Annotated in this window: 52 protein-coding genes and 5 pseudogenes (1 of these 57 only partly in view); 19 read left to right on the top strand and 38 right to left on the bottom strand. The window is 61.9% G+C overall.

Annotated features, from left to right (window positions below):
- Positions 1-763, bottom strand: the 5' portion of a protein-coding gene (locus tag L0U84_RS25315) for a Bug family tripartite tricarboxylate transporter substrate binding protein (RefSeq protein ID WP_233853736.1). The gene continues 206 nt to the left of window position 1, outside the view; only the first 763 of its 969 coding nucleotides appear in the window; its start codon is at positions 761-763; the stop codon falls past the left edge of the window.
- A gap of 263 nt (positions 764-1,026) precedes the next feature.
- Here L0U84_RS25315 and L0U84_RS25310 point away from each other — a divergent pair, with 263 nt between their 5' ends.
- Positions 1,027-2,001 (top strand): LysR substrate-binding domain-containing protein, encoded by a 975-nt coding sequence (locus tag L0U84_RS25310; protein ID WP_233853735.1) that lies wholly within the window; start codon positions 1,027-1,029, stop codon positions 1,999-2,001.
- A 49-nt stretch (positions 2,002-2,050) separates the two neighbouring features.
- Here L0U84_RS25310 and L0U84_RS25305 read toward each other — a convergent pair whose 3' ends face one another.
- Positions 2,051-3,775, bottom strand: coding sequence for an electron transfer flavoprotein-ubiquinone oxidoreductase (locus tag L0U84_RS25305; RefSeq protein WP_233853734.1), 1,725 nt, complete (start codon positions 3,773-3,775; stop codon positions 2,051-2,053).
- Between the two features lie 361 nt (positions 3,776-4,136).
- On the opposite strand from L0U84_RS25305, the gene L0U84_RS25300 reads away from it, so the two are divergent.
- A complete protein-coding gene (locus tag L0U84_RS25300; protein WP_233853733.1) occupies positions 4,137-5,111 on the top strand; it encodes a Bug family tripartite tricarboxylate transporter substrate binding protein in 975 nt (324 codons plus the stop codon).
- A 124-nt stretch (positions 5,112-5,235) separates the two neighbouring features.
- Here L0U84_RS25300 and L0U84_RS25295 read toward each other — a convergent pair whose 3' ends face one another.
- The 5 genes from L0U84_RS25295 to L0U84_RS25275 form a co-directional block, all read right to left on the bottom strand.
- Complete coding sequence (locus tag L0U84_RS25295; RefSeq protein WP_233853732.1) at positions 5,236-6,834, bottom strand: 3-hydroxyacyl-CoA dehydrogenase; 1,599 nt, start codon at positions 6,832-6,834, stop codon at positions 5,236-5,238.
- 51 nt (positions 6,835-6,885) lie between these two features.
- The gene (locus tag L0U84_RS25290) at positions 6,886-7,674 is read right to left on the bottom strand and encodes an enoyl-CoA hydratase/isomerase family protein (protein WP_233853730.1); all 789 of its coding nucleotides are present in this window, start codon (positions 7,672-7,674) and stop codon (positions 6,886-6,888) included.
- Positions 7,675-7,684: 10 nt separating this feature from the next.
- Positions 7,685-8,905 carry an acyl-CoA dehydrogenase family protein gene (locus L0U84_RS25285; RefSeq protein WP_233853729.1) on the bottom strand — a complete coding sequence of 407 codons (1,221 nt, stop codon included), beginning with the start codon at positions 8,903-8,905 and terminating at the stop codon, positions 7,685-7,687.
- A gap of 333 nt (positions 8,906-9,238) precedes the next feature.
- Entirely contained in the window at positions 9,239-9,646 is a 408-nt protein-coding gene (locus L0U84_RS25280) for a GFA family protein (RefSeq protein WP_233853724.1), read from the bottom strand.
- Positions 9,647-9,692: 46 nt separating this feature from the next.
- Positions 9,693-10,931: a CaiB/BaiF CoA transferase family protein gene (locus L0U84_RS25275; RefSeq protein WP_233853722.1), complete on the bottom strand. Its 1,239-nt coding sequence runs from the start codon at positions 10,929-10,931 to the stop codon at positions 9,693-9,695.
- Positions 10,932-11,142: 211 nt separating this feature from the next.
- Between L0U84_RS25275 and L0U84_RS25270 the strand changes: the two genes are divergently transcribed.
- Positions 11,143-11,979: an enoyl-CoA hydratase gene (locus L0U84_RS25270; RefSeq protein WP_233853720.1), complete on the top strand. Its 837-nt coding sequence runs from the start codon at positions 11,143-11,145 to the stop codon at positions 11,977-11,979.
- 8 nt (positions 11,980-11,987) lie between these two features.
- Here the strand turns inward: L0U84_RS25270 and L0U84_RS25265 are convergent, their stop codons facing one another.
- Entirely contained in the window at positions 11,988-12,914 is a 927-nt protein-coding gene (locus L0U84_RS25265; RefSeq protein WP_233853719.1) for a LysR substrate-binding domain-containing protein, read from the bottom strand.
- Between the two features lie 40 nt (positions 12,915-12,954).
- The gene (locus tag L0U84_RS25260; RefSeq protein WP_233853718.1) at positions 12,955-14,937 is read right to left on the bottom strand and encodes an NAD(P)-dependent oxidoreductase; all 1,983 of its coding nucleotides are present in this window, start codon (positions 14,935-14,937) and stop codon (positions 12,955-12,957) included.
- 275 nt (positions 14,938-15,212) lie between these two features.
- Between L0U84_RS25260 and L0U84_RS25255 the strand changes: the two genes are divergently transcribed.
- Positions 15,213-16,196 carry a Bug family tripartite tricarboxylate transporter substrate binding protein gene (locus L0U84_RS25255; protein ID WP_233853717.1) on the top strand — a complete coding sequence of 328 codons (984 nt, stop codon included), beginning with the start codon at positions 15,213-15,215 and terminating at the stop codon, positions 16,194-16,196.
- A gap of 99 nt (positions 16,197-16,295) precedes the next feature.
- Positions 16,296-17,066, top strand: coding sequence for an alpha/beta fold hydrolase (locus L0U84_RS25250; RefSeq protein ID WP_233853716.1), 771 nt, complete (start codon positions 16,296-16,298; stop codon positions 17,064-17,066).
- A 115-nt stretch (positions 17,067-17,181) separates the two neighbouring features.
- On the opposite strand, the gene L0U84_RS25245 is transcribed toward L0U84_RS25250, so the two are convergent.
- Positions 17,182-18,333 carry a porin gene (locus L0U84_RS25245; RefSeq protein WP_233853715.1) on the bottom strand — a complete coding sequence of 384 codons (1,152 nt, stop codon included), beginning with the start codon at positions 18,331-18,333 and terminating at the stop codon, positions 17,182-17,184.
- An 81-nt stretch (positions 18,334-18,414) separates the two neighbouring features.
- Here L0U84_RS25245 and L0U84_RS25240 point away from each other — a divergent pair, with 81 nt between their 5' ends.
- The gene (locus L0U84_RS25240; RefSeq protein WP_233853714.1) at positions 18,415-18,579 is read left to right on the top strand and encodes a hypothetical protein; all 165 of its coding nucleotides are present in this window, start codon (positions 18,415-18,417) and stop codon (positions 18,577-18,579) included.
- Between the two features lie 96 nt (positions 18,580-18,675).
- Here L0U84_RS25240 and L0U84_RS25235 read toward each other — a convergent pair whose 3' ends face one another.
- The 4 genes from L0U84_RS25235 to L0U84_RS25220 form a co-directional block, all read right to left on the bottom strand.
- A complete protein-coding gene (locus L0U84_RS25235; protein ID WP_233853712.1) occupies positions 18,676-19,149 on the bottom strand; it encodes a MaoC/PaaZ C-terminal domain-containing protein in 474 nt (157 codons plus the stop codon).
- Positions 19,150-19,197: 48 nt separating this feature from the next.
- Positions 19,198-20,370, bottom strand: coding sequence for an acyl-CoA dehydrogenase family protein (locus tag L0U84_RS25230; RefSeq protein WP_233853710.1), 1,173 nt, complete (start codon positions 20,368-20,370; stop codon positions 19,198-19,200).
- Positions 20,371-20,636: 266 nt separating this feature from the next.
- Positions 20,637-21,986 carry an MmgE/PrpD family protein gene (locus L0U84_RS25225; RefSeq protein WP_233853709.1) on the bottom strand — a complete coding sequence of 450 codons (1,350 nt, stop codon included), beginning with the start codon at positions 21,984-21,986 and terminating at the stop codon, positions 20,637-20,639.
- Positions 21,983-23,377, bottom strand: a complete 1,395-nt coding sequence (locus L0U84_RS25220; protein WP_233853708.1) for an MmgE/PrpD family protein — start codon at positions 23,375-23,377, stop codon at positions 21,983-21,985. The genes L0U84_RS25225 and L0U84_RS25220 overlap by 4 nt, the downstream gene beginning before the upstream one ends.
- A 220-nt stretch (positions 23,378-23,597) precedes the next feature.
- Here L0U84_RS25220 and L0U84_RS25215 point away from each other — a divergent pair, with 220 nt between their 5' ends.
- Complete coding sequence (locus L0U84_RS25215; protein ID WP_233853707.1) at positions 23,598-24,956, top strand: MmgE/PrpD family protein; 1,359 nt, start codon at positions 23,598-23,600, stop codon at positions 24,954-24,956.
- A gap of 102 nt (positions 24,957-25,058) precedes the next feature.
- Here L0U84_RS25215 and L0U84_RS25210 read toward each other — a convergent pair whose 3' ends face one another.
- The 8 genes and pseudogenes from L0U84_RS25210 to L0U84_RS25175 form a co-directional block, all read right to left on the bottom strand.
- Positions 25,059-26,402, bottom strand: coding sequence for an MmgE/PrpD family protein (locus L0U84_RS25210; RefSeq protein ID WP_267939960.1), 1,344 nt, complete (start codon positions 26,400-26,402; stop codon positions 25,059-25,061).
- 224 nt (positions 26,403-26,626) lie between these two features.
- Positions 26,627-27,712 carry a Bug family tripartite tricarboxylate transporter substrate binding protein gene (locus L0U84_RS25205; protein ID WP_233853703.1) on the bottom strand — a complete coding sequence of 362 codons (1,086 nt, stop codon included), beginning with the start codon at positions 27,710-27,712 and terminating at the stop codon, positions 26,627-26,629.
- A 667-nt stretch (positions 27,713-28,379) separates the two neighbouring features.
- Positions 28,380-29,261 carry an aldo/keto reductase gene (locus L0U84_RS25200; RefSeq protein ID WP_233853701.1) on the bottom strand — a complete coding sequence of 294 codons (882 nt, stop codon included), beginning with the start codon at positions 29,259-29,261 and terminating at the stop codon, positions 28,380-28,382.
- A gap of 207 nt (positions 29,262-29,468) precedes the next feature.
- Complete coding sequence (locus tag L0U84_RS25195; protein WP_233853698.1) at positions 29,469-29,696, bottom strand: tautomerase family protein; 228 nt, start codon at positions 29,694-29,696, stop codon at positions 29,469-29,471.
- Positions 29,697-29,764: 68 nt separating this feature from the next.
- Positions 29,765-30,502: an SDR family oxidoreductase gene (locus L0U84_RS25190; protein WP_233853697.1), complete on the bottom strand. Its 738-nt coding sequence runs from the start codon at positions 30,500-30,502 to the stop codon at positions 29,765-29,767.
- A gap of 123 nt (positions 30,503-30,625) precedes the next feature.
- Complete coding sequence (locus L0U84_RS25185; RefSeq protein WP_233853695.1) at positions 30,626-31,327, bottom strand: carboxymuconolactone decarboxylase family protein; 702 nt, start codon at positions 31,325-31,327, stop codon at positions 30,626-30,628.
- Positions 31,328-31,418: 91 nt separating this feature from the next.
- Positions 31,419-31,541 (bottom strand): annotated as a pseudogene (locus L0U84_RS25180) ((R)-mandelonitrile lyase); the annotation flags it as partial.
- Positions 31,542-31,773: 232 nt separating this feature from the next.
- Complete coding sequence (locus L0U84_RS25175) at positions 31,774-32,184, bottom strand: (R)-mandelonitrile lyase (RefSeq protein ID WP_233853693.1); 411 nt, start codon at positions 32,182-32,184, stop codon at positions 31,774-31,776.
- A gap of 1,040 nt (positions 32,185-33,224) precedes the next feature.
- Here L0U84_RS25175 and L0U84_RS25165 point away from each other — a divergent pair.
- Positions 33,225-33,479, top strand: a complete 255-nt coding sequence (locus L0U84_RS25165) for a hypothetical protein (RefSeq protein ID WP_233853691.1) — start codon at positions 33,225-33,227, stop codon at positions 33,477-33,479.
- A gap of 28 nt (positions 33,480-33,507) precedes the next feature.
- Positions 33,508-33,618: pseudogene (locus tag L0U84_RS44245) on the top strand (site-specific integrase); the annotation flags it as partial.
- Between the two features lie 281 nt (positions 33,619-33,899).
- Here L0U84_RS44245 and L0U84_RS25155 read toward each other — a convergent pair.
- The 6 genes and pseudogenes from L0U84_RS25155 to L0U84_RS25130 all read right to left on the bottom strand — a co-directional run.
- The gene (locus tag L0U84_RS25155) at positions 33,900-34,619 is read right to left on the bottom strand and encodes a glutathione S-transferase family protein (RefSeq protein WP_233853690.1); all 720 of its coding nucleotides are present in this window, start codon (positions 34,617-34,619) and stop codon (positions 33,900-33,902) included.
- Positions 34,620-34,925: 306 nt separating this feature from the next.
- Complete coding sequence (locus tag L0U84_RS25150; protein ID WP_233853689.1) at positions 34,926-36,011, bottom strand: bifunctional enoyl-CoA hydratase/phosphate acetyltransferase; 1,086 nt, start codon at positions 36,009-36,011, stop codon at positions 34,926-34,928.
- A pseudogene (locus L0U84_RS25145) lies at positions 35,995-36,264 on the bottom strand (poly-beta-hydroxybutyrate polymerase); the annotation flags it as partial. The pseudogene L0U84_RS25145 and the gene L0U84_RS25150, both read right to left, overlap by 17 nt.
- A 207-nt stretch (positions 36,265-36,471) precedes the next feature.
- The gene (locus tag L0U84_RS25140) at positions 36,472-37,122 is read right to left on the bottom strand and encodes a BON domain-containing protein (RefSeq protein WP_233853688.1); all 651 of its coding nucleotides are present in this window, start codon (positions 37,120-37,122) and stop codon (positions 36,472-36,474) included.
- Positions 37,123-37,474: 352 nt separating this feature from the next.
- Positions 37,475-38,002 carry a flavodoxin family protein gene (locus L0U84_RS25135; RefSeq protein ID WP_233853687.1) on the bottom strand — a complete coding sequence of 176 codons (528 nt, stop codon included), beginning with the start codon at positions 38,000-38,002 and terminating at the stop codon, positions 37,475-37,477.
- A gap of 63 nt (positions 38,003-38,065) precedes the next feature.
- Positions 38,066-38,260 (bottom strand): annotated as a pseudogene (locus L0U84_RS25130) (SDR family NAD(P)-dependent oxidoreductase); the annotation flags it as partial.
- Between the two features lie 189 nt (positions 38,261-38,449).
- On the opposite strand from L0U84_RS25130, the gene L0U84_RS25125 reads away from it, so the two are divergent.
- The 4 genes and pseudogenes from L0U84_RS25125 to L0U84_RS25110 form a co-directional block, all read left to right on the top strand.
- Complete coding sequence (locus tag L0U84_RS25125; protein WP_233853686.1) at positions 38,450-39,289, top strand: universal stress protein; 840 nt, start codon at positions 38,450-38,452, stop codon at positions 39,287-39,289.
- A gap of 32 nt (positions 39,290-39,321) precedes the next feature.
- The gene (locus L0U84_RS25120; protein ID WP_233853684.1) at positions 39,322-39,825 is read left to right on the top strand and encodes a universal stress protein; all 504 of its coding nucleotides are present in this window, start codon (positions 39,322-39,324) and stop codon (positions 39,823-39,825) included.
- Entirely contained in the window at positions 39,822-40,649 is an 828-nt protein-coding gene (locus L0U84_RS25115; RefSeq protein WP_233853683.1) for a universal stress protein, read from the top strand. Before L0U84_RS25120 ends, L0U84_RS25115 begins: the two co-directional genes overlap by 4 nt.
- Before the next feature lie 114 nt (positions 40,650-40,763).
- A pseudogene (locus tag L0U84_RS25110) lies at positions 40,764-41,030 on the top strand (Crp/Fnr family transcriptional regulator); the annotation flags it as partial.
- 16 nt (positions 41,031-41,046) lie between these two features.
- Here L0U84_RS25110 and L0U84_RS25105 read toward each other — a convergent pair.
- The gene (locus L0U84_RS25105; protein ID WP_233853682.1) at positions 41,047-41,517 is read right to left on the bottom strand and encodes a universal stress protein; all 471 of its coding nucleotides are present in this window, start codon (positions 41,515-41,517) and stop codon (positions 41,047-41,049) included.
- A 455-nt stretch (positions 41,518-41,972) separates the two neighbouring features.
- Between L0U84_RS25105 and L0U84_RS25100 the strand changes: the two genes are divergently transcribed.
- Both L0U84_RS25100 and L0U84_RS25095 read left to right on the top strand, forming a co-directional pair.
- Positions 41,973-42,473: a hypothetical protein gene (locus L0U84_RS25100; RefSeq protein ID WP_233853681.1), complete on the top strand. Its 501-nt coding sequence runs from the start codon at positions 41,973-41,975 to the stop codon at positions 42,471-42,473.
- Between the two features lie 105 nt (positions 42,474-42,578).
- The gene (locus tag L0U84_RS25095; protein WP_233853680.1) at positions 42,579-43,259 is read left to right on the top strand and encodes a BON domain-containing protein; all 681 of its coding nucleotides are present in this window, start codon (positions 42,579-42,581) and stop codon (positions 43,257-43,259) included.
- A 123-nt stretch (positions 43,260-43,382) separates the two neighbouring features.
- Here the strand turns inward: L0U84_RS25095 and L0U84_RS25090 are convergent, their stop codons facing one another.
- Entirely contained in the window at positions 43,383-44,033 is a 651-nt protein-coding gene (locus tag L0U84_RS25090; RefSeq protein WP_233853679.1) for a BON domain-containing protein, read from the bottom strand.
- Positions 44,034-44,519: 486 nt separating this feature from the next.
- Between L0U84_RS25090 and acs the strand changes: the two genes are divergently transcribed.
- Together acs and L0U84_RS25080 are read left to right on the top strand one after the other, a co-directional pair.
- Positions 44,520-46,418, top strand: a complete 1,899-nt coding sequence (acs, locus tag L0U84_RS25085) for an acetate--CoA ligase (RefSeq protein WP_233856791.1) — start codon at positions 44,520-44,522, stop codon at positions 46,416-46,418.
- 31 nt (positions 46,419-46,449) lie between these two features.
- Positions 46,450-47,061, top strand: coding sequence for an acetate uptake transporter (locus tag L0U84_RS25080; RefSeq protein WP_233853678.1), 612 nt, complete (start codon positions 46,450-46,452; stop codon positions 47,059-47,061).
- Positions 47,062-47,245: 184 nt separating this feature from the next.
- Here L0U84_RS25080 and L0U84_RS25075 read toward each other — a convergent pair whose 3' ends face one another.
- From L0U84_RS25075 to atpD, 8 genes are read right to left on the bottom strand one after another with little or no spacing between them, the layout of a single operon-like run.
- On the bottom strand, positions 47,246-48,832 hold the full coding sequence (locus L0U84_RS25075) for a F0F1 ATP synthase subunit alpha (protein ID WP_233853676.1): 1,587 nt from the start codon (positions 48,830-48,832) through the stop codon (positions 47,246-47,248).
- Positions 48,816-49,574 carry a F0F1 ATP synthase subunit B family protein gene (locus L0U84_RS25070; protein ID WP_233853674.1) on the bottom strand — a complete coding sequence of 253 codons (759 nt, stop codon included), beginning with the start codon at positions 49,572-49,574 and terminating at the stop codon, positions 48,816-48,818. Before L0U84_RS25070 ends, L0U84_RS25075 begins: the two co-directional genes overlap by 17 nt.
- An 8-nt stretch (positions 49,575-49,582) precedes the next feature.
- Positions 49,583-49,828, bottom strand: coding sequence for a F0F1 ATP synthase subunit C (locus L0U84_RS25065; protein WP_233853672.1), 246 nt, complete (start codon positions 49,826-49,828; stop codon positions 49,583-49,585).
- The gene (locus L0U84_RS25060; RefSeq protein WP_233853670.1) at positions 49,825-50,523 is read right to left on the bottom strand and encodes a F0F1 ATP synthase subunit A; all 699 of its coding nucleotides are present in this window, start codon (positions 50,521-50,523) and stop codon (positions 49,825-49,827) included. Before L0U84_RS25060 ends, L0U84_RS25065 begins: the two co-directional genes overlap by 4 nt.
- Positions 50,520-50,813: an ATP synthase subunit I gene (locus L0U84_RS25055; RefSeq protein ID WP_233853668.1), complete on the bottom strand. Its 294-nt coding sequence runs from the start codon at positions 50,811-50,813 to the stop codon at positions 50,520-50,522. The genes L0U84_RS25060 and L0U84_RS25055 overlap by 4 nt, the downstream gene beginning before the upstream one ends.
- Entirely contained in the window at positions 50,806-51,177 is a 372-nt protein-coding gene (locus tag L0U84_RS25050) for an AtpZ/AtpI family protein (RefSeq protein WP_442794049.1), read from the bottom strand. The genes L0U84_RS25055 and L0U84_RS25050 overlap by 8 nt, the downstream gene beginning before the upstream one ends.
- A complete protein-coding gene (locus L0U84_RS25045; RefSeq protein WP_233853667.1) occupies positions 51,174-51,605 on the bottom strand; it encodes a F0F1 ATP synthase subunit epsilon in 432 nt (143 codons plus the stop codon). Before L0U84_RS25045 ends, L0U84_RS25050 begins: the two co-directional genes overlap by 4 nt.
- A gap of 13 nt (positions 51,606-51,618) precedes the next feature.
- Entirely contained in the window at positions 51,619-53,055 is a 1,437-nt protein-coding gene (gene atpD, locus L0U84_RS25040; RefSeq protein WP_442794048.1) for a F0F1 ATP synthase subunit beta, read from the bottom strand.
- A 276-nt stretch (positions 53,056-53,331) separates the two neighbouring features.
- On the opposite strand from atpD, the gene adhP reads away from it, so the two are divergent.
- Together adhP and L0U84_RS25030 are read left to right on the top strand one after the other, a co-directional pair.
- Entirely contained in the window at positions 53,332-54,357 is a 1,026-nt protein-coding gene (gene adhP, locus L0U84_RS25035; protein ID WP_233853666.1) for an alcohol dehydrogenase AdhP, read from the top strand.
- 698 nt (positions 54,358-55,055) lie between these two features.
- Positions 55,056-56,297, top strand: coding sequence for a hypothetical protein (locus L0U84_RS25030; protein ID WP_233853661.1), 1,242 nt, complete (start codon positions 55,056-55,058; stop codon positions 56,295-56,297).
- Positions 56,298-56,316 lie beyond the last annotated feature (19 nt).

The following is a 56,316-nucleotide window of genomic DNA, read 5'->3' as shown; positions in this document are numbered from 1 at the left end:
CCATATAGCCGTAGTTGCTCGATGGATCGAAACCTTTGAATCCAGCTTCCGTCATGGTTGGAAGGTCTGGAAAGGTTGAGACGCGCTGTAGCGAGCTGACGGCGAGCGCGCGCATCTGTCCGGCGGCCACACCCTGGATCGCCTCCGGTTGTGAAGCGAATGAAAAGTCGAGGCGCCCGCTGACAAGGTCCGGCACCACGGCGGATTCGCCCTTATAAGGAATGTGCAAGGTATGGATGCCGGCGGCCTGGCTGAAGAGTTCGCCTGACAAATGTCCGACCGAGCCGACTGCGCCCGATCCGAAGCTGAGTCCTTGCGGTTTCGTTTTGGCATACGCGACCAGGTCCGCCACGGAATGGCTCGGCGCGGACGCCGGGACGACCAGTACAAGGGTGGACCGAACCGCGCAGGCAACCGGTTCAAAATCACGCGTCAGGTCGTAACGCGGCTTGGCACGCATCACCATGTTAATGGTGAGCGGCGTCGAGACTTGCAGCACGGTGTAACCGTCGGGGTCGCTTCGACCTGCGTACTGCGTGCCGACCAGACCATCGCCACCGGGACGGTTCTCGACGATGATCGGCTCGCCCAGTTGGTCCGACAGCGGTGCACTGACGATGCGCGCGATCGTGTCCCCGATGCCTCCCGCCGAGAATGGGACGATGAGATGAATCGGCCTCGACGGATAGTTGTCCGCAGCATGCGCGCCGGGTGTCTGCGAGCAAATGGCGCAGGCAAATAGCGCCAGCAACGTCTGTTTCATGAATGTCTCCTTATATCGGCTCGATGGGCCACGCAGGGTGCTCCTGTCCTTCGAGTCTTTGCTCAATGTGCATTGATTCTGGGAGTGAGAGCGGATCACTGTCGAGTCGCTTTTTTTGGCGCAGACGGTAAGTTTCGCTGACCGCCCCGTGTACACGCGTGTGCTCGCGCCGCACACGACCGCAACCAGCGTCCGCTCGCGCTCCGCTTCTGCGTCGGGCTTGGCAGCCGACGTACCTACTCACAGAACGGCATGCAAGTTGCGTGCGCTATGTCATCCCACCCTGCCCTGATACGGACATGGAACTTCGACACTTACGCTACTTCATTGCCGCAGCCGAAGAAGAGCATTTCGGACGCGCCTCAGACAGACTGCATGTGACGCGTCCCGCGGTCTCGCAAATGATCGCCGACCTGGAAAGCGAACTGCGCACACCACTGTTCGAACGTCTCGCGCATCGGGTCAAATTGACGGCGGCCGGACACTGGCTGCTGCCGCGACTGCAGAAGGTCATGTCCGACCTGGACGACGTCGTCGTATCGACCAAACGCGTCGGGGAAGGCAAGAGCGGAACATTGAACATGGGGTATGGCTCGCTAACGCTCCTTCATTCGCTGTTTCGAGCAGCAATCAAGCAATTCCGCGACACGTATCCGGATATCTCCCTTTCCTTGTTCGAAATGGCCACTTCCGCGCAGCCGAAGGCGCTGGCAGACGGCAAGATTCAGGCGGGCTTCATGCACTTCGGCCCGAGCCCCGCGTTGACCTGCGAAAAAAGCGGCGACAGCGTGCTGGCGCAGGACCAGACGGTCCTCGAGTGGATTCGCATTCAGCGCGGCGAACTCGGAGTGGTCGTGCCCGCCGACCATCCGTTTGCAAAAAAGCAGGCTGTTGCGCTCGCAGAGCTTGGCAATGAGCGCTTCGTGGTGGTGCCACGCTCAAGCATCAGTCCGGGGTATGGGCCGCTGTACTCGCTTTGCCAGAAAGCCGGCTTCGAGCCGCAATTCGTGCAGGAGGTCGGGTCGATCTCCTCGCAACTCAACCTGATCTCCGTGGGGATGGGGATCGGTCTCGCGGTGATTGGCAAGAACTTCACTTATCCCTCGAGTCTTGCCGTAATCCCGCTAGTCGACGTGAGCTTCACGACGAGTTTCGTGTTTGGGTGGGTCAAGGGTCAGCGCGACCCTGTGTTGGACCGCATGATCGATATCGTAAAAGCGCTGTCAGAAGAACGCTAACGGCCGGCGCTACCCAAAGAGTGCCGCAGCTTTGCGAAGTGCAGGACGCTCACATATTCGGATAGTTCGGGCCGCCACCGCCTTCCGGCGTCACCCACACGATATTCTGCGTCGGGTCCTTGATATCGCAGGTCTTGCAGTGCACGCAGTTCTGCGCATTGATCACGAGCCGCTCGTTGCCTTCCTCGTTCTTCACGAACTCGTACACGCCAGCCGGGCAATAACGCGACTCCGGTCCCGCATAGGTCTGCCAGTTCACATTGACCGGCACGGTCGGATCTTTCAGCGTCAGGTGCGCCGGCTGGTTTTCCTCGTGATTCGTGTTCGAGATGAACACCGAGGACAGCCGGTCGAACGTGAGCTTGCCGTCGGGCTTCGGATACGTGATCGGCTTGCACTGCGACGCCGGCTTCAGCATCTCGTGATCGGAATGCTGATGATGCAGCGTCCAAGGCACATTGCCGCCGAGCAGCTTCTGCTCGAGACCGACCATCAGCGTGCCGAGGTAGAGACCCTTGCTCATCCACTGCTTGAAGTTACGCGCGCGATACAGCTCGGTGTAGAGCCACGACGTCTTGAAGGTTTCCGGGTAGGCGGTCAGCTCGTCCGACTGACGGCCGGCCTGCACGGCGTCGAATGCGGCATCGGCGGCGAGCATGCCGGTTTTGATCGCGGCGTGCGAACCCTTGATACGCGACGCGTTCAGGAAGCCCGCGTCGTCGCCGACCAGCGCACCGCCCGGGAACACCAGTTTCGGCAGCGACAGCAGGCCGCCCGCGGTGATCGCGCGCGCGCCGTACGACACGCGCTTGCCGCCTTCGAGAATCGCGCGGATCGCCGGATGCGTCTTGTAGCGCTGGAATTCCTCGAACGGCGACAGATACGGATTCGAATAGCCGAGGCCGACCACGAAGCCGACCACGACCTGGTTGTTGTCCATGTGATAGAGGAACGAGCCGCCGTACGTATCGCTTTCGAGCGGCCAGCCGGCCGTGTGCATCACCAGACCCGGCTTGTGTTTGGCGGGATCGATTTCCCACAGCTCCTTGATGCCGAGGCCGTACACCTGCGGATCGACGCCATCGCGCAGCTTGAACTTCTCGTTCAGCTGGCGGCCGAGGTGGCCGCGCGCGCCTTCGCAGAACAGTGTGTACTTCGCGTGCAGCTCCATGCCGAGCTGGAAGTTCCCGGTCGGCTCGCCGTCCTTGCCGATGCCGAGGTTGCCGGTGGCGACGCCCTTGACCGAGCCGTCGTCGTTGTACAGCACTTCGGCCGCCGGAAAGCCCGGGAAAATCTCGACGCCGAGCGCCTCGGCCTGCTGACCCAGCCAGCGCGTCACGTTCGCGAGGCTGATCACATAGTTGCCGTGGTTCTTGAAATTGTCCGGTAACGCCCATGTCGGCACGCTCTTCGCTCCCGTTGCCGACAGGAACAGGAAGCGGTCTTCGGTCACGTCGACCGTCAGCGGTGCGCCTTTTTCTTTCCAGTCCGGAATCAGCTCGGTCAGCGCGCGCGGATCCATCACCGCGCCCGACAGAATATGAGCCCCGATCTCAGAGCCTTTTTCGAGTACGCACACGCCAAGCTCGACGCCCTTTTCGGCGGCGCGCTGCTTCAGACGAATGGCCGCCGACAGGCCCGCAGGGCCGCCGCCGACGACGACGACGTCATACTCGATCGAATCTCTCTCGGACAAAATCACTACCTCCTGGATGTTGAATGCTGGGGTGAACGCGGTGTCGCCGAAATGATTCGACGCGCCCTTATCCAGCATTTGCCCCCGTCCAGCATACTGAGTTGGACATGCAATGCCGAATTGCGGCCCTTAGGTGCAAGAGCCATACCATTCGCTCGTACAGGACATCCACGCCTAAAGTGCCCAGCGAAACAGACGATCCCTCCTCGGATGGAGCCGTTCCTTGTTCCCTGCATAGACAGCCGGATGTCCGCTAGAAAGACACGCGACGTCTTTACTTTCTTAATCAAGCCAGCTTCGTGTGCTGCAAGGCTGCACGTTGCGGAGCATCGCGTATCGACGCAGCTCATACATGCCCGACAAAGAAGATTGGCATTCATATTGCGTTGTCCATCGCGCTTCACTTCTATTTTTCTTAACGCTATTGGAGACTCGCTTCATGAAATCCAAGTCGTGGCTGCGCGCAGTAGCAGCCGTCTTCGCGCTCGCCAGCGCCGCGTCGGTCATGGCCGACGATACCTACCCGAGCCATCCCGTGCGTATCATCGTCAATGTCGCGCCAGGGGGGTTGACCGACGTCGTCACTCGCCTGGTCGCGCAGCGCATGAGCGAGACGCTCGGCAAGGGCGTGACGGTCGAGAATCGCTCGGGCGGAGATGGGCTCGTCGGGATTCGTTACGTCAAAGCCGCCGCTCCGGATGGATACACGATTCTCGCGGCGGCCGGTACGATCGCGATTCAGCCATCAGTCAAGCTCGAACCCGGGTATGACCTCAACAAGGACTTCGTCGGCATCGGACCGATGGCGCGTTCGCCGTTGCTCATGGTCGAGTCGTCCGACCTGCCGGACAAGTCGCTGGCCGATTTCGTCGCGCGGGCGAAGGCGAACCCGAACAAGCTGTCCTACGGCTCCGCTGGTGTCGGTTCGACGACGCATCTCGGCGCGGCCCTGTTCTTCAAGCGTGCTGGCGTGAGCTTGCTCCATGTGCCATACAAGGGAAACGGGGCAGCAATGACAGACGTGTTGAGCGGACGGGTCGCGACCATATTCGATGCCTACGGCAGCAGCGTCGCCAATGTCAAGGCGGGCAAGCTCAGAGTGCTGGGCGTGACGTCCACCGCACGGCTAGCGTCGCTGCCAAACGTACCGACGATGGCCGAGCAGGGCTATCCCGACTTCAGCTACTACCTCTATCTGTGTCTCGTCGCGCCAGCCGGCACGCCGCCCGCCGTCGTGCAGCGGCTCTCCGACGCGTTGCACGCCGCAACGGCAAGCAAGGAACTGATGGCGCGCTTCAGCGACAATGGCCTGGAGCCCATGACGATGCAGCCTGCCCAGTTCTCCCAGTTCCTCAAACAGGACGAGACGAACATGAGCAAGGTAGTTGCTGAACTTGGCATCGAGAAGCGCTAGGCCCGCCGGATAGTCCGGACGAAGCGAAGTTCATGCTTCGTCCGGTCATGACAGATTACGGTTCGGTGCCGCGCGGTGTGCGTCGGCTCTCAACGGCCAATACGTCTGAAAGCCAACGTACTTGCTACGCTGTCGCGGCCTTTTCGGCGGCACTGGAGTCTGCCGGGATCGTCCTCACGATGGGTTCGCGGCGGTCCGGCGAGGCCAGCGGCAATCCAAGCCCCGCTCGGCGCGCGAGCCATGGTGAAGGGCGGTATCGCTGATCGCCGAACGTCGCGTAAAGACCCTCCAGGATGGACAACACGCGCCTGGCACCCAGCCTGTCGCCCCATTCGAACGGCCCCACGGGATAGCCAAGGCCCAGACGCACGGCCATGTCAATATCCGCGGGCGATGCGATGCCCTGCTGCGCCATTTCGCACGCCAGATTCACGATGCAGGCCACGACGCGCGGCGCGACGAAGCCCGGAGAATCAGCGATCACGTACGTAGGAACTGAATGCGCGGCAAACACAGCCTGAGCCATGTCGACCGTTTCGGCAGCGGTTCCCGGGCATGTCATCAAGGTGATGCCCGACGGTCCGCCAAACACCGGGTCGACGCCGATCGCCTTCGACCCATCGGCGCCCAGTTCCATTACAGTTGTGGAGAGGTCGCGATCGAGCGGTGCGAGCAACACCACATCGGCATCGCCGATGTCGGCAACGGGCGCATGAGCATTCAGGAGCGCCGCGATAGGTTCAGGTAATGCCGCAGGTCCGTGGGTCGACCACCAAAGCTTGGGCGCGACCACGTTTGCCGCTGCGGGCTGCACCATGGTGTGCCCCGCTGGTTTGCCATCGTAGCGATAGAACCCTTCGCCGGTTTTGCGCCCGAGAAGGCCGGCCACCAGACGCGTCCGTGCAAGCGGCACGGGTCTGTAGCGGTCGTCGCCATAGTACTGCGAGTGGATCGATTCCATGACGGGGACTGAGACATCTAGTCCTGTCAGATCCAGCAATTCCAGCGGCCCCATGCGAAATCCCGCACAGGTTCGAAGAATGGCATCGAGCACATCATGACTAGCCGCTTGTTCGGCAAGGAGCTTGAGCCCTTCCGTCACGAAAGCGCGTCCGGCATGATTGACTACGAAGCCCGGTGAATCCGAGGCGACGATCGCGCGGTGACCAATGCGGCGCGATAGCGAAATGAGTGCATCGGTGGCCCGCGGGTCTGTGCGCGGCCCTCGTATCACTTCAACCACTTTCATGCGCGTTACCGGGTTGAAGAAATGCCAGCCTGCCACCCGGTCTGGATGCGCGCAGGCGGCGGCAATTTCGGTGACGCTGAGGGACGATGTATTGGTGGCCAGCACACATTGCTCGTCAACGATGGTTTCGAGCTCACGGAACAATTGCTGCTTTGCATCCAGTCGCTCGACAATGGCTTCCACCACGAGATCGCAGCCCTTCATATGATCCAGGCTGTTGATGCCTACTATCCGCGCGAGTACCGCTTGCGCTTCGGATTCAGACATCACGCCCTTCGCCGTCGCACGCGCGAGATCCTCTCGAACGGCGTCGATCGCGCGTGACACGGCCGCCTCGGCTGCATCGAACAACTGCACGCTGCAGCCGGCCATCGCGCATACCTGTGCGATGCCACGACCCATCGCGCCGGCACCGACGATACCCACTCTGCGCAAATCCTCTTTCAATTCCCACTCCCTTTCCGTTGCAAGCATGAATGGGCCCGCCCTGGCGCGGGCCCGGCTCAATTGCCCAGCAGATGACGCTCAACGCCCCTTGAACTGCGGCGTGCGCTTTTCCTTGAACGCGGCGACCGCTTCGCGGTGGTCTTCGCTGCTGCGCACGATCGGCAAATTCGCGGCGACCAATTCATGCGCGGTCGCGAGATCCTTATCGAGCCCGAAGCGCATCACGCGTTTGATCAATTGCACGGCCAGCGGTGGTCCGTCCGCGACACGACGCGCGAATGCATAGGTGCCCTCCATCAGCTGCTCGTCCGGAAAGACCCGGTTGACGAGCCCGATACGCTCCGCTTCGCGCGCGTCCACCCAGTCCGCGCTCCAGAACATTTCCAACGCCTTCGACATGCCTACGATCCGCGGCAGCAGATAAGCGCCGCCGACTCCCGGAATCAGGGCCATGCGCAAATAGGTCTCGGCAAAGCGAGCACTCTCGGCGGCGAAGCGAAGGTCGCAGGCGAGCGCAATGTCGAGGCCTCCGCCCGTCGCGAGACCATTCAAGGCGGCTAGCACCGGCTTGTCGATTTCGGCGATCTTGCGCGGCAGCCGTTGAATGCCCTCGGCGACACGCGCTTTAATGTTGGCGGCGGTTTGTTCCGCACTCGACGAAAACGATTCGACGTCGCCGCCAGTCGTGAACGCCCGCCCGGTGCCGGTCATGACGATCACGCGCACGTCCGGATTCGTCCGACACTCTTCCAGCGCTTCGAGCCAGGACTCCTGCATGGCATCGGTGAACGCGTTGAGCTTCTCCGGACGGTTGAGTGTGATCGTTGCGATGCCGTTGTCGATCGCGAACTTTAGTTCTTCGGACATGACGTCTTCCTCATCTGGCCGCGTTCAGTTCTTTCGCAACGTCGTCCTTGCGGATGTCGCGCAACCCCGTCCTGCCGTGATGACGGTCCGCCAGCTTGTAGCCCAGTGCGTCTTCCGCGATCAGGATCTTCTGCACGTTCGCCGAGCCCTCGCCCGTGAAGAACATGTCCGCATAGGCCCGGTACCACGACACCCGGTATTCCTTCGCCAGACCATAGCCACCAAAAATCTGCACCGCCTTGTCCGCGCACAGCTTCGCCGTCTGCGACGCGTGGTACTTCGCGATCGCCGCCAGCCGGTTCGACGGCTCGCTCTCGTCCATCGCGATCGCCGCCTTGTACACCAGCGCCCGGCTCGCCTCGATCGCCACCGCCATCTCCGCGATGTCCGACTGGATCATCTGGAACCGGCCGATCGGCTGGCCGCGCAACGTGCGCTCGTTGGCGTAGCGAACCGCATCCTCGAAGCACGCGCGCGCCACCCCCAGCGCCTTGGCCGCCACCCCCACACGCCCCGGCTGCAGCGTGCGCATGATGATCTTGAAGCCCTCGCCCTCCTCGCCCAGACGGTCTTCCACCGGCACCACGAATTCGTCCAGGTACACGACGTTCGTGCGCAGCGCGTTGGACAGCCCCATCGTGTCGATCGGCGTTGCCGTCCACCCCGGATACTTCTTCGGCTGCACGATGAACGCGGTCACCCCCTTGGCGCCCGCAGCCCGGTCTGTCTTCGCGAACAGCACGCCGACATCCGTCTCGTTGGCGATCGACGCCCACATCTTCTGCCCGGTGATGCGGTATACGTCGCCGTCGCGCCGCGCGAACGTCTGCATGTTGCCCGCCGCGTCCGAGCCGCCACCCGACTCGGTCAGCGACATCATGCCGATCGTCACCCCCGCCAGCAGATTCGGTACGTACTTCTGGATCTGCCCGGGCGTGCCGCCGAAATAGATGCAACTCGGACAGGTCGAGCCCTGCTGGTTGTTGCATGAGGCAAAGCGCACGTCGATGCGGCACATCTCCTCCTGGATCACCGCGGCAGCGAGATACCCCATGTTGCTGCCGCCCACCGACTCCGGAAACACCGCCCCGTACAGGCCCGCCGCACCCGCCTTCCTGATCAGCTCGCGCGGGAACTCGCGACGCTGCTCGTAGCCTTCCATCACCGGCACCACTTCGGTCTGCATGAAACGCTTGACCATGTCGCGTACCGCTTCGATCTCCTCGGACATTGCTGGATCCACCACTTCCTCCTTTGCCGTTTTCGGAAGCGCTGTGCGACTTCATCCGATGCATGCCCACAGCGCCGTGTGCGGCGATCAATCTGCAACATGCATGCCATTCAGGAACACATGGGTTACTTTCGCGTTGCGACACGCTCCAGGCTTGCAGGAGCGTGACGGCAACGCGTTCCAGCGTGGTCTACCGATGTCCGCAAAGAAGACGTTCGCCGGCGTAGTGTCTTTGCCGCACACATGCGCTGGCTCCGATCCTGTGTGACGTCGATCGTGAAGGCGGGCTCTGCTTCTCGCCGCATTGCCGTCATCCAGTCTCCCGGCGCACCGTCATGGCTGGCCATCGGTCTCCGGCACGTTCGCCAGTTCGCAACACCAGGCGAGGCGTCGACTGGTCCAGATCTGTCTTGCTGGCTTCCCCAACTCATGTCGCTGATCGAGCCCGCCGACGCGCAGTGAGTACGTAGGAGGATCGCTCACGGCACACGAGAAGATTGGCGATCCGCAGTTCTCGCAAAACGCGTGCACACGCTGCGCCCCGCTAGCCGCCGTCTTCACATAGCGGCGCGGCGAGCCGTGCAGCAACCGGAAGCTTTCCGCGCGCGCCAGCACGTTGGCGCGAAAAGCCGACCCCGTCAGCGTCTGGCAATCCAGACAATGACATATGCCAATGGTGTCGGGCTCCACTTCCGCTTCATAGCGAATCGCGCCGCAATGGCATTGACCTTCGACTTTCACGATGACCTCCTCGATTGCGAGACGTCGCACAGGCGCAATGTCTGCATCAACAGACTTTAGATGCTCTCAGATCACGGATCCTCTGCTCACCGTATCCCAGGTCGCGGAGTATCTGATCTGTATCCGCTCCCCCATCTGGTGTCGAACGGCGCAGCACTCGCTCGCTGCCTTCGAAGTTCAGCGGCGAGGCCACGAGGTGGAGCTCGCCCAGAACTGGGTGCTTCACCGGGCACGCCATGCCGAGCAACTGAACCTGTTCGTCGTCGAAAACCTGGTCCATGGTATAGATCGGGCCGCACGTAACCCCGACCGCGTTCAGTTTCTCGATCCAGTGTTGCATCGTTTGCGTGCGGATGACTTCAGCGATGCCGGCGTGGATTTCCTCACGATGCGTCGCGCGGCCATCCCGGGTGCTCCACTCGGGACGCTGCGCCCAGTCTGGACGATCGATTGCTTCACACATCTTCGGCCACATCCGCGAATTCGGCGCGGCGAGTGTGATGTGACCGTCAGCGGCCTCGAACACGCCAGTGGGGATGGCTGTCGGATGCTCGTTGCCGACGCTGCGTGGGATCTCGCGATCGACCAGCCAGCGAGCAGCCTGGAAATCCAGCATGAACAGCAGGCTTTCGATCAGGCTGGTATGAACCCAACGCCCCATTCCGGTCCGCTGCCGCTCGTAGAGCGCCATCATGATCGCAAGCGCAAGCATGTTGCCCGCGCTCAGGTCTCCGACTGCGATGCCGGTACGCAACGGTGGGCTACCGGAGTGCCCTGTTACGGACATCAGCCCCGTCATGCCTTGCGCGATCTGATCGAGCCCGGGCCGATCACTGTAAGGCCCCGCCTGACCGAAGCCACTGATGCTGCCGTAGATCAGACGCGGATTGATCGCGCGCAGGTCTTCGTAGCCGATGCCTAGCCGATGCTTCACCGCGGGCCGCATGTTCTCGATCACGACGTCGGCGTCCTTCACAAGGTCAATGAGGACTGCGCGTCCCGCCGGATCTTTCAGGTTCAGTCGCAACGACCGCTTGTTGCGATGCAGGTTCTGGTAGTCAGAACCCCGCTGTCTGCCCGTTACGTCTTCGTGTGCCGCCGAGCCCGGCGCGGCGAGTGGCTGGTCCACACGAATCACGTCCGCACCCCAGTCGGCCAGGTGCCGCACCGCGGTGGGGCCGGCACGTGCGTGCGTGATGTCGATCACCTTGAGCCCCGCCAAGGGCAATGTTTGAGTTGATTCCGTCCTCCCACGAGGTTTCACGATGTCCTCGATATCCGCCATTTCCGACTCCCGTTCGTTTGCACAGTAGGTCTAAGCATCGTGAGTGCAAAGCGCTTGTGCGTCGAGTTCCTCCTGGTTAGAGCGCTCCAAGAATTGGTCATGCCTTCCCAATGGTTTTCACGCTCAAACTTTTCGTTGCTTTACACGCGCGACCTGGACGATAAGAATGAATCGGGTGGGTTCCTGGATTGAGTCACCGGAGAGTCGTTCGATGAGTGAAGGTATTCAGTTGGAAGACGAGATGCGAATCATTGGCAGCTACGCTGACGGAAAGCTGCTGGCGGGACGGATCGATAACATCGGCATCTTGCTCTTCAATCAGCCCCAGAAGCGAAACGCGATCAACCTTGAAATGTGGGATGGCATCGCCGAGGCGCTCGACCTGCTCGAGGCGGACCGCGAAGTGCGGGTGGTCGTCCACGCAGGCGCGGGCGGAAAAGCGTTTACTTCAGGCAACGACATCAGTCAATTCGCCGCCCGTAGAAACGACGCAGACGCAAACGTGGAATTCAAGCGCATCACCGGTCGCGGACGAAACAGGATGGCCAGCTTCGCAAAGCCGAGCGTCGCTTGCATACAGGGCTTCTGCCTGGGGGGCGGTCTCGCGACAGCGCTACTCGCCGATCTCCGTGTGGCCGCGGCCGATGCCATGTTCGGCGTCCCGGCAGCACGGCTCGGCATTGCATTTGGCCTCGATCCAATGGAGCTTCTGGTGCAACTGGTAGGTCCGTCCCGCGCGCGCCTGATGCTTTACACTGCCCGACGCTTCACGGCCCTCGAAGCACAGGCCATGGGACTCGTGGATTGCGTCGTGGAAGCACAAGACGCGGTTCGTGAGACTTTGGCCCTGGCTCGAAGCATCGCGGAGAATGCGCCGCTCTCAGTGCTCGCCGCCAGGTTTGCGATTGGACAAGTAATGAAGGCGCCGCACGAGCGCGACATCGCCGCTATGGACGCCTTTACGCGCCGTTGCATGAACAGCGCGGACTATCGGGAAGGCCGCGCGGCGTTCGCTGAGAAGCGCAAGCCGCAGTTCACGGGCGAATGAAGCAATGCTTAGTGCTCGGCCATCACCTCGCGCTCGAGGCGTTCCCGCTGGAGCTCTGGACAGAGCTGCTCGAGAAAAGAATGGATGTAGCCCGGAAGGTGCGCACCTCGTCGCAGCAACGCAGCCGACACTGCCGGTTCGAACAGATGTCCGGCATCTCTCGCTTCCAGCCCGCTGTCTCTCTGCGCGTCGTAGCAAAACGCCGGGATGATGCCCACGCCGAGACCGGCCTCGACATAGGTCTTCACCACGTCGGCGTCCAGAGCCTGAACTGCGAGATCTGCTTCGAGACCGGCTTCCTCGAACTTGCGCAGGATGCGACCACCTTCCGGCCTCGGCGAGTGCGGAACGATAAGACGGTAATCAGCCAGCGCTTCGAGCGTCAGCGTGCGCAGAGTCAACAGAGCATGTGCGGCGGGTGTCACCAGCAAGCGTGGCGAATTCAGAAACGGAATAGCCACGACTTCCGGGGGCAGCCGGGCGGGCAAATGGGTGACGCCGAGTTGAACGGTCCCATCCCGAACAAGTTCAGCAACGCGGTCGGGCGTTCCTTGCAGCACGTTAATGCGAACCTTTGGAAAGGCACGACTGAACGCTGATACCGGCGGCAGCAAGACATAGGTAGCGTGCGCGTGACTGGTGGCGATCGCGACGCTGCCGACCGTCTCGTCTCCCGTCTCTCGCGCCATGGCCCGGATGTTGTCGGCGCACTGCAGCGCGCGTCGGGCCCACTGAAGGGTCCGAGCGCCCGCATCGGTAAGCCCGGTCACGCGTCCACCTTGCCGCAACAACAGGTCGATGCCGAGTTCGTCTTCCAGCTCGCGCACCTGCTTTCCGACTGCAGGCTGCGTGGCATGCAACACGTTTGCGGCCCGTGAGATGTTGAAACCCGCGTCAGCGACCGCGCACAGGCACTGAAGTTGTCGAAGCTTCATTCAGGATGCCCAGTTCGGTACGGCTCGCAAGTGGAGCGCTTCATGCCGAATGCTCGCTCGCCATGGACTTCGAAAAATCGATAGCCGCCATCTCTTCCAATAGCCGGGCCATCGCGTCGAGGTTCTCCTCTCCACCGAGCCGGTGGGCGCCTACTTCGAACAGGTTGCGAACCGCGTTTGCGATGAACAACGGTGCGCCACAGTCTATCGCCATTTGCGCGGCAAGCTTCAGGTCCTTGACCATCAACTGGAGCTGGAAATTCGCCGTTTGTCCACCCGCCGCCAGGACCGGCAGAATCCGCTCCGACGCTCCGTTCCAGCCCGAGCTCCGGTTGATGACCTTTGCCATAGATTCGATCGACAAGCCGTATTTGAAGCCTGCGGCGGTGGTTTCGTACGTGATCAAGCGGTTACACGAAGCGACAGCGTTGTTGATCAGCTTGGCTACGTGCCCATTACCAGTTTCTCCGCAATACACAATGTTCGGGCTGATGGACTCGAGAATCGGGCGCACGCTGGCAAAAGTACCGGGCGCGCCGCCACACATGATTGCGATGGTGCCCGCCACTGCGCCTCGCGGACCTCCCGAGACGGGCGCATCGACCAGCGACACACCCAGCTTCGCCAGGTCGGCCGCGATTCGGCGCGTTTCGCTGGGGTCGCCAGTCGTCTGATCGACGACAATCTTACCGGCGCCCAGTCCTTCCGAGAGACCGCCCGGTCCGAACACAACTTGCCTGACGATCGCGGAGGTCGGCACGCAGATCATGATTACGTCGCATGCCCGGGCGAGAGACGGCAGGTCAGCGGCGTCCAGCGCGCCCTCCGCTTCGAAGGTACGCACCAGATCCGCTCGCGCGTCGAATACGTGCATCTTTCGTGACAGCATCAGGCGGCGAGTGAGTGCGCCCCCCATTGCTCCAAGTCCTACGTAGCCGACCTTCAGCATGTTCGGATCGGCGGGCACGGCGGCTTGCGCATCGTGCACAGGTGTTTGCTGAAGCGGCTCCTTGATGCATGCATCCGACATCGACTCGATCAGCTCCACGACGTCTTCGAGTTGCGCGGACTTCCCGAGCGTGTTCACGCCCACTTGCAGCAAGCCGCGCACGACACTCGCAACAGGCATCGGCGCTCCGCAGCTCATCCCGAGTGCAACGCCCTGGTTCAGGTCCTTCAACATCAGCGAAAGCGCAAATTGCGTCGATTGCCGCCCTTCGATCAGCGCCGGCAACATGGTCTTCGACGTGCTGTTTCTCCCAGAACCTTTATTGACGACGTCAGTCATCGCTTCGAGCGAAAGGCCCATCTTTTTGCCCATCGCGACGACTTCGAGCGTAGCAAGGCGACATCCTGCATTCATCGTGTTATTGACGAGCTTCATCGCTTGCGCGTCGCCCAATCGGGTACCGCAGTGAATGACGTTGGAGGTGATTGCGCTCAAGATCGGTAACACACGTACGAAGAGATCGTGCGCACCCGACACCATGATCGTGCTGTTTCCCGCTGTCACCGTCGACGGACCGCCCGATACAGGCGCATCGAGCATATGGACACCCCGCGTGGACAATTGCGCGCCCATCTCCCGAGTGACAACAGGATCGCCGCTCGTCTGGTCGATGATCACCGCGCCATCGGAGAGCCCTTCCCCGAGCCCGTGCGGGCCGAACACAACTTGCTGTACATCCGCGCTACGCGGCAGACAAAGCAATATCACATCGGAGCGGCGCGCCAATTCGGCAGCCGTTGAAGCACGCTGTGCGCCGAGCTCTTCCATGGCGTCCACTGCGGTCTTATTGATGTCCCATACGCACAAGCTGTGCGTTGCGAGAAGACGGCGTGCGAGCGCACCTCCAAGCGCGCCAAGGCCGATATAACCAATGACCATTTCCCACTCCTGATGTTTGTCTATTTGCGCACGTACCGCGCGTTTCCGGGTTATGGGGCAACGGGAGCGGTGACCGATGCACGCGACAGTTGCCCCCTTGCTCGCGACGGTTTGGAAACGCAAGACATGTGCCATTGCCTTGCTTGCGTCACAACAGAACCGTCATCTTTGAAGGTCGAGCGCCATACATTCGTTGTGGTTCTGTATCGAGCAAGTACAGATGTATGCCGGAGCGACGCCGATGTCCTCGCAGCGAACACGTTCGAATCACTGTCGCTACTCTTTAATCTGAACGGATGCCACGCACACAGATGGCATTGGATTTGCCTTCTACCTCAGCCGCATCATCGAAAGATGTTGCGCGGCGAAGTTCGACATTCAGCACCAGACAAACATACGGAGACACCTGAATGAAGATTCTCGGTTCGACAGCGCAGATGCGCCGTCTGGGCGCATTCGCGCTGGCGGTTGCCTGCACCTTCCCGGTCCATGCAGCCGGTGCATATCCCGACCACCCAATCCGGATGATCGTGCCTGCTGCGCCTGGTGGCCTGCTGGACGTCACCACGCGTCTCGTGGCTAGAAGAATGAGCGAGGCACTCGGTGTGTCGATCATTGTCGACAACCGTCCCGGCGGAGAAACGCTCGTCGGTACTCAGGTCGTCAAGAATGCGCCGCCGGACGGCTATACCGTGTTGTCCCAGGCGAATAACATGACTGCCAGACCGGCCTTCTATAAGGACCCCGGTTATGACCTGATGAAGGACTTCGTCCCGGTCGGGCCGATGATTCGCGCTCCGCTCGTGATGCTAGTGCCACCTACCGGGCCTAAGACATTCAGCGAGTGGGTGGCGCAAGCCCGAGCCCAGCCCGATAAGGTAGCGTTCGCCTCCGGCGGCATCGGAACGCCGCAGTATGTTGCGGCTGCGTTGCTACAGCACGATGCGAAACTATCCCTTCTACATGTTCCCTACAGCGGAAACGGCGCCGCGATGCCGGATGTCATGGGGGGACGAGTCAGTATGATCTTCGACGGCTATGGCAGCAGCGTGGGCTACATCAAGTCACAGAAGCTGCACCCGCTGGGCGTGACGTCAGGCAATCGGCTGGCCGACCTTCCGGGCGTTCCGACGATCGCCGAACAAGGCTATCCCAACTACAACTACTATCTTTGGTTGGGTCTATTTGCGCCTACCGGCACGCCGCCCGATGCGGTACAGCGACTCTCGGAAGCGTTGCACAAGGCGTTGACCAGCAAAGACCTCGCGGAGCGCTTCCGCACCGAAGGCTCCGAACCGATGATGATGACGCCCGCGGAGTTCGGAACGTTCCTCAATCGCGATCTCTCCCAGATGTCCCAACTCGTCAAGCAAGCGGGTATCCAGAAGCGCTAGTTCTAACTCGCCTAATCACCACTCATCCCTACGCGCTCTCGCCGGCCTCGTGCCGTCGACGCGCCACGTGCTTTCGCACCCGCACCTCCGGAACTGCCCATGAAAACAAGCGCGCCCTCAGAAATCCAACAATCGAGGCCCTCCTTATCGCCGGAATCCGGCAAGACTTACGTGCTCGTGCACGGCGCTTATCATGGCGCCTGGTGCTGGAAGGAAGTGGCTCGCCGGTTACGTTTGCACGGACACACCGTGTACACGCCGACTCTTACCGGACTCGGCGAGCGATCGCACCTGCTCGCCTTTCGTCCAGGTCTCGAGACGTTTATCGAAGACGTCGCTCAAGTCATCCGGTTCGAGGAACTCTCCGAGGTCATCCTCGTTGGTCACAGTTTTGCGGGCCCGGTGATCTCCGCAATCGCTGACCGAATGCGGGACCGCATCCGGCACCTGGTCTTCCTCGATGCACTCGTGCTGCGCGCGGGAGAATGTGCAGCGGACCGCTCGCCGCCGGAACGCATGGCGCTATACCGGCAACGTGCAGACGTAGCCAATAACGGGCTTGGTGTTCCTCCCGTCCCGCCGGAATATTTCGGCATCACCGACCCGCTGATCGGCGCCTGGCTTAAAACAAAGCTGACGCCGCAGCCGGTGCAGACCTACGAAGACAGACTCACGCTGATCAATGAGTTAGGCAACGGCCTCCCCGCGACCTACATTGCGTGCACGAACCCGCTGCATCCCACTACCGTGCGATCGCGCGAGCTGGCGAAAGCTCAACATGAGTGGCACTACCTTGAACTGCCCACCACGCATGACGCGATGATTACGATGCCCATAGAACTCACGGAGATGTTGCTTGCGACCGCGTAGTTACAGGTCTGGCAAGCGAATCCGATGCGCGGCAGATCGCTTCTAGCAAGCTACGCCGGTCACATCATGGGATCGAGGTGTGCGCGGCGGACCGATGCAGCGCACACCTCTACCGTTAGAACTTGTGACGAAGCGCGATGCGGACGAGGACTTGATTCTTCGTGGTGGACGCATCGGGTGCTGCCGCGCCGCCCGTACCAAACGTATCAGGTGCGATGGAGGCGACAGTTGCGTCACCTGCCGCCCGTTGGTATGCGCCCAGCAAGTAGACATCCGTGGTCTTGCTGAGGCCGTAATCGCCGATCAACTGCACTTGATGATATTTCGGACTCGCGCCAGTGGACCTCAGTTTGCCATCGGTGAAACTGTAAATCCCGGCGAGCGAGAAGAACGGAGTGAAGAAATAGATTGCGTTAGCCTCGTAATTGTCGAAGGTCAGGCGATCAGTAGTCGAATCGAAACTGGTATGGCTGTAGACAAGACTGACCCTGCCCCCATTGAACGCATAAGCGCCGCCAACACCCAGAACGTCGGAGCGTACCACCGGGGAAGTGAGTCCGTTGACCTGCAACGCGCCCGTGGTGCTCAGATTGATGTAGTCACCCGACACCGCGCCCACCGTATTGCTGTTTGGTGTATTCAGGTGCATATAGGCCACGCCTGCGCTGAAGGGGCCCCCGCTGTACGAACCCCCTACGCTCCACACGCGGTTGTTAGCGAACCCGGAATTAGGCGCTCCGGTGTTCGCGCTATTGCTGAAACCGTACAGACCGCCGAATTTCAGGCCGTGAAAATCAGGGCTAGCGTATTTGACCGAATTATTGATACGAAACGAGTTAACGAAGTTGTCATTGTCGAACGGATGTGAAAGACCCGTGTATGGGATGCCGCTGAATTGCTGGACGTAGTCCACTACCGAATCGTACTGCCTGCCCGCTGTCAAGGTCCCGTAGGTGTTGCTACTAAGACCGGTGTAGGCTTGACGCCCAAACAGGCGACCACCCTGTCCCATCGTGCCGTTCGTCAGTGAGAAGCCGCTTTCGAGGCGAAATATTGCCTTCAGCCCGCCGCCCAGATCTTCACTTCCCAATAGACCCCAGCGGTTGCCCTGGAGCACGCCGGATGACATGTCGACATTGGCCTTTCCCCCGTCGTTGCTGATGTAGTTGATGCCGACGTCCAGCACGCCATAAAGCGTCACACTGCTTTGCGCATAGGCCGATCCTGCGGCCATTCCCAGCGCGGCCAGACATATCGCTTTCTTCATAATGTTTTAGTCTCCTAAGTTTCATCACGGCGTTTCGGTTTTTGATGGGCCCTTGACAGGCGATCACACAATGCAAGGTGCATGCCGACCGTCAAGACAGGCCAACCGCTGGCGAACCGTGAGGTTTTATCCACTCAGGCGGATGTCGATGTTGCTCTTGCAATCAAAATTGATGTCTCCGTCGCGAACAAAGCGTCTGCCACAGAGACAAACCTCGCTTTTAGCGTGGGAATTTTTTGGCTGTAAATTTGAAATAACCGCCACCATCGTTTTCCTTCACATCGAAAAAAAGGACCCCGAAGTTTGCACCCCGGGGCCCTTTGACGGTGGTCGACGACACTCTCAGATTCTGACGTTCCGCCTCCTGTACAACAATGTCGCCTTCATTTCCTGGGCGACTGAACCATCCTGTTTGACGCACTTCCGTTCAAACGTGACGATGCCACGGTCGGTCTTGCTGGTATCCTTCTTGTCCAAGACACGCGACACCAGGCGAATCGTGTCACCATGTAAGACCGGCTTGAGCATCCGCCAGTTATCGATCTGAAGTAGCGCAAGCAGCGTTCCGTCATTGACTCCGCTTGCATATTGGAGGCCGCCCATGACCGCGTACACCAGAGGTCCATGCGCGATCGGCTCACCGAATTGCGTCTCCTTGCAGTATTCGAAGTTGGTATGAACTTCGTTGAAGTCACCGGAAAGGCAGGCAAAGTTCACGATGTCCGTTTGCGTAATCGTTCGGGCCGGGGAAACCAGTTCCTGGCCGATCTCGAAGTCCTCGAAGTAACGGCCGCGTGGCGCGGATTGATGGGTCATAAGAATTCCTCGCATATAACGATGACAGGTGGTGGCAGTGCGCAGAGCTCAGTACGAGCGCGGCATCTTCAATACGTGCTGCCCGATATAGTTCAGTACCATGTTGGTCGAGATGGGAGCGATCTGAAAGATCCGGTTCTCGCGGAATTTCCGTTCGATGTCGTACTCGACCGCGAGCCCAAAGCCACCATGCGTCTGCATGCAGGCATTAGCCAGTTCCCACGATGCCTCTGACGCCAGCATCTTTGCCATATTCGCTTCGGCGCCGCACTTCTCCTGGCGGTCGTACATTTCGGCTGCCTTCCATCGCAAAGCATTAGCGGCTTCGAGATGGGCGTAGCCGCGAGCGATCGGAAATTGCACGCCCTGATTCGCGCCTATCGCACGACCAAAAATGACGCGCTCGTTCGCGTATTTGACCGAGCGGTCGACAAACCATCGGCCGTCGCCGATGCATTCCGATGCAATCAGGATCCGTTCCGCGTTCAACCCGTCGAGCAGATACTTGAAGCCCTTCCCTTCTTCGCCGATCAAAGCGTTCGCGGGAACCTTGAGGTTGTCGTAAAAGACCTCATAGGTATGGTGGTTGAACATCACTTCGATTTTTCGCACCTGGAATTGCTTCGGATCAACATCGCGCACATCGACCAGAAAGCACGAAAGACCTTGGAAAGGTTTGGCAGGATCTTCAGGAGGACTCGTACGGGCCAGCACGATAAGCATGTCGGTATGCGCCGCACGCGAAGTCCAGACTTTCTGACCCGTGATATACCAATGATCGCCCTCACGCCTCGCACGCGTTTTTATTTTCGACGTGTCGGTACCGGCATCGGGTTCGGTAACGGAGAATGACTGAAGTCGCACACGGCCGGCTGCCACCTCGGTCAGCACGCGGTGCTTCTGATCCTCAGAACCATGACGCGCAAGAATGCCCATCATGAACATCTGACCATGCAACATCGCACCTGCGCCGCCCGACCGATGAATCTCCTCCGTGATCACCGAGGCTTCTCGCACCCCTAGCCCCATGCCGCCGTATTCGACTGGGATCATCACGGTATGAAGCCCTGCATTCATCGCATCCTTGATGAATTCGTGCGGATAACCGCCGCTCTTGTCGAGCTCACGGTAGTAGGCGTCGGGGTAGCGCGAAGTGATTGCCTGAGCGGCCTGAAGCACTTCGTCCAGAGTGATACGGGTGGCGGAATTGGAGTCTTGCATGGCATTGTTCGCAGTGTCGTTGGAGCCTTTAGTCTCTAGCGATGACGGTGATGTGTCGAGTCGCTTTTTTTACGCGCCTTGGTAAGTTTTGTTGACGCTGGGTCGGCGATAACATGGGGTTCCGTTCAGACGCTCGACGAGCTTTGGAAACCAACACATGTAAATGCGCGTCGCTGACAGGATCTGCGCGACGCAAGATGATGGAGGGGCGCCCTTGCCGATGCACGGCAACCATGAAGCATGACGCGCTCAATGGCGCGTCATGCTCAGATACGCGGACAAAGCGTATCGACGAGGCTTCCTGCGCTCGCGAGCCGATCGACTTGCCAGAGCGTATCGAGCGTGCATCTAGCCGCGGAGGCGTCCCCCCAGGAGGCGTATAGCTCAATGAACTTCGCCTCAAGCTCTGCGTCGGAAAGCGGATTTTCCGCATGCCCTCTAGGAAGCTCCTGAAGATGGCAGTATGTCTCCCCGTTCTCCGCTTGAATGCTGATCCGGGTCTGCACGCGAGTCGGGAACGCCGCCGTCATCGCCTCCGAACTACTCACACGGATCAGGTTCATCAGATGTTTCGTGCGCGCGTCGGCAAGGCGTTCCGGCTTGTATGCACCGGGGACGAGCTTTCCCTCCTGCAGCGTGACAGCGATCGTATACGGCAGACTGTGGTCGGCGGTCTCACGCGTGCGGGGCGCCCATCGGTGATCGTCGCTGCCCATCGCGCGATAGGCGGCGGCATAGGTCTCAACATGGATCTCACGAATCGTCTCGATAGGCACTCTTTTGTGCAACTCGATGGCGGCATCGATAGCGGACTGGCCGTGGTAGCAAACCGGATGAAACTTCAGATGCGTCGCGGTGATCCACGGTGCGCAGGCATCGACTTTCCACTCGAACGGATTGACCAGATCGAACAAGCCGCCCGCGCCCTCAACGACGGCCGCAGGGCCGCTGACGTTGTCCCGAGCCAGCAACGCAGCAAATATGCCGTTGCGCGCGCCGTTCGGTCCCGCACAGCCTTTCCAATCTGAAAGCGTTCCGCAGCGTACGTTATAGAGGTGAAGATTGGGCGCGAGCGCAAGCGAGATCGCATGCGCAAACTGCGCTTCAGAGAGGCCCAGCAGTCGTCCTGCGCCCGCTGCAGTGCCGACCGCCGCGCATGTCGCCTGGTCCAGGGCCAGCGATGCAAGTGCGACGCCATCGCACAGTCCGCAATAAACCTCATAAGCCACCACGATCGCGCTGGTTAGCGATGCCCCGGATTGCCCATGAGCTTCGGCAACGGCGACGAGCCCCGCGATCATGTCGCTGGGATGACCCGCGCTTTTGCCGAGAAACGTGTCGCTATAGTCGAGGTAGCGAACCATCGTTCCATTCGCGAAGGCTGCCATTTCAGACGACGTGGTCGCGCCGCTGCCCCAAATGCGTGCAGCGGGCACAGCGGAATATCGCGCAGCGAAGCCACGGATCCGCTCGCAAAAGGGTTCCCGATAAGCCGCTGCCGCGCACGCCACACTATCGATGAGCCGTCGCTTGCACGCCTCGATGGCCGACGTGGGAAGAGAATCAATATCCGTCTCATGAGCAAACCTTGCGAGCCGCGCGACCGTGCCCGTCATGATGCATCCCCCCTCAGTGCCCGCACGACATCGGTGACATCGTCCAATGACTCCAGATGCCGGCACATCTCCTTCACCTGCTTTATTTTCTCCCCCGACGGGGGCGCGACGGCAAACGAAGCGCAATCGCTGAACTTGTCGAAGAGGTAATCCCACGTCATCGGCGTGTCGGAACCGCCCGGCACGTCATTGGCCGCGCGGCCGAACGTGCGGCCATCGCGCGTGAGAATCTCAAGACGCCCCTCTGGTAACTTCATCTTCCAGTCGAACCGCTCGTCCAGTACCGGAACGACTTTTTGCGCGGTTGCCAGCACGCGAGGATCGCGCAAGCGCTCGCCGGTGAAGTCCGCGATGCTCACTTGTCCCCGTGTCGCCGCGACGGCAACACAAAAAGGGATGCTGAACTTGGCGTCGGCCAGCGTTGCCGGCTTGCGTCGGCTATCCAGCGGCAGGCACAAGCGGTTCTGAAAGTCACCGACATGCACGCGTATCTGCTCAATATCCTCCAGTGCCAGACCTTGTTCTTTCATCAGTTCGATCGTGCCGTGTATGTAGGGATGCGACGCGCCGCACGAAGGCCACGGTTTGTAGAGAATAGAGCCCCCTGCGTAGTCTCGGCCCAGGCCGAGCAGCATCTTTTCCTTTTCGTATTGGCCGTCGAAATAAACGTTGAAAATCCCCGCCTTGCCTTCGAACACCGTCTGGATTCCGGTGATGTCTTGCGCGGCAAGCAGAGCCGCGAGCACCGCGCCTTTGCTGCTGAAACCCGCGTACATCCCTCGCAGATCACTACCGACCCCGTAGGCCAATTCCATCGTCCCGCACGATTGCATGCTAGCGATGCCAAATGCGTTCGCCAGTTGCCGCTGGCTCAGCGACAGAATGCGACCTGCGCTGGCGGTCGCCGAAAACACGCCGAGCACCGTCGTCAAATGCCAGTCCTGCTTCCAGCCGACATTGCGCCGCAGTCTAAGGAACATGTCTTGCCCCGCCGCAACCGCGGTGATCATGTCCCGCCCCGAGACACCGCCCACGCGCTCAGCCAGTGCGAACGCAACGGGCACGATCGAACTGCTCGGGTGATGGCCTTCGGGCGCATGGTCGTCGAAGTCCAGACAGTGCGCCATCGCTCCGTTGGCGAAGGCGGCCATCATCGCCGGTGCGCGCCCTCCAAAGCCCAATACGGTGCTTTCCGCGGCGCCGCCACTCTCCATCACAAACTTCGTGAGGCCGCGTACCGCGGGCTCGACGCCGCTCGCGGCGAGTACCACACCTAACGTATCGAGAATGCTTTTCTTGGCCGCCTCGACGGCGTCCCCCGGAATGTCCTCGAATCTCGCCCGGCTCACGAAATCTGCAAAGTCACCTGCAATGTCCGTATGAATGGTCATGACCAGTTAAGCGCGCGCAGCGCGACGAATCAATGGGCTTCCAGTTTCAGAGCCGCCGACGGGATTGTCGAGTCGCTTTTCGTTCAACACAGGTAAGCAGCACTTACGCTCGCTTGCGGTAAGGACATCTGACTCTTGCCCCCAGTAAAGCCGACTTGACGGTATGAAGCGCGCAGACCGAGACTTCGCTCGTTATTGACTCGCTTCCGGAGACTTTCACATGGACCTCGCTTACAGGCTCGCCAGCAGCGCAACTTCCCGTCGCTTTGCCGACCTCTCCTCCGCGACTGTCGACGCCACCATCGATGCTTTGATCGACAGCCTCGCTTGCGCGCTCGCCGGTACCAACGCGCCGGGATTGGCGCAAGCACGCGGTGCGCTGAGCCGGTGGGGCGACACCGGCAGCACCGTGTGGGGCGGCTTTGGAGACGCACCCGCGCCCATCGCCGCGTTTCTGAACGCGGGAAGCATGCATGCGCTTGACTATGACGACACGGACGACAAGGTTCCCCTGCACGCGAACAGTGTGGTTCTTCCCGCATTGCTGGCAGACATGGAAGAGAGCCGCCTGGACTGCCACGGACACGCGTTCCTCGCGGCCCTTGCAGTGGGTCTCGACGGCGCGATGCGCGTTGGTCGCGCGGGCGGTCCGAAGGGCTCGCGCGGCTGGAATTACAGTGTGATCAGCGGAGGCATCGGGGCGGTGCTGGCCATCGCCAACCTGCGTCGGTGGGATACGGATCTGACCGTCAGCGCGCTCGGACATCAGCTCGCGCAGACAGCCGGGACCTTGCAATCCATCATTGATGGGTGTCTCGCCAAACGCTTCCAGCCCGCCATGATGGCAAAGAATGTGCTGATGGCGGCCGCGCTTGCACAGGCGAGGATCGATGGTCCGCGCAATGTATTCGACGGCAAGGCGGGGTTCATCAGGCTGTATCAGGACGGCGAGTTCGATCGGGAATTGATCGAACCGGGTCTTGAGCGGTGCTCCCTCGTCGAGGACCTGAGCCTCAAGCCCTATCCGGCCTGCAGATTCACGCACGCTCCAATCGATCTGGCGCTGCAAATGCACGCGCAGGGCATCCGTCCAGGCGACATCGGACACCTTCGCATCCAGGTCAGCGCTCAAGCGGTCAACATGGTCGGACGGCATTTCGCCTCGAAGACGGCCAATGTCGTCGATGCACAGTTCAGCATCGCGTATTGCGTCGCGCGAGCGCTCGAACGCGGCAAGCTTCGGATCGAGGACTTTAGCGAGGCATCGGTCCAGGAGGAGCGTGTCGGAGCGTTCGCCGCGAATCGTATTACGATCGAGGTGAACGACAAGGTTTCGTTCCTCGGCATGGTGCCCGTGTTATTCGACGTGCAGCTAGCGAACGGGCAACACCTTGAATTCAGAGCCGACGAAGTATCGGGTAGTCCGGCAAAGCGCATGACCGCCTCCCAATTGCACGCGAAGGTTTCCGACTGCCTGAGCTTCAACGGTGTCCGCTTCAGCGCCGACGAGTTGATTTCAACCGTTCGGCAACTGCGCATGGACGCGCCAGTTTCGAAAGTGTTGGCGCTGCTCGCCTGATGGACCCGTGCGCGCGGTTTGACGCCGCGCGCATCGTTTGGCCAGTTTCCGTGCGATTTCGATAAAGCGGATAAGAGTAGGCCATGGGCTTCCCCGCTCACGCTATACAAAAGCGACTTCGGCTACGTCGATACTGTCCAGTTGCCATATCTGCTCTCTCAGTCTCCGTGCCTGATCGTGACCTACCACCGGCGTGCAAAGCGCATCGAACTTGCGATTCAAGTCGTCGTCGCTCAGCGGGGATTCCGGATCACCGCGGCGATGCGTGACGGACCCGGAAACTTGACGCCCGTCGATGATCGTGACGGTTACACGCGCGCACCGTCGGGCTGGGAAGCTAGCGGACATGACAGTGTCAGTTTGCAGGGTGCACCGGCTCATCAACGAGCGAACGCTTTCATCGTTCATCCGCTCTGACGCGAAGGCATCGAGTCCGACACTGCCGTGGATCAATGCGTGACTCACTGCGAAAGGCAAGCTGAATTTCGCCTCGTAGGAATTACGAGGATCAAACCGCCCGGTCGCATCGATAGCGGTCTGGTACGTCTCGACAAGAATTCGCTCGACAGCGCTCAGCGCAGTGCCGTAAGTAGAGCGGAGCGACAACGTGGCATCGATCGCGGGGAACAGATGCCCACAGCACGCGTGCACCTTATGCGTGATCCGCGCGATGTGATACGTCGCCCCTAGCTCGTGCGTGGCCTGTGCCCAGACAGGCGCATCGGCCATTGCCGCACCGAGGCCGACCTCCCCTTCGAGAATATCAAGTGCGCCCTTGACACCGCACGATGCAGCGAGTGCCGCGCGCACACCTACGGCGGCCGCATGGCCCGCATGCAGGGGCTTGGTCATCGCATCGGAACGCAGGGCTTGCTGGAGCCCGGACGCAAATGTTGCCGCGGTCGCAAGCGCGTGAGCAATGGTCTCGGCATCGCCCCTGGCGACCAGGACCGCTGCCGCCGCTGCCGCGCCAAGACACCCCATCGTGCCTGTTGCATGAAAATATCGAACGTGCGAAGGCTGCAGTGCCGCGCCGACGCGCGTCGAAATCTCATACCCTGCGACGATCGCTTGAACGAATGCCCTCCCGCTGGCTTTCTTCGCCTGCGCCACTGCGAGCGCGGCCGCGATGGTCGGACTGCCGGGGTGATAAACCGCTTCACGATAGATATCGTCGAATTCGACCGTATGAGCGGCGCTTCCGTTGATCCACGCGGCGGTCGGAGGAAACGCCGTCGTGCCGAAACCCAGCACCCTGCTTTGTCCCACGCCGAGTTCGTCGTGACACGCCTTTGCAAGCAATGTCGTGGGTGGCCGCCGAGTGCCCGGGTACAGGGACGCCACCCAGTCGAGCACGGCGCGCTTGGCGTGATGCATGACATCGGCATCCCCGGCGCTATTCGACTCCGCTGCCGCGTACGCGGCGAACTCGTGAAGCAACGTCATGTTGTCGATCCCACTCGAGAAGTCTGTGCCAGTCTGCAGCGCAGCCGTCTGTCGCGTCAATTCAGATTGAGTGGGGTCTTGCGAAAGCGCTTCTTACCATGCAAGGGCGGAATATCGATACCCCCGAACTGCGACCCTTTCGGGGAGGCCGTGCACTCCAGTCGATCGGATCGATCGATACCATTGCTATACGTCCAGACGAGAGTGGCAGGTAACCTTTATCGTTAGCCTGATATCCTGATTCCGGCCGCGCCGCCGAATTCACGCCACTTCGCGAGTTCCTTGGTCACGAACTCACGAAACGACGTTGGTGAGCCCGTAGCAGGTTCGATATAGAAGGACTCCCTCATTCTCGAGGCCACATCTGGCATGGCCGCAACTTCGTTGAGTGCCTGGTTCAGCCGTGCAACCGCTTCGCTGGGCAAACCAGCCGGCCCGACCAGACCGAAGAATGTATACGGCTGCATTTCCACCAACCCCTTTACACGCATGTCAGATAACGCCGGTACGTTGGGCAGGTATGTTTGCGATTGCGATGCCACAACCATGATCGGCCTGACCTTCCCCGCCTTAATGAGCGGCATGGCAAAAGGCGCGGTGATCATTCCGACGGGCACGGTGCCCGCTGCAATTTCCCTGATCGCCTCGGCGTCCGATTTGTACGGGATCTGTGTCATCCTGATCCCGGTTACATGCATGAAGTACTCAGCTTCGAGGTGACTGGCACTTCCGAGCCCGGATGATTCGAAATTGAGCTCGCCGGGATGAGCCTTTGCGTACGCGATCAACTCATCTATTGAGCGAGCTGGAACGGATGGGTTCACCAGGAACACGCCCGGCTGCGTACCGATGAATCCGACAAAGCTGAAAATCTTCAACGGATCATAACCGAGGTCCGTGCGGACCGCCGGTGCTTGTGCAAGGGAACTGCCGGTACCAAGATACAAGGTGTATCCGTCGGCCGGCGCGAGCTGAAGCGATCGGATTGCGGAGAGCTGGTTTGCACCCGGCTTGTTCTCGACGATCACTGACGTATGCAGCACCTGAGACAGCTTTTGTGCATACAAGCGGGCCACGGCGTCGGCGGCGCCTCCCGCGCCGAAGCCCACGATAATTGTGATCGGTCTCGTCGGGTAAGACTGCGCATCGGCATTCGCATGAAAAAGTAATGCGAGGGCGAAGCAGAGCACACCCCACGATCTGAGGGATTTCAAGTGCATGCCGTCTCCTTGGCGGTGTTTGGTCACCGGCTTCACATCGAGCCGGGGCGAGTCTATGTTTTCAGTTGACTCACCCAGCGCCTTTTGCAAGCGCTATGCCAGCACAGGTCACGCACATGTGCTATCTGCGAGTGTCCGTGGTCAAAGCGAAGGAATGGCCGCGCATGAGACGACGGCGGCTCTTCGTCTCTGTCGCCGCCGAGGACACGCTGTCTGACGTAAATACACTCCGCGTTCGCCATAAGAATTTGCGCATGCCGCTTACGGAAGAGCAGGCACATTCATCGGGCTACGCGGCGCCGACGAAGCAGTTGGAAAGCGACGCGCGCGGTGCAAACGACCGTCATCGCGCTAACCAGAAAGACAGCACGCAAGCCAGTGTGGCCGCCAGCCGATCCGAGCGCCGGACTGCGCGCCTGCTACCAGACCGACTACGAAGGTCCCGAAGCCAAGACCGTGGCTAACATGTAAAGGAAGAACCGGAAGCGCTATGCCAATGATCGCGAAGCCTACCAGCGCTGCCGTCATTACCGGCATCAGCGTCCGGACAACAAAATCTCCGGCAGCGCTCGCCAGACGATGACATGCGGCATGGGTTGATCCTCCACTGATCGAGTACGACAAATGGGCTCTTAATCTGTACGCGCCTATAGCATGGGCGTCAGTACACTGGCTTGTGGGACGGAAAAGAACTTCGTTGATATTTACGTCGTCAGGCTGGCTGATGGCGAAGGCGACAACCGCGACTGGCAAAAAACTAACCCTCATAGGTGCCGGGATGCGGCCCGACTCGGCCGGTATCGCCTCGGTCCAGGGTGTCGATAGCCGCCATCTCCTCCTTGCCGAGTTCGAAGTCAAAGATGTCCATGTTTTCGCACATACGTTCGGGACGGACGGACTTAGGAATGACGATGTCTCCGCGCTGTATGTGCCAGCGCAGGATGATCTGTGCCGTCGATTTTCCGCGCCCGCTGGCGATGTTGGTGATGATCGGATCGCTTAGCGGTTCGCGGTTGTGACCTAGTGGGCTGTGCGCCTCGATAGCTATCCCGTGCTGCAAGCAGGTTTCACACGTTGCACGGTTGGCAAAATACGGATGCAACTCGAACTGGTTCACGACTGGCACCAGCCCGGTCTCACCAATAATGCGCTCCAGGTGTGCGGACAGGAAGTTTGAAACACCGGCACTACGGAGCCGACCATCGCTGACCAGTTCCGCGACCGCCTTCCACGTCGTTACATAGTCACCACTGTAGAGAGTCGGGAGAGGCCAGTGGATCAGGAACAAATCGAGTTGTTCGACACCGAGATTCTTGAGTGTCTGTTCGAACGAGCGATATACCGCGTCGGGGGCGTGATTTCCGTTTGCGAGCTTGCTCGTTACGTATAGATCGTCTCTCGAAATACCTGATGCGGCAATGGCTTGTCCGACTCCGCGCTCAGTGCCGTAGGACTGCGCGGTGTCGATGTGTCGATACCCAGCCTCCAAGGCCTTTGCGACAACGCTGGCGGTGATCTCAGCATTAGCGGTGCTGGCATCCCTGTTCGGTTGTACCGCGAGGGTTCCAAATCCGAGTTGCGGGATAGTCATTCCGTTCGAGAGCGTGATCTGAGGGACGGTGGTTGGCTTCAGGTTCATGATTGCGCTAATTGGTTGTACCGGGCGTTGTATTGTTCATTGGTGGCTTTGTTCGTCCACGCGACGTTCCTGCCATCCACCATGCCAGTAATTGCAAAGGTGTGTCGTCGCGTTGGTAGGTGTAGTTGGAGATGTCGCTAGCCACGCGGAGGAACTTATGACCCGCCGCCAGTCTCGAGGTCGCGTAAATTGGACACAGCGATACCCTTACATTTTGTATCCGGGTCTTTTGTAAAGTGTGTCTGGACGTGCCTCGATATCGGGACGATAGACGTCCTGCTTCCATCGGTCTGCAGCGACTTCCTCAAAAGCTACCGAGACAGACTCTGCCCCGTATCCCAGGATATCCATCACATCACGGGTGATTGCCTCGGCGAGGCGTCGCTTTTGTTCCTCGGTCTTCCCGGGCCACGCTTTGACGATGACATGCGGCATGGGGTTGATCCTCCATTGATTGAGTACGACGAGCGCGAGCGAATCTTTACGCGCCGATAGCACGGGCGTCAGTACGCCTGGCTCGTAGGACGGAACAGGACTTCGTTGATATCCACATCGTCCGGCTGGCTCATGGCGAAGGCGACAACCCGGGCAAAGGAGCTGGCGGGAATCGCTTTCTCGTAGGTCGTAGCCATGCCTGCGGCGACGTCCTGATCGGTGATCGTCTCGATCAGTTCGGTGGCGACCGCGCCCGGCGAGACGATGGTCGTGCGGATGTTCCAGGGCTTGACTTCCTGACGCAGCCCTTCCGAGATTGCCCGGACCGCCCACTTCGTCCCCGCGTAGACCGCGCCGCCGGGACCGACTTTGTGACCCGCGACCGACGACACGTTGATGATCTGCCCGGATTTCTGGGCCTGCATATGCGGCAGCGCAGCCGCGATGCCGTACAGCACGCCCTTGATGTTGACGTCGATCATTCGATCCCACTCGTCGATCTTGAGCTTGTCGAGCATCGAGCTTGGCATCAGGCCGGCGTTGTTGACAATGACGTCGATCCGACCATGCAGTTCGACAGCCCTTTCGACCAGCGCCTTGACCTGATCGCGGTCGGTCACGTCGGTCTGCAAAATCGCTTTCGCGTCGAGTCCCAGCTCGCTGGCAAGGGCCTGCAGCCGATCAAGACGGCGCGCGCCCAAGACGAGTTTGGCTCCTAGCGTCGACAGATGGCGCGCAGTTTCCGCACCGAGACCGCTACTGGCGCCAGTAACGACGACAACCTTGCCGTTGATGTTTTCAGTCATGAAGCTCTCCTTCCTTTTCGAAGCATTGCGCAAACGCGTCCAGCGGAGGATCCGCGGAGGCACATTGCTACTACCGTTTTAGTCGACCGCTCCGCTCAATCGCTGCCCACCGGAGCTTGCTAATTACGTGGCTCGCTTGGAAATGACGTCCTTGAATACAGGCAACGCCGAAAAAACGTTTGGCCACCCCGCATAAAAGGCGAGTTGGGTCAGCATCTCAGACGCCTCGTCCCTGGTCAGGCCGTTGTCCATTGCGCGGTTCAGGTGATACGGGATTTGTGCGACCTGACCGTTCGCAACGAGGGCGCTGACCGTGACCAGACTTCGATCGCGTGGCGCGAGTCCCGGGCGCAACCAAAGGTCACGGAAAAGCACGTCGGTCGTGTATCGAACGACGCCCGGCGCGACAGCGCCGAAATTCTCCTCCACCGTCTGCGCGCGCTGCTTTTCCGCAGCATCGTTTAGCGGCAGCAAGGCCACGTCGGCGGGAGGAAGCTGGTCCACGCCAATGTTTCGTTCGTCGAAAATATGTTTGACGATGACCGAAGCCGCAGTCGCGTTGGCCCATCCCGAGTAGAAGGCCAGATGCGTGACGATCTCGGATAGCTCCGCGGGCTTTACGCCGTTATCGAGCGCCAGCCGGAAATAGAACGGCATTTCCACGGTCTGGTTGCGCGCAATGAGCACCGAAAGGGTCACGATGCTACGGTCACGAGGCGACAACTGCGGTCGCTTCCACAGGCCGTTGAGGACGGTCTCTCTCGTATAACGTTCGAAGGCCGGAGAAACCGACTTCAAGTCAGTGAGCGACGGTGAGTCTTGCATCAATTCACTCCTTTGCAGGTGCGCGCAGGCTGGGATCAGGATTGTCACGGCTCCCGCTGCTGCCAGCGACGGCATCCGCGCGAGCCATCGCTTACGGGTGACGGTACTGTTCGTCCGTGACCCGTTCGAGCCAGTTGACGTTCTTGCCATCAAGCGCCTCCTGCAGCGCAATATGTGTCATTACGGGGAACGAAGTGGCTACTTGCCTGTGCTTAGCGCGAGGCGAGCCGTCTTTTCCTCCCCCCTCCGGGATCCACGCACGACTGGACGCGATGATCGGCGTCTTGCGGCCCGCGCGCTCGGCCGGAGCGAAGCCGCTCCCCCTGCAGCTGCGGTGGCTTGAAGGAGGCGATCGATGCACGATTGGCCGCTGAAGCGCAGGGTTGCTCGGCTACAGGGTCAAGGGATCTCAAGCACTGCCGCGATGATGACCGCGATGGGCTTGATCAGTTTTGCTCGCCGCTGCCGAGGTATTGCTCATCGCTCACCTTCTCCAGCCATTCGACGTTCTTGCCGTCGAGCGCTTCCTGGATGGCAATATGCGTCATCGCCGTGGTTGCAGTGGCGCCATGCCAGTGCTTATGACCCGGCGGGCACCAAATGACGTCGCCTGCGCGAATTTCGACGCGCGGCTCGCCTTCACATTGCGTCCAGCCGCATCCGGCCGTCACGATCAGCGTCTGGCCGAGCGGATGGGTGTGCCAGGCGGTACGGGCGCCCGGCTCAAATGTGACGCTCGCGCACGAGACGCGCGCCGGCGGTGGCGGAGCGTTGAGCGGATCGAGCCGTACCGTGCCGGTGAACCACTCTTCCGGGCCTTTTTTCGAAGGCTGTGAGCCCGCGCGTTTCAGTTCCATGATTGATCCTCTCAATGTGCTGTAAAGGCGTAAGAGCCGATGTCGTTAATCTAACTGTTGTTCATTCATGCGACTAGATGGCAATATCGGCATGCCCTTATGCTGTGGAGCATTAATCAATGGAAGACTTCAACGCCAAGCTGCGCAGCAGCCCTTGTGTCGGCTCTGGCCGAAGTGTGCTCATTGGCGACGAGGAAGGTCTCGGGTAAGAACCGGCCATTCGGCTGACGGCTTCGCAAGATGAGGGAACGTCACTAACCCGCCGGACTTCATGCTTGACGCTCTGCAGTCCGACGTTGACCTTGGGAAACAATCGGCCCTTGAACGGTCCGCCTCGGGCAGAACTCGACCTTGAACTGCCCTTCGATCCGAAGTCCGCTCTACCGCCGCCTCCTGGCGGGATTTGCCTTTCGAATGTCCGCGGGACGCGCCCGGCGAAGGGCGAAGGGCGAAGGGCAAAGGGCACTTCACGGCCATCCAGCACCAGCGATCCAGTCCGGAGACGCCGGCCGATATGCGATCTCCTGCTCGATCGGCGCGACAAGATGCGCTCTAGTGGGAGCGCAGCTAGCGCCCTCATCTCCTGTCGTCACACTTAAGCGCCTTATGTGGAATGGTAACAGTCTCCACGCGGGTAAATGATGACATTACAATATGCTTTCATACTCTGCGATCGGAGAGCATCCAATGCTTCTATTTCACCATGGCGCAGCGATTCAAGCGTCAACGATAAGGGACGGCAACACGTTCGTGGCCCGCGCCTGCATCTTGAAGGAGGACGGCGAATCTACCTCACTGGGTGATCTTGGTCAGTTTGCAAGCCAGACCTGTGGGTACGAGTTTGCTGTGCGCTGTGCTTGCGCGTTTGTGGATGGCGTACCAATACCTCGCTCCCCTTTCGGCAGGTCATCAGCTTTGAACCAGGCAGCAAATAGCTAAGGCCGTATCGCGGGATCCGGCAGGCATCCCTAAAGCAGTGAACGACTGCCTTCACCGCGACTCCTGCAATCGGTCAATTCAAACGCCGCCACGGATACATGATGTACAAACCACTGTTAAGCCGTTTTCAGTACACCCGCAAGTACGGCAAGCGACGGAGATACGACATAACGATCAACCTCGTGCAAAAGGCTTCCGGTGTTTGCGCGTACGCAGCATGGGTGCATTTCGAAGCTGAATTCAAGGGTTCAGGGCTGATGCTCCCACTCGTTGCCAACACACTCGATGCCGCTGCACAGGAGGCTCAGATGCGTGTCCAGAAGGAGATTGACGGTCTGATCGGCATCGTCGAGTAAAGACGAACGCAAGTGAAATGGTGGTTGGCGCTTCTTCCTGCTTGCCGCACAGGCGATCGAAGCCGATCATCCTCCGCTTGCAGAGAAGCTGTGTTTTGCGAGTCCGCACAGGATGCGCCACACGCACGCGACCCACTCCTGGCGTGCGAAGCGGCCGAAAATCATCAGCATCAGAGCACGCGTCACGTAGTCGCAGATTGCGCTCGCCAGAAGGATTGCGAGAAACAGCGCAGCGACGAGTAGGCCCGCAACGGGCCAACTGTCCGTATAGATGTTGAAGTGATGCCAGTCTGGTCCGCCCTCGAAACGCAGCGTCTTGTCGAACATAGACCCTCCCGTTGTCGGAGAAACTACATCGCTGGGCAGGCAGATCCGTTCGTGTCCTCTAATAGGAGATGTAAAGACTGACGATTTCGATCCCTAAGTGTCAATACCATGATGTCCACTTGAGGTAACGACCCGCTCGTGTATCGCCTTGCAATGCCGAACGAGGGTCGGCCGCGACAGCACGTAGCGCTTCAGCGGCGTATCGATGTCGTAGTAGTAGATGTTCGCGACGCAGCCGTAGATCGCGGCATCGACCGTGGCCGGCTCGGGCCCGAAGACAAAGCCGCTGTCGCCGAGCAGATCGGCCACGACGCGCAAATCGCCGATACCGCGCTCATACACCTGATCCGGCTCGTAGCGGCCGATGCCCTGATAGTGATACCGCAGCCGGTTGTACTCGCTCGCGGCTTCGAGCGCACTCGCGGTGACTTCGGGGTGCGCCGCCATGAAGGCGTTGCAAAACGCCGGGCGAAAGCGCTCGTCGCGCCAGCGCGAAAAGCTCATCGGCCAGTACAGGTCGTCGAGCGTGCGCCGCACCAGGAAGTCGAGATTCGCTTGCCCCGTGGAAAGCGCACTGTCGATGCGTATATCGTACTTGCGCTTCAGGTAGCCGATGATCGCATCGCTATCACCGATTGATTCCTCGCCGTCGACCAGATACGGCAACTGTCCTCGCGGCGCCTCTTTCGTATCGAGAATGTGCTTGTGCTCGAAGTCGAGCCCGCACAAGCGCATGAATGCATAGACCTTCAGGCCAAACGGATTGTTGTCGGCGACGCCGAACAGGTCCGGGTACGAATAGAGCGTCGGCATGGGGCTCTCCCGTGATGGAGACGTGATGCGGCCGGCGTCGAGGATGTTCGCGGCCGGGCGCAATGCGTGATCGTGACACATGAATAGCCGATTCGACTGTGACCCAGCGAACGCCGCCAATCCGAATGAATGCGATGAGCGCCGCCGGCATGGCCAAAGACGGGATGAAAGAAGACGCGATGAATCATGACGGCATGGCCGGAGATGGAACAAAGAATGTCGAGGGGAAGCAGCAGTGTCGATGCGAAGCGAGCCGCCGGCCATTCCCACCACCTCGGACCACTCCACGGTGCTCACGGCCGCGTCTCAGCTGCCATCGGGCATCCCCTGTTCGTGACTTTCGGGTGTCACGCCACGCCGCACGACGGTCGCCGCCGCGAGCGCGCAGGAATTGACACGCGCGGCGAGGCTGTCCGCCCGGCTCGTCAGGATGATCGGCACGCGCGCCCCGACAACCAGGCCCGCGCTTGCTGCTTCGCCGAGAAACTCCAGTTGCTTGACCAGCATGTTGCCGGCCTCGAGATCCGGCACGAGCAGGATGTCCGCGTGTCCCGCGACGGGCGACTTGATTCCCTTGATCCTCGCAGCGCGGACGGAAACGGCGTTATCGAAGGCGAGCGGGCCATCGACCAATGCGCCCGTGAGCTGCCCGCGCTCGGACATCTTGGCAAGCGCCGCCGCGTCGATGGTCGAGCGCATGCGGGGATTGACGGTCTCGACCGCGCACACCACCGCAACGCGCGGTTCGGCGACACCCAGCGCATGGGCGAGGTCGATCGCGTTCTGCGCGATTGCCTGCTTCTGCTCAAGATCGGGCGCGATATTGACTACGGCGTCGGTAACGATGAACGGCCGTTCATACGCGCGCGTTTCGACGAGGAAACAGTGCGACACGCGTTTATCGGTCAACAAACCTGAACCGGGTGCGAGCACCGCGCTCATCAGTTCGTCAGTGTGCAGGCTGCCTTTCATCAGCGCGTCGGCCGCGCCCTGCGCGACCAGTTCCACTGCGCGGGCCGCTGCGGCATGGCTGTGCGGCACGTCTTCGATTTCGAAGCCTGTGAGGTCGACCCGCAACGTGCGCGCCAGCGCGTCGAGCTTCGCTCGTGGCGCCACAATGACCGGCGTAATGAGGCCACCTCCCGGTCCCGTGGCCGCCACAAGCAATCCTTCGAGACTCGTCGCATCGCACGGATGCACGACGGCCACCCGCAGCGGACCGGCGTTGCGTGCCAGTCGCACTATGGCCGAGGCCCCGGCGTCGGCGCACAGCAGACCGGGGAGCCGGTCGGCCGCGAGCGCGCCCGCGAGCCCGGCGGCTGCGTCGTGTGGAGCTTGCGCCCCGGCTAGCACGGCAGCGTCGCCGGCGCGGCGATTAGCGTTCGAATACATAGGTTCCGGGTGCATCGTCAACCCCATCAATGATCTCGCGCGCGGCCACCTCACCATCCGAGTGCTCGCGCAGCCACTGGCTCCAGCGCGGCCACCACGAGCCTTCGACGGGTTCACACTGGCTCACGAAGTCATGCCGGCTGCGGTAGGGCTCGTCGGGCGCGCGCGTCGCACAACGGTAATGCCGCCCTGCGTGACCCGGCTCGGACACGATACCTGCGTTATGTCCACCCGCGGTGAGCAGGAAGGTCAACTCGGGAAGCTATGTTCGAAGTCACCGTCCGGTGACGAATGCCTGACATGGATGGTGGATTGGAAACCGCCGTCTTGCGCCGCATCCGTCTGGACGCTCACGGACTATGTTCCTTGCCGCACATTTGCCGATAGGGTCATCGAAGACTCCTTGAGTTTTCACGAGCGAATTCTGACTACGCGAGCGCGCCGCTGCGGGGGCCACAGGTCATTCGACAACGAGATCGTCGACGACCGCGCACACGCCGGGCGCGCTCCACGCCACGCCGCGCGCGACCGCGCGTTCCGCGTAGGAGCCCACTTTGCCCGTCAGCGTGACTGTTCCATCCTTCACCTGGATGCCGATGTGCTTGACTTCGCGCTGCGCGTGACGCTGCATCGCCTCGCCGATTTTTTCGACGATGTCCTCGGACACAGCCTTGCTGCGCACCTCGATCTCATTGGTCATGCCGCGCAGGCCGCGCATTTGACCGACCGCACGCGCGACGATATGGCGCTGGTAGGCCCAATCCACCGAGCCCGTGAGCGTGACCCAGCCCTTTTCCACCTGGACCTTCACCGAATCGTCGGGCACGGCGACGCTCCAGTGCAGAATCGCGTGGACCGCGTTGGCCACTTCTTCGTCGCTGTGTTCGTGGTGCTTTGGCAACCGGACCTGCATCTCGACGACCACCGCCTTCACACCGGCGACGCGCTGCGCCGCTTTCTCGGCCGCGAGTTTCTCCGCGAAGCTCGGCGGATGACCGGAAAGCGTGACGACCCGGTTCGTCACCTCGACACCGATATCTGTCGCGGTAACGGCTGGATCCCAAATGAGTTCCTCCTCGACTTCCCGCTTTAGTTGCCTGTCGGTTTTCATCACGAGTCTCCTTGTGGTGCATCGTCTTCGACGAAACGTGGCTCACGTCGTCACCACACAGATTCGTCCGGCGGCAGGGTTAGGTCTCTGATGCAGATCAACGGTGCGCGTGTTCGTAGTCGTAACCTGATCTGAAACTTCTTCACTGACTTGTTCCTTTCCTGCGAGGTCGCCGAAGCATGACGCTCCTGTTGATCGCACTGAATGCGCTGGTGTTCGTACTCGAGGCGCGTGGTCCCGCCTCAGTGATCGCGACAACCGGTGGGCGCGTGCAGGCTGCTCCCAGGCACCTGAACTCATGCGCGACGCAGCACCGTATCCATCACAACGGAGCGAGCTGACTTCGCCGGCGTTATATCAGCCATTCCATTTCCCGCCGCGCCGCCATTCTGTTCCGGATCTTCTGCTCGAACGCCTCGCGTTTCGCGCCGTCCATTCGCCTGTACAGGTCGCGGCCGGTTATCACACAGGTCGCGAGTGGCGGGCGGCCGGCAGCTAGCGACATCTGGTTCAGCGCCGGCACACTGCCCCGCGCGCCTTCGCAACAGAACAGCGCGAGGTGCCGGATCTGTGCGCCGTAACGCTCGAGCCACGCGCGAACCGGCGCACACGCACTGCTTGCCCACACTGGCGCACCAACGATCACCACGTCATAGGCAGACACGTCCAGCGACGCCGGCATGACCTCGACGTGTCGATGGCAAATTGCGTCGATCGCCGATCGGATGTAGCCGCGCGCCCCCGCCCGCGGGGCGGGCGCGCCGCGTTCACGGATCGCTTCGATATCGGCACCCAGCTCCAATGCGAGCAGCTCGGCGACACGTCGTGTCGTGCCACTGCGCGAGTAATAAACGACGAGAATCCTGCGATGCTCGGACATGTTCAGTTTTCCTCTTCTGGGACCGACGTTCGGCACGACACCCGCGAAGCCAGTTGGAAGCTATTCGGCGATATCGACTTCGTATGCGTGGAAGTGGCGTCCCGAGTCCCGCTCATCCCGTAGCCATGTCGCGACATGGTCGTCGTGCGTCGAGTACGTCACCGCCACCGTCATGCCCATGTCGTGAACCGCCCGGCCGAGCGCCGCGCCCAAACCACCCATGCTGCCTGTGACCAATGCCACGCGTTCCTTTCCCATATGCATTTCTCCGTCCTTCGGTGCTTTTCACTGTATTGGCGCCCGGCCGCTGCCGGTTGACCTGCATCAAGCGGCGCGCAAACCGACAGCGCTTGATCTGCGTCAAGAGCCGCACCCGCGCCACTTCTAGACTCGATCTCAACACGGGTTGCCCGCCCGTTCCTCACGTTCTGTCACGGAGCCCCGGCGATGAGCTACAAAAGCATTCTCGTTCACCTCGATACGAGCGTTCGTACCCACCCCCGCCTGGAGATGGCATTGAAGCTCGCGCACCGGTTTCACGCCCGGCTGACCGGCCTCTTTTCTACCTACGTGCCGCCGCGGCAAGCATTCTTCGTGATGGCCGGCACCGCGGAGTATTACGCTGAGCACGAGCGCCAACGGCACGAGCGGGCCGGCGAGCTGGAGCGGCTGTTTCATGCAGAACTCGCGCGTTCGAAGCTCGACGGTCAGTGGATCGCTGCGAACGGCTATGCAAACGACGTCGTGCCGCCATACGCGCGTCTGGCCGATCTGATCGTGCTGGGACAGTCGGACCCGGCCGACCCCGAGTCTTTCGTCGCCGAGCAGTTCGTCGAGCACATCGTGCTGTCAGCCGGACGTCCGGTGCTGCTAGTGCCTGCGGCCGGCACGTTCGCGCCGCCGGGCCGCCACGTCCTGATCGCGTGGGACGGCAGCCGCGAAGCCACCCGTGCGATCAACGACGCGCTGCCGTTTCTCGCGCATGCAGCGAAAGTGACGCTGCTGACGGTCCATTCGGCCAGCGATCAGACGATTGTCGACAGGATTCCTGGCGCCGACATCGCGCTTACCGTCGCCCGTCACGGTGTGAAGGTCGAGGTGCGGGAGGTAACTGTCGAAGACGACACTCCGGTAGGGGACGCGCTGCTGTCGCAGGTGTCCGAACTCGGCTGCGACATGATCGTGATGGGCGCCTACGCGCATTCCCGCCTGCGCGAAGTCGTGCTGGGCGGCGCGACACGCACGATCCTGCAGTCGATGACCGTGCCAGTCCTGTTGTCTCACTGAAGTTACCGAGGCCGCCCTCCGAGGAGACCGCCATGTTTCACCGAATACTTGTCGCGCTGGATGGCAGCGATACTGCCTCACGTGCCTTCGATGCCGCATTGAAACTCGCCGCCGAATCCGGTGCCGAGCTGATGCCACTCTATGTGATCGACTTACCCGTCTTCGCGTACGACGCCCCCGGCTTCGACCCATGCGTGATCCACGATGCCTTCGCCAAAGAGGCCAGGCGGATCTCGGTTGACGCTCGGAGCAGGATGGCCGCGCGCGGTGTCGAGGGTACGCCCCGCACGGTCGAAGCCGCGATTCCCGGCGAAGACGTTGCGCAGCGTATCGTCGCGGCCGCAATGGAATGGCAGGCCGACGCGATCGTGATCGGCACACACGGCCGCCGCGGCGTGCGCCGACTCGTGCTCGGCAGCGTCGCCGAGCGCGTGCTGCGCAACGCCCGCTGCCCGGTTCTGCTGATTCCCGGCCGAGCAAGCGCCCCCGCCTCCGACTCGACTGTTACGGCCGCCGCCGATAAGGAACTGACATGAGCTATAAGACTGTGCTCGTCCATCTCGATGACAGCTGCCGCTGCGACACGCGCGTCAACCTCGCGCTCGCGCTCGCTCAGCGCTGGGAGGCACACCTGATCGGTCTGTACACCGTGTGTCAGGACCTCACGAGACCGCTATCCGAATGGAACGAAGAACTGATGGCGCGGCTCGCCGCGCAAGCGGCCGAGCGCCGGCAAACGGCTCAGGACCGGTTTCTGGCCACAGCCGAGCGCGCCGGGTGGGCAGCGGAATGGCGTGCCCCTGAAGGGCAGCCGGTCGACGTGACTACGCTGCACGCGCGGCACGCCGATTTGCTGGTATTGGGCCAGCCCGATCCGCACGACCCGCAGACCTACGTCGACCGGCAATTCGTCGGTGAAGTCGTGCTCGGCGCCGGCCGGCCCGCGCTCGTGATTCCGCATGCTGGCGCGGTGCCGACGCTCGGCGAGAATGTGCTGATCGCGTGGGACGGCAGCCGCGAGGCCACACGAGCGATCGCCGATGCGCTGCCTCTGCTCAAACGCGCTCGCTTCGTTGCCATCGACGTCGTCAAACACGCGGACGACTACGCCAACGTGCCCAGCGCAATCGACGTCGCCGCATGGCTCGACTCTCACGGCGTACGCGCGTCGTTCACGACTGCGCCGCGCCACGGCATCGTCAGCACGGGCGCGACACTGCTGAACCGGGCGGCGGATCTGCATGTCGACCTGCTGGTGATGGGTGCATATGGGCACTCGCGCGCGCGCGAACGCGTGTGGGGCGGCGTCACGCGTACGATGCTCGAATCGATGACCGTCCCCGTGCTGATCGCTCATTGACGGTTGGCGCAGGCGGCTTGAGCCAGGCCGGCTGCGCCGAGCTGGCAGTTCCGCTTCAGGGCCGGGAGGGACCGGAGGAATCGTGCCGTACGATCAGCACGGGCTTATCGGTCGAACGACTGCGATGCGATTGCGCTAGAGGATGGCGTCGTGTGCGCCATTCCGTTCGCGCAGCTTGAGCCGATCTGCCGCGAGATGAAGCCGATGCAGCATCACATCCATCAGATGATGAGCAGAGGGAACGTCCGCGAATCGAGCCAGATGATGCTGTTCGGCACGATGACAGCCGAACAGCGTATTGCGACGTTTTTGCTGAATCTATCAAAACGCTTTAAGGCGCGCGGCTTCTCGGCCGCCGAATTCCATCTTCTTCTGAAGCGCTTGTGCCGCTGACAGACTATTCGGCGACTGATTCGTGCTTGTGTTCTTCGCGAATCAGCAACACAGGACACCGTGAGAAGCGCACGACCTGCTCCGCCACGCTGCCAATCACCAGACGCCGTACCCCTCGGCGCCCATGCGTGCCCATCACGAGCAGCTCGGCATGCACCTGATCCGCGTGGCGCAGTACGGCGCTGGCTACGTCGTCAGACAGGTTGTTCGTTTCGACCAGTTCGGCGCGACATTCCACGTCGGCGACAGCACAGGCCCGCTCGGCCTCCTGCAGCGCTGAGTGTCCGTCCTTGCGCACCGCCTCGATGAAGGCGATCGGATCGTAATATCCCGCGTAGGAGAAGAGCGGAGTCTTGTCTGTGACATAGAGCGCATGCACGACACCCTTCGTCACGGCAGCAAGACCCACAGCTTCTTTTAGTGCGCGCTTCGAGGAACTGCTGCCGTCGAGAGCGACGAGGATGTTCTGGTACATGGTGATTCTCCGATAAAGATGGTCATGTGTTCCGGCAACGCATGTGCCACACCGCGCATACCATGCACACTCGCTGCAGACCACGTCAACGAGGCCGACCGTTGCAACGCGACATTGGCCGACAGCTGCGCGAAGCGTGTGGTGTGGCCAGCGCCGCCCCGAATAGGCTGGAGATAACGATCTGGAACCGACCAGTTGCTCGGTTACATCATCGACCGCGATGCGAAAGCCAGCTTGATCTGGGTCAACCGTCACCGGATCGCAAGCCCTTCATCGCGCGTCAGGTTCGCAACAGGTACGGCATAGCGGGGCCTGGTTGATCGGGGTCAAAGAAGACTGTAGCGCCGCGCCTAGACTGAACCCGTTCGTAAAGTGTGTCCGCAACCAGAGACGACGCTTGAGCCGTGGGAAACTGACATTGGTCCGGCGCCGTTGTCGTCAAGGAGGCAATTGCCATGAGTCTCGTGTCCAATCTGGACGGTGTGCGGCACGCATATAGACTGTGCTTCGTCCGTGCGCCGTGGGCCTGCTTCACTCGGCTACCGCTCGACCAACAATGGGGTGACGGCTGGGAACGCGCGCCCTATGAGCAATATGCTGGACTACCCTACGACGACGCCCAGCAAATTCTGACGGTCGCCTATGACGGTGCGCTGCTGACACCCGACGCCGGATACGCCGGCCACCCGCTGAGCGCTAACGAAATTAATCGTGGCGTCGTGCCATGGTTGCGCACGCAGAATTTCATCGGCAATGCGCAGGTGCGGATTGCTGCGGGCGTCTCGGTCGAACGATTCGTGGAGCTTGTCGAACTCGCGGGTGGGCATGTGTATGCGCCGCTCGGCTGGGGGGCTTTGCGGTTGGAGCGCGCGGGGGCCGCGCCCTTCGCCAAATCCGATCGCGAAGGACCCGAGAACAGCCGGCCATCGCTGCGGGCACCGAGGGATCAGGCATAGGCTGTCAATCGGCACGACATTTGATAGAAATCAAGTCTCCCGCTTCAGAGCATCGCAATATGAATAAGACAGTATTGCAAGTGGAGTTTCAAAGGGGAAAGAAGTATGGGTCCAGCTTCAACCCTCAACGTCGAGCCACGAGATCGCGAACTCGCTACTTGCGTCATGGACAGGATTCGCAGCGATCCTTTCTTGAGTCATGAAGCGATAAGCATTGATGCGATCAACGGAAACGCAATCTTGCGCGGCACAGTATCCGGCTATGCTGTACTGGTCGCCGCATGTGCCGCAGCTAAGGATGTGAAAGCGGTTGTGGCGGTGCGATCGGAACTGACCGTCCAGATTCCTGAACATTTGCGTCGTACCGACGCCGAGATCCGCGGAGCGGCAATTGCCGCACTCAGGTGGAGAGCCTGTCTACCGCCTGGCGCCGTGAACGTGTGCGTTCTGGATGGTCGGGTGACGCTTACGGGGCGGGTCGACTGGTCGTATCAAAAGAAGTTGGCCGAAGAGGTTATCGTTTCACTCCAAGGCATCACCTCGATCGATAATATGATCGAGGTCAGCGACCGTCAGATAGAGATGGAAGTCTTGACACGCATCCGTGCCGCGCTGCGTGTGGCCGCCGAGGCGCAAGCTGATGCGATTGAAGCGGAGGTGCTACACGGTACGGTCACGTTGCGCGGGATACTGCAGAGCATCGGCGCACGTGCCACGGTATGCGCTGCCGCGCGAGGGCACCCGGAAGTGCGCCAACTGTATGACGAGCTGCGCTTGGCACCGTGAAAGCGCCTCTATCAATCTGCTGATCAGTGATCGCGGCATTGCGTGAGCCGTATGGCGACATAGAGCCCTGACGCGCGAGACGGTGCCGTCGTGCCTGATCGGCGTACCGTTGCCTGCCCCATTTCAGCTGACCACGAGATGATCGACGATCGTCTTTACGCCTGGCGTAGAGCGCGCCGCGCCCCACACGATAGACCGCTCGGAGGACGAGCTGACCCGGCCCGACAACGTGACCTTGCCGTCGTCGACCTCGACGCCGAGATGCTTCAGTTCGCGTTGCGTGTGGCGCTGAATCGCCTTGCGGATATTGAATTCGATATCTGTCGGCGAGGCGCTACCCGTAATGCGGATGCTGTTGGTCACGCCCGTCACTCCGCGCATGTGCCGGATGTTTTTCTCGGCAATATGGCTGCGATAACCGTCCCGCACTTCGCCGCTCAACGTCACCCAACCCCTTTCCACTTTGATTTTGACTGCGCTTTCCTCAAGGCCCGCGATCCAGTCGAGCACGGCGCTCGCGCTCAGCGCGAGGTCCTCGTCGCTCCTGCGGTCGGCTTCGTGCAGTACAACGTCAATGTGCATGACCACGGCGACGACACCGGCGATACCGAGCACCGATTTTTCGGCGGCGACTTTCTGCACGTAGTTGGGCACCTGGCCGCTCAGTGTAACGATGCCCTCGACGACCGCGACGCCGATCCGGTTCGCATCGATCGCCGGATTGTTCGCCAGCTCGTCCTCGACTTCCTCACGCAATTGACTGTCCGCTTTCATGGCCGGTGCCCTCCACAAATCGCATCGACGCGAAACTGCCTCGACGCCAGAGAATAATCGGGTTTCTCGCGCAGCCCTCAGCGAGGCACGCAAGCACTCGCACCCAGACTAGCGCGCAAGGGCGCGGTGCAATTGATCGAGGTCAATCACTCGCGTCCATCGTCAACTGGCGGCGCAGCGCCCCGCTGGAGAATCGGACGACACGATTCGAGCTCTTCTGCTGAGTTTCAAACGCGCGTCACCCATTCGCGCTTGATCTGAGTCAATCGTGCCCCGTCTTTCCCGCAACACACTGGCTGCGATATCCAGAGCCATGTTCGAGTCACGCGCGCAACCATGCGGCCGATCGTCGCGTATCGGCCAGCTGCGCGACGCGCGGTGCTTACCATTCATACCAGCGAGGAGACTATGTCCACTGCCGCCGTCAACCACCACGAGCCAGAAACGGCCGTCCCGCCGCTTCTGAACGGCACTGCCATCGATGGCATGGCCGCCTACGAAGCACTCGTCAGCGAAGCGCGCGCCGATCGACCCGGCTTCTGGGCACGGCTCGCGCGCGAGCATCTGAGCTGGCACCGGCCTTTCACGAAGGTGCTCGACGAATCGAACGCGCCGTTCTTCAAATGGTTCGACGACGGTCTGCTGAACGCGTCGTACAACTGCCTCGATCGTCATCTGCACAACGGTAGTGCCAACAAGACCGCGATCATTTTCGAGGCTGACGACGGCTGCGTGACGACCATCACCTACCGGCAACTGCACGCCCGCGTGTGCCGACTTGCGAATGCATTGCGCGCGCGCGGCATCGCGTGCGGCGAGCGCGTGATGATCTATCTGCCGATGTCGATCGAAGGCGTCGTCGCGATGCAGGCGTGCGCGCGCATCGGCGCATTGCACTCGGTCGTGTTCGGCGGCTTTTCGGCGAAGTCGCTGCACGAACGGATGGTCGATGTCGGCGCCGTCGCGGTCATTACCGCCGACGAGCAGATGCGCGGGGGCAAGAATCTGCCGCTGAAATCCATCGTCGACGAAGCGCTGAAAATGGGCGACACCGACGCCATCCATACCGTGATCGTCTACCGGCGCACGGGCGGCTCGATCCTGTGGGACGAACCGCGCGACTGCTGGCTGCACGAGCTCGAAGCGGCCCAGCCCGACACCTGCGAGCCCGAATGGGTCGGTGCCGAGCACCCGCTGTTCGTTCTGTACACGTCCGGCTCGACCGGCACGCCAAAGGGCGTGCAGCACAGCACGGCGGGCTATCTGCTGTGGAGCGCCGTCACGATGAAGTGGACGTTCGACATCCGCCCGGACGACGTGTACTGGTGCACGGCCGACATCGGCTGGATCACCGGACACAGCTACATCTGCTATGGCCCGACCGCGGTCGGTGCCACCCAGGTCATTTTCGAAGGCGTGCCGACGTGGCCGCACGCGGGACGCTTCTGGGAAATGATCGCGCAGCACAAAGTCAGCATCTTCTATACGGCGCCTACCGCGATCCGCTCGCTAATCAAGGCGTCCGAGTCGGACCGCGGCGTGCATCCGGGCCGCTTCGACCTCAGTTCGTTGCGCCTGCTCGGCACCGTCGGCGAGCCGATCAATCCGAGCGCGTGGGAATGGTTTGCCCGCGAGGTCGGCGGCGGCCGCTGTCCGGTGCTCGACACGTTCTGGCAAACCGAAACGGGCGGCCACATGATCACGCCGCTGCCGGGCGCGACACCGCTCGTCGCCGGATCGTGCACGTTGCCATTACCCGGCATCGAGGCCGCGATCGTCGACGAGACCGGCTGCGAGCTGCCGAACGGCCAGGGCGGGTTGCTCGTCGTCAAGGCGCCGTGGCCGTCGATGCTACGGACCATCTGGGGCAATCCGGAGCGGTTCCGAAATGGCTACTACCCGCCGGAATTGGGCGGCCAACTGTATCTGGCGGGCGATGGCGCGATCCGCGATCCGCAGACTGGCTACTTCACGATCACCGGCCGCATCGACGATGTGCTGAACGTGTCCGGCCACCGTATGGGCACGATGGAAATCGAATCGGCGCTAGCCGCTCATCCGCTGGTCGCGGAAGCCGCGGTCGTCGGCCGGCCCGACGAGACGATCGGCGAAGCGATCGTGGCGTTCGTCGTGCTCAAGGGTCCGCGCCCCGAACACGCCGAGGCGAAGAAGATCGCTGATCAACTGCGCGCATGGATCGGCAAGGAAATCGGGCCGATCGCCAAGCCGAAGGAAATCCGCTTCGGCGACAGCATGCCGAAAACGCGCTCCGGCAAGGTCGTGCGGCGTCTGTTGCGCTCGGTGGCGAAGGGCGAAACGCTCGCCCAGGACATGTCGACCGTCGAAAACCCCGCCGTGCTGCGGCAGTTCGGCGACCACACGTAAGCAACCCAGGATCGATTCAGGAGACGCCACCATGAAACCCACCGCACCCAACCCCGCATCGCTGGGCCTAGCCGCCTTCGCGCTGACCACCTGGCTGCTCAGCATGATCAACGCGGGCTGGTTTAGCAGCGGCTCGCTCGGTCTCGTGCTCGCCGTCGCATTCGCGTTCGGCGGTAGCATGCAGATCGTCGCCGGACTCATGGAGATTCCGCGCGGCAACACGTTCGGCGCCACCGCGTTTCTCAGTTATGGCGCGTTCTGGTGGTCGTTCGCACTGTTCGCGCTGTTTTTGCACGAGCAGGTGCCGGCCGCGTTCGTCGGCTGGTATTTGCTGCTGTGGGGCGTCTTCACGTTCTACATGTGGATCGCGACGTTCCGCGCATCGCGCGCGTTGCAGTGCGTGTTCCTCGCGCTGTGGGCGACGTTCTTTCTGCTCGCGGCCAGCGAATGGCTCGGCTCGGCACCGCTGCGGCACGCGGGAGGATATGGCGGGCTGCTGACCGCGCTGCTCGCGTTCTATCTGTCCGCGGCGGAAATCATCAACGAATCGCTGGGCCGCAGCGTGCTGCCGGTCGGCGCGAGGCCCGCGCTCGTCGAGATGGAGTCGGTTAGTGCCGCGGTGGTGACGCGGTTTGCAGACTGATTGGGCGTAGTGATTCGGCGACTCTTAGGGATTTGTACGGGGCGGGCTTCGTCATCTCGCCGCGCGAATCGAAATTGATTTTCCTTGCGCCTCAAAGAATCGAATCGGCCCGCTCCCATGCGGGCCGGTTTCTTTGTGTGTCATTGTTCACGCCCGTATCGAGTGCCTGCGACGGCCTTCGATCTCACTGAACCGGCTGCTCGGCAGGACTCCCTGCCGGTTGTTGCGCCGAGTCCGGACGCTCGTGCATCGCACGTTCGACGAGCGCGCGAATGCGCCCGCTCAGACTGTCGCGAAGCGTGTCGTCGAGCGGCTTGCACAGCCACGCCGCCGCTCTAGCGTCGCTATGCACGTCATCCGCCGCGTTGAGTTTGTCGCGTACCCACGTCGTCACCTCCGGCGCGACGCCGTCGAACACGCCGGCGGCGAGCGCCGTGAGCAATGCGACCTGATCGGCGACGCGCAACGCGTTGAAACGCGGCTGCGTCAGCAGCGCACGAATCCGTTTGCCCCGCGCGATCTGCGCGTTGACGCGTGCATCGGCGAGACCGCCGAAGCGGCTGAACATTTCGAGCTCGAGAAACTGCGCATAGTCGAGCCGCAAGCGACCCGCGACATCGCGCAGCGCGGCGTGCTGCGCCTTGCCGCCGACGCGGCTCACACTCAGGCCGACGTCCACGGCGGGCCGCTGGTTCGCGGCGAACAGCGCGGCGTCGAGCACGATCTGCCCGTCCGTGATCGAGATCAGGTTGGTCGGAATGTAGGCCGACAGATTGCCGGCGTCCGTCTCGGCGATCGGCAATGCGGTCAGCGACCCGCCGCCCAACGCGGGCGACAGTTTCGCCGCGCGTTCCAGCAGTCGCGCGTGCAGATAGAAAATGTCGCCGGGATATGCCTCGCGTCCGGGCGGCTCGCGCGTGAGTAGCGCGAGCTCGCGATGCGTCGCCGCGTGCTTCGTCAGATCGTCGATCACAATCAACGCGTGCTGGCCGCGATCGCGAAAGAACTCTGCGATCGAACACCCCGCGAACGGCGCGATCCACTGCAGGCCGGGCGGCGCGGCCGCCGAAGCGACGACGAAGATGCAGCGCTCGAACGCCCCCTGCTCGCGCACGGCATCGATCACGCGCTGCACCGCCGTCGCGCGCTGGCCGACGGCGACATATACGCAGATCACGTCGCTGCGCTTCTGATTGACGATCGCCTCGACGGCGAGCGAGGTCTTGCCTGTCGCGCGATCGCCGATGATCAGCTCGCGCTGCCCTCGACCGATCGCGAACAGCGCATCGACGACGAGCACGCCCGTCTGCAACGGCTCGCTCACGAAGTCCCGTTCGATGATCGCGGGCGCCGAGCGCTCCACAGGCAAACGCGCGGTGGCCCCGAACGCCTCGCCGCCATCGAGCGGCCGACCGAGCGGATCGACGACGCGGCCGAGCAGCGCGTCGCCGACCGGCACGTCGAGCACGCTGCCGGTCCCCGCGACGCGCATGCCAGCCCGCACCGCCTCGCCGCTGTCGAGTAGCACGACGCTCGCGCTCTCAGCGTCGAGCGAATGAATGAAGCCACGCACGCCGCATTCGAGTTCGACGACCTCGTCGAGCGCGGCGTCGGGCAGCCCCGACACGAAAGCGATGCCGTCTGCGATCTGTTCGACACGGCCCATGCTCGCCGCGCGCGGTTCGAGCACCACGCGCGCGAGCGCGTTGCGTTTGCGGGCGAGCCACGCGTCGGCTAACGGCGCGTTGTCGCGGTCAGCGCTCGTGGCCATCGTCACGCAGCAGTCCACCGTGAATCTGTTCGAGCTGGTCACGCCAACTATTGCACACGACCGCGTGCGCGCCCGACAGTTCGAGCCCCGCGAGCAACGTCCGGTCGATCGCGGTATCGAGCTGGAGCGGCTGTGCGAAGGCTGCCGCGAGCGCCGCTTCGCAGGCGGCGCGCTCCTCGTGCGTCAGCTCGCGCGGCGCGCTAAGGCGCAGCGGCACATCCCCGGCCATCGCGGCGCGCGCGCCCGGCGACAAGCGGCGCACGCCGTCCGCGAGCCCGTCGATGAACCCGGCGACGCGCATGTCCTCTGGCGACCGCTCGAGCAAGCGGTCGAGCAGCTTGCCCGCGATATCGACGGCGAGCCGCGCGGCGGCCGCCGACGCCGCTTCGGCTTGCGCCGCGCGCTCGCGCTGCCGGTCCGCCGCCGCCTGGGCGAGTAGCCGCTCGGCTTCGTCGCGCGCGGCGTCGAGCAGTGCAGCGTGTTGCGTGCGCGCGTCGGCCTCGACGGTTGCGAACGCCTGCGCTCGCTGCGCGGCGAGCTGCTCGCGTTCGGTCTGCAGCGCCTCGCGTTCGGCCTGCGCCGCGTGCTTCGACGCGTTTGCGTCATCGATCAGCGCATTCGCGCTCGCCTGTCTCTGCGCGATGATGTTCGCGACCGGACGGAACAGGAAGCGCGCGAGCAGCCAGACCAGGATCAGCGCGTTGAACGTCTGCAGCGCCAGCGTCGACCAGTCGATTTTCATGGCGCGCCCTACCTGACGAATGGATTGGCGAACAGCAACAGCAGCGCGACGACGAGGCAATAGATCGCCATCGTCTCGATCATCGCGAGCCCGACGAACAGCGTGCGTGAGAGCGTGCCCGCCGCATCGGGCTGGCGCGCGATCGCGTCCATCGCGGCGGCGACCGCGCGGCCCTCGGCCAGCGCCGGCCCGATCGCGCCGAACGACACCGCGAGCGCGGCGGCCGCGATGCTGACGATTTCGATGAGACTCATGCCTGTCCTTTCTGGTTGTCGTGAACGGCGGCGCGCGACTCGCCGGCGGCGGCGCCGATGAAGACCATCGCGAGCACCGCGAAAATGTAGGCCTGTACCGCGCCGGTCAGCAGATCGAGCGCCATCAACGGAATCGGCACGAGCAGCCCGGCGAGCGACAGCACGATACCGACCACGAAGACGCCGCTCATCACGTTGCCGAATAGCCGCACCACCAGCGAAAACGTGCGGGTGATCTGCTCGACGACGTTCAACGGGATCATCACCCATGCCGGTTCGGCGAACGTCGCGAGGTAGCCGCGCCAGCCGCGCGAGCGCACGCCGTACACGAACGTCGCGGCGAGCACGACGAGCGCGAGCGCGGCATCGGTTTCGAGGTGCGCGGTGGGCGGCTCGATACCCGGAATCAGCGACGACCAGTTCGCGATCAGCACGAACAGGAACAACGTGCCGATCAGCGCGCGATACGGCGCGGGCTCGGTTTGCATGGTGTCGCGGATCTGCGCATCGAGCGTGCCGACCAGCAGTTCGAGCGCGGTCTGGGTACGCGACGGCATGATCGACAGCCTGCGCGTGAGCCACAGCGAGACGACCGTCATGAGCGCCATGATCGCCCACGTGACGACGACGGGCGTGGTGATGACGAGCGGACCGGCTCGCGCGAGCGGCTCAGTAACGAGCGGCGAATGGATCACGGCGCCGCCCGCCGCATGCCGAGCGCCACGCCGCGCGCCCACAGGAAGCCCCCGATGCCGCCGAGCAACGCAAATGCACCTGCTTTCGCCAGCGGGACGAACAAAGCGGCCGTCAGCGCGAGCCGCACCAGTTGCAGCGCGAAGGCGCGCATCACGCGTCCTCGCGCGAAAAGCGCGACGTTCCAGCGCAGCGTCGCGAAGTGAAGCGCACCGCTCAGCAAGCCGACCGCCATTCCCGTGGCGGCAAGCGCGAGCGAGTCAGTGAAATGAAACGAGGTGGCGTCAATCACGATCTCTCCTTTGCTGTCGATGCATCCAGCGCCATGCGGACCATAGGCCGATGGCCGCGCCGATCATCAGAAGCGGCGCCGCAAAAAACACCCGTGTACCCGCGAGACGGTCGAGCCAGCGCCCGAGCGCGAGGCACAGCAAGATCGGCAAAACGATCGTCCAGCCGAGAATGCCGATCTGGCCAAGCCGCGCACCCAGCGATGGCTCCGGGTTCTCCCGCCCGGTCCGCGCGCGGCTCGCCGCGCGCTGCGCGGCCTGCGCGACGCGGTCGCCGGGTTTGCCCTCCGCTTTGCCGTCCGCCTTGCCGTCCGCCTTGCCGTTCGCTTTGCCGTCCATTTCGCCGCCAGGCGGCCGCGTCATCATCCCGGTTCTCCACGCGTGGCTCGCGGGCGCAGATAGAGCAGCATCTGACGCACGGCCTGCGCGTGCAGGCGCGTCTGCTCCACGCGCGCGCGCCGCATCGCGTCGATCTGCGCGGCACGCGCGCGGCGCACGTCCGCTTCGAGCGCTTCGAGCGAGTCGCCCGGCAGCGCTTCGCGGCACGCGAGCGCGACAGTCTCGCCGCCCGAGACGATCAGCACGCCGCCATCGACCGCGCAGTAATGCTCGACGCCGTCCGGCGTGCGCCAGCGCACGACCGATGCGCTCAGCAGCGTGACCATGTCCGCGTGCCCCGGCCGGACGCCAAAAGCGCCGCTCTCGTCCTCGGCACGTAACGACACGACCGGCAAGCCTTCGACGATGACGTGCGCCGGCGTAGCGATCGTCAGAGCCAGGCCATGTTGCGGCATCTCACCCTCCTTCTCACGCCACGACGGCGCTCACGTCCGCCGACCTGGCGCGGGCTTCCTTGTCGCGCGCCTCGTCCAGCGCGCCGACCATGTACAGCGAGCGCTCCTGCCAGTCATCGCACTCGCCGGCGAGAATCGCCCGGCAGCCGGCGATCGTCTCGGCAAGCCCGACCGTCCTGCCGGGTTGTCCGGAGAACGCCTCGGTGACCGCGAATGGCTGCGTCAGAAAGCGCTGCAGACGACGCGCACGCTGCACGGCGCGCCGATCGTCGACGCCGAGTTCCTCGATACCGAGCAACGCGATCACGTCTTGCAGCTCGCGCTGATGTTCGAGCACGCGCCGCACCTCGTTGGCAACCGTCGTGTGCTCCTCGCCGACGACGAGCGGATCGAGCAGGATCGACGACGACGCGAGCGGATCGATCGCCGGATACATGCCCTCGGCGGCAAGCGCGCGCGACAGCACGATCATGCTGTCGACGTGCGAGGCAATCGTCGTGACGGCGGGGTCGGTGAAGTCATCGGCGGGGACGTAGACGGCCTCGATCGCGGTGACAGCCGCGTTGCCCACCGACACGATTCGCTCCTGCAACGCCGCCACCTCGCTCGCGAGCGTCGGCTGATAGCCGACCCGCGATGGCATGCGCCCGAGCAGCCCCGACACTTCCGCCCCCGCCTGCACGAAGCGAAACACGTTGTCCATCAGCAGCAGTACGTTCTGGCCGAGCTCGTCGCGGAAGTACTCGGCGATCGTCAGCGCGGTAAGCGGCACGCGCCAGCGCGCGCCAGGCGGCTCGTTCATCTGTCCGTAAACGAGCACGGCGCGCGGCAGCACGCCCGAGCTGCGCATGTCCGCAAGCATTTCGTGCCCCTCGCGGGAACGCTCGCCGACGCCGGCAAACACCGACATGCCGCCGTAGCGCGCGGCCATCGCGTGAATCAGCTCCATCACGAGCACCGTCTTGCCGACGCCCGCGCCGCCGAACATCGCCGCCTTGCCGCCATGCGCAAGCGGCGTCAGCAGGTCGACGATCTTGATGCCGGTCTCGAACAGACGCGTGGCACCTCGCTGCGCCGACAACGGCGGCGCAGCACGATGGATCGGCCGGCGCTCGACGGTGTCGGGCACGGGTGCGCCGCCGTCGCGCATGACACCCGCTACGTCCAGCAGCCTGCCGAGCACAGCGTCGCCGACCGGCACCTCGATCGGTCCCGCGCCAACCCGCACGGCGGCGCCGCGCGCGAGGCCCGCGGTCGCTTGCAGCGCCAGCGTGCGCACCGTGCGCTCGCCGCTGTGCGCCTGCACTTCGGCGAGGATCGACGTCCCGTCCGGCAGCGCGATCCACAGCGCGGTATCGACGGGCGGCAACACGTGCGTGTCGAACTCGACATCCACGACTGCGCCGCGGACGGCGCTCACGCGCCCGCTCGTGGCGGCGGCTACCGGCATCGCCATGTCCTGACAAACTGTGCTCGCGGCTATCGGCACGTCGCGCTCTCCACGATCAGCTCAGCAATGCACTCACGATAGCGGTGTGCCCCGCATCAAAACTGATCCTGATCAAAGCTTGTGCCATTGGCGCCCGATGCGCCGGTGCTCGCGCAGGTGAACGTTGGTTCGAACCGCCCATGCGCACGACTGCCATCGTTCGCCTCGCTTGATCTTCGTCAATATCGAGGTCTCCCGTCGAACGAATACTGGACAGGCCATTTCGAGGAGCGTCATATGACCCGTCTCATGAAAGCCGCCGTCGTCCACCAGTTCGGCGCGCCGCTGCGCATCGAAGAAGTGCCTGTCCCGCAGGTGGGACCGGGACAGATTCTCGTCAACATCAAGGCCTCGGGCGTTTGCCACACCGACCTGCACGCAGCCGACGGCGACTGGCCGGTCAAGCCGAGCCTGCCGTTCATCCCCGGGCACGAGGGCGTCGGCTATGTCGCCGCGGTCGGCAGCGGCGTGACTGCGGTCAAGGAAGGCGACCGCGTCGGCGTGCCGTGGCTGTACACCGCTTGCGGCCACTGCGAGCACTGCCTGAGCGGCTGGGAAACGCTGTGTCACGAACAACGGAATACCGGCTACTCGGTCAACGGCGGATACGCGGAGTACGTGCTGGCCGATCCGAACTATGTCGGCCACCTACCCGACAACGTAGCGTTCGATGAAATCGCGCCGATCCTTTGCGCCGGCGTGACGGTCTACAAAGGCATCCGTATGACCGACACGCGTCCCGGTCAGTGGCTCGCGATCTCCGGTATCGGCGGGCTTGGTCACGTCGCGGTGCAATACGCGATTGCGATGGGCCTGCACGTCGTCGCCGTTGATGTCGCCGACGACAAACTCGAACTCGCGCGCAAGCTCGGCGCGAAACTCGCGATCAATGCGAAAACCGAAGACCCGGCAGCGCTGATCCAGAAGGAAATCGGCGGCGCGCATGGCGTGCTCGTCACGGCGGTCTCGCGCAGCGCGTTCGCACAGGCGCTCGGCATGCTCCGCCGCGGCGGCACGGTGTCGTTGAACGGGCTACCACCCGGCGATTTCCCGTTGCCGATATTTTCGACCGTGCTCAACGGCATCACTGTGCGCGGCTCGATCGTCGGGACACGGCGCGATCTGCAGGAATCGCTCGACTTCGCGGCAGAAGGCAGCGTGCGCGCGCATATCCACCGTGATCGGCTGGAGAACATCAATACGGTGTTGGGCGCGCTGCGGGAAGGCAAGGTTGACGGGCGCATCGTGCTGACGATGGAATAGCGTATATCGAGGTGAACCGTCCGTTGTCCCTACGACGGACGAGAGCTCGCGCGGGCGGATCCACCACGACGTATAGCGCTGGAATTCGCCGGCGCCATACCAGCCACTCTGTCTCCCGCCGCGCCGCCATTCGGTGGCGGATCTTCTGCTCGAACCTTTTCACGGCGCACACCCGAAACCATCCTTCAGCGTTTCGTGACGGCACTGGCTAGTCCAGGAGGGCGATTTCAGACATTCCGATCAAGCGCAAACTATTTGGGCGAGGTTGGATGAGCCGTCCAGTACTGCTGTTGCCACATCATGTTGTTCATCAGACGGTTTCGAGAGCACATCGCATACACCGTCCAATTCCAGTTCGCCTTGCTTCCCGGGTACCCTGAGCAAAACAGACCTGGTTTGGCGCCCTGGCGACGCCGTATTCGCGCCACTGGAACTACCCATGTTCTTTAGCGAAAGCATAAGGCGCCGCGATTGAGCACCGCAATGTCGTCAAGTCTTCCCTGTCCCCGCCCTGATGACATGATCTGGATCAATGTCCACACCGGGAATGATTTTAGTCTTGAATAACCAGTCAAGGCTTGTGTGGAACACGTTCTTCTCTCATAGGCATGTCATGTCCGGTTAGCAGCCCGTTACGCGCGGCCCTTGCTGGGACCATTCGTTACCGTCGCCTGTCCGACGGGAGAGGAGATTGAAAAATGTCTCGTCAATTGGGCATCCAAGCCGGTAGCGCGTCTCCTGCTGCACCGTCCGCTGAAGAAATCCTCCGGGACAGCGATAACTTTTCTCTTGTACTTGGCGGTCCACTCTTCCAGCTCATGTGCCGCGCGCACATGGCGAACGATACGCTGGCGCTGGTGCGCCAGCGTATCGTTGCGCTCGTGCTTCTGGCCTGGGTCCCGCTCGTTGTTCTCGCTGCCCTGGAAGGACACCTGTTGGACCACACGATCGCGGTGCCCTTCCTGTACGACTTCGAAGCGCATATCAGGCTCCTCGTCGCCGTACCATTGCTGGTCATCGCAGAAATCGTCGTCCATCGGAGGCTTCGTCCTATCGCCCGGGCGTTCATCGATCGCCAGATCGTCCCTGAAAAATCGAAAGAACAGTTCGATAAGGCGATCAGGTCGGCATTCCGCTTGCGCAACTCCGTACTCACCGAGGTCCTGCTGCTTGCGTTCGTGTATGGCGTCGGCGTTCTTGTTATCTGGCGCCACTACACGGCGCTTCAGGCGAGCACCTGGTACGCAACTACTACGCCGGATGGCCTGAAGCTTTCCCTTGCAGGAACGTGGTACGGATATGTCAGCCTACCGATCTTTCAATTTCTGCTGGTTCGCTGGTATTTCCGGTTGTTCATCTGGACACGGTTCCTTTGGCAGGTCTCGCGTATCGAACTCAGTCTCGCACCCAGTCACCCCGACCGCGTTGGTGGGCTCGGCTTCCTGGCCAATACCGTCTATGCGTTTACCGTTCTCCTCGTCGCGCACGGCGCAATGCTGGCCGCGCAATTCGCGAATCGAATCCTGTATACAGGTGCAGCTCTTACAGACTTCAAGTTCGAAACGGGCGCCATGGTGCTGTTTCTTCTATGTCTGGTGTTCGGTCCGCTTCTCGTCTTCGCCCCACAACTTGCGAGCGCCAAGCGCAAAGGACTTGGCGAATACGGTGCCCTGGCGGAGCGCTATGTACGCGAGTTCGATGCCAAGTGGCTCCGAAACGGAGCACCAACGGACGAAGCGCTGGTAGGTAGCGGCGATATTCAGTCGCTGGCTGACCTCGCGAACAGCTTCGATGTGGTCAGAACAATGCGGCTTGTGCCGATCACGAGAGACGCCGTGCTACGGCTGGCGGCAGCTGTACTCGTGCCAATTGTGCCGCTGGCGCTCACCATGATGTCTCTCGAGGATTTACTGAAAAAACTATTCGGAATACTGTTCTAACCGCGCGCGCCCTAACTTA

The organism is Paraburkholderia sp. HD33-4 (assembly GCF_021390635.1).
GTDB lineage: Bacteria > Pseudomonadota > Gammaproteobacteria > Burkholderiales > Burkholderiaceae > Paraburkholderia.
This window is presented reverse-complemented; position numbering and strand designations above follow the sequence as displayed.

Excerpts from the sequence above, each read along its gene's own strand:
- L0U84_RS25305 (WP_233853734.1), bottom strand. The coding sequence starts at position 3,775 with ATGCTGGATAAGGGCGCGTCGAATCATTTCGGCGACACCGCGTTCACC.
- L0U84_RS25300 (WP_233853733.1), top strand. The coding sequence starts at position 4,137 with ATGAAATCCAAGTCGTGGCTGCGCGCAGTAGCAGCCGTCTTCGCGCTC.
- L0U84_RS25295 (WP_233853732.1), bottom strand. The coding sequence starts at position 6,834 with ATGCTTGCAACGGAAAGGGAGTGGGAATTGAAAGAGGATTTGCGCAGA.
- L0U84_RS25290 (WP_233853730.1), bottom strand. The coding sequence starts at position 7,674 with ATGTCCGAAGAACTAAAGTTCGCGATCGACAACGGCATCGCAACGATC.
- L0U84_RS25285 (WP_233853729.1), bottom strand. The coding sequence starts at position 8,905 with ATGTCCGAGGAGATCGAAGCGGTACGCGACATGGTCAAGCGTTTCATG.
- L0U84_RS25275 (WP_233853722.1), bottom strand. The coding sequence starts at position 10,931 with ATGGCGGATATCGAGGACATCGTGAAACCTCGTGGGAGGACGGAATCA.
- L0U84_RS25270 (WP_233853720.1), top strand. The coding sequence starts at position 11,143 with ATGAGTGAAGGTATTCAGTTGGAAGACGAGATGCGAATCATTGGCAGC.
- L0U84_RS25265 (WP_233853719.1), bottom strand. The coding sequence starts at position 12,914 with ATGAAGCTTCGACAACTTCAGTGCCTGTGCGCGGTCGCTGACGCGGGT.
- L0U84_RS25260 (WP_233853718.1), bottom strand. The coding sequence starts at position 14,937 with ATGGCACATGTCTTGCGTTTCCAAACCGTCGCGAGCAAGGGGGCAACT.
- L0U84_RS25255 (WP_233853717.1), top strand. The coding sequence starts at position 15,213 with ATGAAGATTCTCGGTTCGACAGCGCAGATGCGCCGTCTGGGCGCATTC.
- L0U84_RS25250 (WP_233853716.1), top strand. The coding sequence starts at position 16,296 with ATGAAAACAAGCGCGCCCTCAGAAATCCAACAATCGAGGCCCTCCTTA.
- L0U84_RS25245 (WP_233853715.1), bottom strand. The coding sequence starts at position 18,333 with ATGAAGAAAGCGATATGTCTGGCCGCGCTGGGAATGGCCGCAGGATCG.
- L0U84_RS25240 (WP_233853714.1), top strand. The coding sequence starts at position 18,415 with ATGCCGACCGTCAAGACAGGCCAACCGCTGGCGAACCGTGAGGTTTTA.
- L0U84_RS25235 (WP_233853712.1), bottom strand. The coding sequence starts at position 19,149 with ATGACCCATCAATCCGCGCCACGCGGCCGTTACTTCGAGGACTTCGAG.
- L0U84_RS25230 (WP_233853710.1), bottom strand. The coding sequence starts at position 20,370 with ATGCAAGACTCCAATTCCGCCACCCGTATCACTCTGGACGAAGTGCTT.
- L0U84_RS25225 (WP_233853709.1), bottom strand. The coding sequence starts at position 21,986 with ATGACGGGCACGGTCGCGCGGCTCGCAAGGTTTGCTCATGAGACGGAT.
- L0U84_RS25220 (WP_233853708.1), bottom strand. The coding sequence starts at position 23,377 with ATGACCATTCATACGGACATTGCAGGTGACTTTGCAGATTTCGTGAGC.
- L0U84_RS25215 (WP_233853707.1), top strand. The coding sequence starts at position 23,598 with ATGGACCTCGCTTACAGGCTCGCCAGCAGCGCAACTTCCCGTCGCTTT.
- L0U84_RS25210 (WP_267939960.1), bottom strand. The coding sequence starts at position 26,402 with ATGACGTTGCTTCACGAGTTCGCCGCGTACGCGGCAGCGGAGTCGAAT.
- L0U84_RS25200 (WP_233853701.1), bottom strand. The coding sequence starts at position 29,261 with ATGAACCTGAAGCCAACCACCGTCCCTCAGATCACGCTCTCGAACGGA.
- L0U84_RS25195 (WP_233853698.1), bottom strand. The coding sequence starts at position 29,696 with ATGCCGCATGTCATCGTCAAAGCGTGGCCCGGGAAGACCGAGGAACAA.
- L0U84_RS25190 (WP_233853697.1), bottom strand. The coding sequence starts at position 30,502 with ATGACTGAAAACATCAACGGCAAGGTTGTCGTCGTTACTGGCGCCAGT.
- L0U84_RS25185 (WP_233853695.1), bottom strand. The coding sequence starts at position 31,327 with ATGCAAGACTCACCGTCGCTCACTGACTTGAAGTCGGTTTCTCCGGCC.
- L0U84_RS25175 (WP_233853693.1), bottom strand. The coding sequence starts at position 32,184 with ATGGAACTGAAACGCGCGGGCTCACAGCCTTCGAAAAAAGGCCCGGAA.
- L0U84_RS25165 (WP_233853691.1), top strand. The coding sequence starts at position 33,225 with ATGTACAAACCACTGTTAAGCCGTTTTCAGTACACCCGCAAGTACGGC.
- L0U84_RS25155 (WP_233853690.1), bottom strand. The coding sequence starts at position 34,619 with ATGCCGACGCTCTATTCGTACCCGGACCTGTTCGGCGTCGCCGACAAC.
- L0U84_RS25150 (WP_233853689.1), bottom strand. The coding sequence starts at position 36,011 with ATGTATTCGAACGCTAATCGCCGCGCCGGCGACGCTGCCGTGCTAGCC.
- L0U84_RS25140 (WP_233853688.1), bottom strand. The coding sequence starts at position 37,122 with ATGAAAACCGACAGGCAACTAAAGCGGGAAGTCGAGGAGGAACTCATT.
- L0U84_RS25135 (WP_233853687.1), bottom strand. The coding sequence starts at position 38,002 with ATGTCCGAGCATCGCAGGATTCTCGTCGTTTATTACTCGCGCAGTGGC.
- L0U84_RS25125 (WP_233853686.1), top strand. The coding sequence starts at position 38,450 with ATGAGCTACAAAAGCATTCTCGTTCACCTCGATACGAGCGTTCGTACC.
- L0U84_RS25120 (WP_233853684.1), top strand. The coding sequence starts at position 39,322 with ATGTTTCACCGAATACTTGTCGCGCTGGATGGCAGCGATACTGCCTCA.
- L0U84_RS25115 (WP_233853683.1), top strand. The coding sequence starts at position 39,822 with ATGAGCTATAAGACTGTGCTCGTCCATCTCGATGACAGCTGCCGCTGC.
- L0U84_RS25105 (WP_233853682.1), bottom strand. The coding sequence starts at position 41,517 with ATGTACCAGAACATCCTCGTCGCTCTCGACGGCAGCAGTTCCTCGAAG.
- L0U84_RS25100 (WP_233853681.1), top strand. The coding sequence starts at position 41,973 with ATGAGTCTCGTGTCCAATCTGGACGGTGTGCGGCACGCATATAGACTG.
- L0U84_RS25095 (WP_233853680.1), top strand. The coding sequence starts at position 42,579 with ATGGGTCCAGCTTCAACCCTCAACGTCGAGCCACGAGATCGCGAACTC.
- L0U84_RS25090 (WP_233853679.1), bottom strand. The coding sequence starts at position 44,033 with ATGAAAGCGGACAGTCAATTGCGTGAGGAAGTCGAGGACGAGCTGGCG.
- acs (WP_233856791.1), top strand. The coding sequence starts at position 44,520 with ATGGCCGCCTACGAAGCACTCGTCAGCGAAGCGCGCGCCGATCGACCC.
- L0U84_RS25080 (WP_233853678.1), top strand. The coding sequence starts at position 46,450 with ATGAAACCCACCGCACCCAACCCCGCATCGCTGGGCCTAGCCGCCTTC.
- L0U84_RS25075 (WP_233853676.1), bottom strand. The coding sequence starts at position 48,832 with ATGGCCACGAGCGCTGACCGCGACAACGCGCCGTTAGCCGACGCGTGG.
- L0U84_RS25070 (WP_233853674.1), bottom strand. The coding sequence starts at position 49,574 with ATGAAAATCGACTGGTCGACGCTGGCGCTGCAGACGTTCAACGCGCTG.
- L0U84_RS25065 (WP_233853672.1), bottom strand. The coding sequence starts at position 49,828 with ATGAGTCTCATCGAAATCGTCAGCATCGCGGCCGCCGCGCTCGCGGTG.
- L0U84_RS25050 (WP_442794049.1), bottom strand. The coding sequence starts at position 51,177 with ATGATGACGCGGCCGCCTGGCGGCGAAATGGACGGCAAAGCGAACGGC.
- L0U84_RS25045 (WP_233853667.1), bottom strand. The coding sequence starts at position 51,605 with ATGCCGCAACATGGCCTGGCTCTGACGATCGCTACGCCGGCGCACGTC.
- atpD (WP_442794048.1), bottom strand. The coding sequence starts at position 53,055 with ATGCCGGTAGCCGCCGCCACGAGCGGGCGCGTGAGCGCCGTCCGCGGC.
- adhP (WP_233853666.1), top strand. The coding sequence starts at position 53,332 with ATGACCCGTCTCATGAAAGCCGCCGTCGTCCACCAGTTCGGCGCGCCG.
- L0U84_RS25030 (WP_233853661.1), top strand. The coding sequence starts at position 55,056 with ATGTCTCGTCAATTGGGCATCCAAGCCGGTAGCGCGTCTCCTGCTGCA.